The sequence below is a fragment of the Streptomyces sp. NBC_01446 genome (genome assembly GCF_026340095.1).
Taxonomy (GTDB): Bacteria; Actinomycetota; Actinomycetes; order Streptomycetales; family Streptomycetaceae; genus Streptomyces; species Streptomyces aureus.
Genome location: NZ_JAPEPO010000002.1, coordinates 566,949 through 624,619, shown reverse-complemented (window position 1 = coordinate 624,619; position 57,671 = coordinate 566,949). Strand labels below are relative to the sequence as shown.

Genomic DNA, 57,671 nt, shown 5'->3' with positions numbered 1-57,671 from the left:
GGACTCCCGGTCGGCACGCTCGCCCTCACCGGCCTCGCCTTCACCCTGGACGAAGCGGCCGCCGAGCTCTACGGCCCCATGGTGCGGGCCGCCGCGGGGGCCGTCTCGGCAGGCCTCGCCGCCCGAACCGGCACGCGGCTCGGCGTCGTCGCCAGCGGGGGAGAGGCCCGATGACGGCCGGGGCGCGCGGGCCGGTGCTGCCGACGGTCGGGGCCGATGCAGCCGCGGCGCGCCGCCGTCGCCTCGTCGAACAGGGCAGGGAGCGCGGCCAGTTCTCCGGAGCCGCCTGGTCCCTGGGGACCGCCGAAGGGCCCGACGACCGGGGATGGTCGGGCACCCGCGCGCTGGACGGCGCACTCCTGGACGGCACCGACCTGTGGGACCTCGCCTCCATGACCAAGCCTCTCGTGGGCCTCGTCGTCATGGCGCTCGTCGAACGCGGAATCCTCAGCCTCGACGACACTGTCGGCCACCACCTGGCCCGCTACCGGGACAGCCCGCACGCGCCGTTGACGGTCGCTCAGCTGCTGGCCCACACCTCCGGCCTGCCGGGCGGGGTCCCTCTGTACCGGGACCATCCCACGCGCGAGGCGCTCCTCGGCGCCCTCGGCACGCTGCCGCGAACCGCCGCGCCCGGCACCCGTGTCGAGTACTCCTCGCAGGGCTTCATGCTGCTCGGCCTGATCGCCGAACAGGCCACGGGTCACGGCCTGGACCGGCTGGTGAATGACTTCGTGTCCGCACCGCTCGGCCTCACCGACACCCGCTTCACGCCGGGCCCGAGCGATCGGTTCCGGGCGGTCGCCACGGAGGACTGCCCGTGGCGCGGACGGACCGTCGTCGGCGAGGTGCACGACGAGAACGCCGTGGTGCTCGGCGGCGTCGCCGGGCACGCCGGCATGTTCTCCACCCTCACCGACATGGAGCGGATCGCCCGCTCCCTGCTCGGCGACGGGCCCCGCCTGCTGGCACCGGACACCCTCATCGCGATGACCGCACCGCGCACCGACGGCCTGAACCTGCGCCGGACCCTCGCCTGGCAGGGCAAGGACCCGGTCGACTCCCCGGTCGGCACCGCATTCGGCCCGGCCTCCTACGGCCATACCGGATTCACCGGTACGAGCCTGTGGATCGACCCTGAAGCGGGCCGGTACGCCGTCCTTCTGACCAACCGTGTACACCCCACCCGAGAGGACCGCGGTTTCGCGGCACTGCGGCGAGCGTTCCACGAAATGGGCGGGTGAGGGCGCTCCCGGACTTGTACGGCACAGCCTCACGGGAGACCACCTCTAGGGCGCGTGACCTGGGCATGGTTCGCTGCTGAGGCCGCAGCGGACCCAGCCGTATGTGGTTTCAAGCGATACCGTATCGAATGAGCGGATGGTTGTAGTGTGGCCTTATGACTGCCGACGTTCCTGACCGCACTGCCGCCTCGCGCGCGACCGACCGCCCTGGGGACGAATCGCCTTTCGCGCTCGGCCTGCTGCTGCGCAGGGCGCACTGGCGGGCGGCAGCGGTGATGGGGGAGGCGCTTCAGCCGCTCGGCATCGAGTTGCGGCATTTCGCGGTGCTCATCGTGCTGGTCAACCAGGGGCCCACGGTGCAGCGGGACTTGGCGGAGGCGACGGGGTCGGACAAGGCGGGAATCATGCGGGTCGTGGACGATCTGGAGCGCAAGGGGCTGGCCGTCCGCAAGAGCGTTCCGGGGGACCGGCGGGTGCGGGCGGTGGAGATCACGCCTCAGGGGCTCGAACTTTTCGACGCGGTCCATGCGGCGGCGGAGCCGCTGGCCGAGCGGCTGGTCGCCGAACTGGGGCCCGGTGAGCCCGAGCGGATGGTGGATCTGCTGACCCGCTTCGTCTATCCCTCCACCGGCGAGGTGTGAGCGAGTCCGCACACCGGTTGCCTGCCGTACGAGGCCCTTCGGCGCATGCGGCCGTCGCGGCAAACCGGGCCTGAACGATGCGGCCGTCGCGGCAAACCGGCCGTGAACGATGCGGCCGTCACCGTCACGCGCCAGCCCTGGATGTCGGCCGGGGGCAGGGATCGGTTGCGGATGCGGACCGAGTTGCCTGCAGGGTTGGGGCGCCGCATGCCTGGCCGACTGCGTGTTCTTCACCTTCGCATGCGTCGCCGGTGTGCCGATGCGCGGCCCGCTTGACGGGCCGCACCCCCGCCACTCCCCGAGCTGGGCGACCCGCCCCAGGACGCCGAGCGCCAGTGGCCATCGTCGACGCGCCGAATGGCGCGGGCGGTGAGGGTGCCGTGTGGCGACCCTGGGTGAGGCGTCACACGGCGTCCAGGGTCCTGCGATTACGCGGCGAGGCGCTTAGCGAGTTCCTTGGCCTTGGTGGTCGCGTCCTCGAAGGCACGCTCGCGGGATGCCTGGTAAAGGGGGACCAGTTCCGACATGGCCGGATTGCGGGGGGCCATGGTGAGCTCCGGGACGATGAAGTCGAGGTCCAGTCCGAGCGTGCCCTTGAGGACGGCCTCCAGGTAGTTCTGCACGAACTCGAAGCCCTCGCGCGGGGTGCCCGGGGCGTAGGAGCCCCCGCGGCTTGCGACGACAACAACCGGGGTGCCCTGGGCCGATGGGGCCTCGCCCGCGGTGCGGCCCAGCAGAAGCACGCTGTCCAGCCATGCCTTCAGGGTCGACGGGATCGAGAAGTTGTACATGGGGGCGCCGATCAGAACCGTGTCCGCCTGCTCCAGCTCCTCGATGAGCTTCACGCGCGCGGCGAACGCGGCGGACTGCTCCGGGGTGCGCTCGGACGGAGCGGCGTATCCGGCGGACCAGGCGGCGGCGGTGATGTGCGGGACGGGGGCGGCGGCGAGGTCGCGGTAGACCACCGTGCCCTCCGGGTGCTGCTCCTCCCAGACCTTGCGGAAGGCGGCCGTGACCGACCGGGACGAGGACGCCTCGCCGGGGAACACGGACGAGTCGATGTGCAGCAGCGTGGCCATGGGTTCTCTCCAAAATTCTGTGCCCGAGACGGGATGTCGTGGGCTGGGAATTCGCGTGCTCAGCGATAGTCAAACACGAGATGGTATTGAGTGATACTATATCGACTGTAACGAAGTCCTACGCGTTGAGTAGATGAGGAGGTACGCACTCATGGACGTCTACGAGGCGGTCACGAGCCGACGCGCGGTGCGCGGATTCACCGACCGGCAGGTCCCGAGGGAGACGCTGGAGCGTGTCCTGTCCGCCGCGGCCTGGTCGCCGTCCGGATCGAACATCCAGCCGTGGCGCGCCTACGTTGTGACCGGCGGACCGCTGGCCGAGATCAAGAAGCGCGCCGGCGAGCGCCTAGCCGCGGGCGACCCATGGGACGAGCCGGAGTACGAGCAGTACCCGCCCACCCTGAAGGCCCCCTACTGCGAGCGCCGGTCCGCCTTCGGAGCGCAGCGCTACGGCGCACTCGGCATTGCGCGCGAGGACCTGGAGGCGCGCCAGCGGGCCGCCTCCGCGAACTGGGACTGCTTCGGCGCGCCCGCCGCCCTGTTCTGCTACATCGACCGCGGCATGGGCGCACCCCAGTGGGCCGACGTCGGCATGTATCTGCAGACCGTCATGCTGCTCCTGCGCGCCGAAGGCCTGCACAGCTGCCCGCAGATGGCGTGGGCGAAGTTCCACACGAGCGTCGCGGAGGTCCTGTCACCCCCAAGCGAGCTCATGCTCTTCTGCGGCATGTCGATCGGGTTCGAGGACGTCGCGGCCGATCACGCCCGTACGGGCCGGGCACCCCTCGACGAGACCCTCATGTTCGTCGACGGCTCCTGACGCCGCGCACCCTGAACCGGTGCGGCCCCTGCTCTCCGCCAGACCCAAATAGCTGTTCTTATGCCATATTGCGCATATATCTCCGACGAAAGGCATCTCATGAAGTTCGCAGTCATCGGCGGTACCGGACTGATCGGTTCGCAGGTCGTCAAGGACCTGAACGCCGCCGGGCACCAGGCAGTACCGCACTCGAAGTCCACCGGAGTCGACGTCATCACCGGCCAGGGACTGGACGAGGCGATGGCCGGCGCCGACGTCGCCATCAACCTCACGAACTCCCCGACCTTCGACGACGCCTCCCCGGCCTTCTTCCAGACCTCCATGGACAACCTTCTGGCGGCCGCCCAAAAGGGCGGAGTCGGCCACTTCGTCATCCTCTCGATCGTCGGCACCGACCAGGTCCCAGAGCTGGACTACTACCGGGCCAAGGCGCTCCAGGAACACATCGTCGCGAACGGACCGGTCCCCTTCTCGATCGTCCGCGCGACGCAGTTCATGGAGTTCATCGACGCCGTCATGTCCTGGACCGCCGACAGCGACACCGTCCGCCTGCCCGCCACGCCCATCCAGCCCATCGCCGCCAAGGACGTTGCCGGCGCGGTGGCGGAGGTCGCCGCGGGCGCCCCGCTGAACGGCATCCGCAACATCGGCGGCCCCGAGATCTTCACCCTGGACGAGCTGGGCCGGATCACCCTGGCCCACAAGGGCGACAACCGCACCGTCGTCACCGACCCCACCGCCGGAATGTTCGCCGCCGTCAAGGGCGACGTCCTCACCGACAAGGACGCACACCTCGCCCCCACCCGATACACCGACTGGCTCTCCTGACCCACTCGCGCCCTCCCACGCGCGGGCCGCGGAAGTACTGACGGCGCTGCGGCAGAAAACTGCCGCAAGCGGTGAACCTGCGCTGGACCAGTCACGTCACAGAGGCAGAACCTCCGTACGACCGGGAGGTCACATGCGCACCAAGGCATCGCGCTCCGTCGGGCTGCTTGCCGGGGCCGGTCTCTGCGTCGTCGGCCTGGTGGCGGGCTCCGGTTGCGGTAGCCAGAAGGCGGCCGTCAGTGACACAGATGTGCACGCGGACCGTGCCCGGCAGGTCGCCGAAGCGTGGGACGGCTCAACCGCAGCCGCCGCGTGGCGTGCTGGCTTCTACCCCACAGGGGAGAAAGTCCAGCCGCCGCGCGGCGGCCTGCACGATCCGGCTGACAGGCAGGCATACGAAGGCCAGAACATCGTTCTGCGAGGCAAGTTGCCCGAGACGGGCCCCAAGGACGGCGCGGTGACGTGGGCCAGGGGTGAGTCGCTCACCCGGCCTCTGATGGGGGCGCACGCGTCGTACAAGACCTTGGCCGGCACCCGCGTGGGCGGAAAACCGCACCTCACCGTGACCGGGGCGAAGCTGGGGGAGATGAGCGTGGCCACCAGCCGCGGACCGGCGACGGTCCCGGCCTGGCTCTTCACCCTGGACGGCTATGCCTCCCCGCTCAAGCGGGCCGCTGCCATCCCGTCGAAACTCCCGCGGCCGCCGATCGGGCCGGCCCGCGACATCCCCGGCTATCCGCTCGACCGGCTCGTCCGGATTGCCGCAGACGGGCGCTCGGTAACCGTCGTCGCCCTCCATGGTGCCTGCGACGACGGCGCGGTGGTGGACGTGCTGGAAACGACCCGCAGCGTCGTGCTGTCGGCCTCCGTCAAGGAAGCGAACGACGACGGCAATTGCACGAAGCAGGCCAAACTGCAGCAGGTGGCAGTTGAACTGGAACGGCCCCTGGGAGACCGGGTCCTGCTCGACGCGCACACCGGACAACCGGTTCCCTACAAGGGGCTTCGCGGGATCTCGCCGAGCGGCAATTGATCGGGTCTCTTGGGCGCAGGCTCCTTTCGTTTAGGGAGGGGTTAGCTCATTCTCGGGCCGGAGCTGCGAAGCGGTGGAGTTCGCTGCGTTGTCAGTGGCTCGCGTTAGCCTGATCACTTCAGTTGGAGGGGGGTGTTCTTGTGCTGACTGGTCGTAGGTACCGGCTTGAGGTGACGGCCGGTCAGGCTGCGGCGTGTGAGGAGTTCGCTGATATCTGCCGGTCGGTGTGGAACACCGGTCTGGAGCAGCGGCGGGCATACCGGCGCCGGGGCGCGTGGATGAACTACGTCCCGCAGGCCGGCGAGCTGGCCGACGCCAAGCGCGAGCACGGGTGGTTGAAGGCCGCGCCGTCGCACGTGTTGCAGCAGACCCTCCGGGACCTCGACAAGGCGTGCCGCGACCACGGCACATTCAAGGTGCGGTGGCGGTCCAAGGCCCGCTGGTCTCCCTCGTTCCGGTTCCCTGCCGGGAGTCTGATCACCGTGGAGCGCCTGGGCCGCAAGTGGGGTCGCGTGAAGCTCCCGAAACTGGGATGGGTCCGCTTCCGCTTCTCGCGCCCCCTGGGTGGGGAGATCCGCTCCGCGACGGTCAGCCGCAGGTCCGGGCACTGGTTTGTTTCCTTCCTCGTGGACGACCAGGCCGTCACTCCAAAGCGGCACGCCATGCCGGACACGTCGGTCGGGATCGACCGGGGGGTGAAGAGTGCCGCTGTCACCTCGGACGGCGACTTCCACGACTGGGTGTTCATCACGTCTGGCGAGACCACCCGGTACCGCAGGCTGCAACAGCGCCTGGCCCGGTCCAAGCGCGGCAGTGCCAACCGGGCCAAGGTGATCGCCGCTATGAACACGGTCATGGGCCGCGTGTCTGACCGGCGCGGAGACTTCTGCGCGCAGATGGCATCCCGGATCGTTGCGAAGAACGCTCTGGTCGTCCTCGAAGACCTCAGGATCCGGAACATGACCGCCTCCGCCTCCGGCACCCCCGCGGAACCCGGCCGCCAGGTCGCGCAGAAGCGGGGCCTGAACCGGGCGATCCTCGACAAGGGATGGCACCGTCTCGAACTCTCCCTCACCAGTGCGGCCCGGTACACGGGCACGATCGTGGTGAAGGTGAACCCCGCATACACGTCGCAGCGGTGTTCCGCCTGCGGCTTCATCGCCGGACACAACCGTGAGAGCCAAGCGGTGTTCCGGTGCAAAGCCCCAGGCTGCGGACACGCGGAGCATGCCGACGTCAACGCGGCGAAGAACATCCGACACGCGGGCGGACAGCCCGTGTCAGCCTGTGGAGACCTCGGCACCAGCCGGTCCGCGAAACAGGAACCCGTAAGCCGGGCGACCGGCCGAACCCCCTCATAGGGCAATCCCCGTCCCTCAGGGCGGGGAGGACGTCAATCTGCCGCTACATCGGTCTGAACCGGGCCGCCAAGGGTCATCGGGCAGCGACTCGGCGGGGACGGCCCCGCAGGCGCGTGACCACGCACCGGGCTCACTTTCGTCGGCTCAGTTGCCAACTGCCGTAGTTCTGCGGGGAGTTGGTGTCGATGGTGGAGGTGTCTTCGCTTCCGACGGTTCCGGTGTTGCAGAGGGCCGCCGGCGTTCTCCGGAACCGCGGTTCGTTCCTGGACCTTGCCCGCCACCCGTTCCCTATGCGATCTTAGTTCTATTCGATCTATGGAAACGTTTCCATGAGGAGGTGGGGCGGGTGGCCACGATCAAGGACGTCGCGGCGCGGGCCGGGGTCGCACTCGGTACCGCATCCCGGGTGCTCAGCGGCAGCAGCCAGACCTCTGCCGACTCCCGGTCCCGCGTGCTCGCGGCTGCGGCGGAGCTGGGATACATCGCCAACGGGCCCGCCCGGTCGCTGCGACGGGCCCGAACCGATGTGCTGGGGCTGCTTGTCTCGGACATCCGCAACCCGTTCTTCTCCGAACTGGCTCACGCCGCCGAGCAGGAGGCGCGCCGCCACGGGTACACCGTGCTGCTGGCCAACGCGAACGAGGATGCCGAGCAGGCTGACGCCTACCTTCGGACCTTCGCCGCTCAACGCATCGACGGCCTGCTGTTCTCGCCGCAGGGCACCGTCTCGCCGCAGGTCGCGGCCACGCTCGCGTCCGGACTCCCGCTCGTGTTCCTCAACCGTACGATCGAGGGCGTCGACGCTCCGCTCTATGGCACGGACAACGCTCAGGGCGTACAGCAGGTGCTCGCGTGGCTGCAGAGCCGGGGACACCGAGACGTCGCCTTCGTCGGCGGCCCGGACACCATTTCCACCGGTGCCGAGCGCCGAGCCGCCTATCTCACCGGGCGCCGGGCGCACGGCATCAGTACCGACGAGAGGCTGCTCGACGCCGGTGACTTCCTGGCCGGTGGTGCGTCCGAGGCCATGTGTCGCATCCTCGACCGGGGGGTCACGTTCACGGCCGTGTTCGGTGCAAACGGGCAGACGACCCTGGGCGCCGTGCGCGCGCTGCGTGAGCGGCTCGGCGCGGAGCAGGCGGCCCGCATCGAGGTCGTCTCCTTCGACGACCTCGACTGGTTCGAGTTCGCCTCGCCACCCATCAGCGCGGTTCGCAATGACGCCTCGTCGATCGGCCGGCTCGGTGTGCGCGGGCTCGTCGACCTCATCGGTGGCCGCGCGGCATCCGGGGAACGCATCCCCACCACCTTTGCCGACCGGTGCGTGCAGGACATCCGATGAGCGCTCGGATCTTCGTGCGCACGACCGTCACCGAAACCCACCAACTCCCTCATGGCGCAGCATGCGACCGACCCCACGGCCGCACGCTGCGCTCACTGCCGCTCCCGCACACGACCGAGCGCTGCACGTCCGTCCCTCACCGGCGGGGCCGACCGCATCGCGCCCTCATGAAAGGAACATCCGTTGAAGGTCGCCCTCGGCGCAGACCACGCCGGATATGCGCTCAAGGACTCCGTCCGCCAGGCCATTGAGGCTCTCGGACACGAAGTGACCGACTGCGGCACCCACACCACTGACCCAGTCGATTTCCCGGACATCACCCGCACGACCTGCGAGGTAGTCCTCTCCGGCTCCGCCGACCGGGCCGTGCTCGTATGCGGCACCGGCCAGGGCGCCGTCATGGCAGCCAACAAACTGCCCGGCATACGCTGCGGCCTCACCCATGAGCCGTACTCCGCCCACCAGGCCGTCGAACACGACGATGCCAACGCCATTGCCATGGGGGCCTGGCTGGTCCCGCACGCGCTTGTGCCCGACATCATCCGTGAGTTCCTCGGTGCGGTCTTCGACGACGAAGAAGAAACCCGCCGCCGGGTAGCCAAACTCAACGCGCTCGACGCTCTGACTCCGGCCAACTGACAAGCCACGCACACCCTGCAGCGGGTGAACTCCCTCTTCCGCTGACACCGCACGCCCTGCCCACGGACGACCTACGCCGGGCGCCTCCTCGGCATGCCCGAGAACACCCGGTCAATGGACCCGACCACCCCTCCGTGCGCCCCCTCCTGCTCCTCACTGCGTAGACGCCGGCAACGAACCGGTGACCTATCAAGGAGAACTGCCATGTCCACCAGCACCCAGCGAAGCGTGCTCGGCTCCAAGGACCGCTTCAAGACAGCAGTCGCCGCGGCCTTCGGCACCAGCGTCGAGAACTACGACTTCATCGCGTACGGCACTGCCTCCGCGCTCTACTTCGGAGCGGTCTTCTTCCCCGACAGCGACCGGTACGTCGGCACCCTGCTCTCCTTCGCCACCCTCGCAGTCGGCTTCGTCATGCGCCCGCTCGGAGGTGCTGTCGGTGGCTACTTCGCCGACAAGTACGGCCGCAAACCCGTGCTTGTCACGGCGATGAGCGTCATGGGCGCTGCCACCTTCCTCATCGGCGTGCTGCCGACCTACGGACAGGTCGGGGTGCTCGCACCGATCCTGCTCGTGGCCATCCGCATGATCCAGGGCCTCGCGTTCGGTGCCGAATGGGGTGGCGCGATCACCATGGCCTACGAGCATGCGCCATGGCACCGCCGCGGCATGTTCGCCGCGATCCCTCAGTCCGGCAACCCTCTCGGCATCGCCCTGGCCAGCGGCGTGTTCGCGTGGAGTGACACCCTGGGCGGCAGCTGGCAGTGGCGGACGCCCTTCCTGCTCAGCGCCGTCCTCGTGATCGTCGCGCTGATCGTGCGTTCCCGGCTCTCCGAATCACCTGAGTTCCAGGAGGTCCGGGCCAGCGGCAAGACGGAGAAGAATCCGCTCCTTGCGACTCTGGCCGGGGACTGGCCCGGCATCCTGCGCGTCATCGCCTTGCGCGTCGTCGAATCCTTCGCCTACTACTCCACCGCGACCTACCTGCTCAACTACATCACCGAACGCCACCCCGATCTCAGGTCCGTCGCCCTCGGCGCGATCACCGCCGCCAGCATCCTCGCCATAGCGGTCACCTTCCTCGCCGGCGCACTCACCGACCGCATCGGACGCCGCCCCATCTACGTAGCGGCCTGCACGGCGGCGATCCTCTTCGCCTTCCCGATGTACCTGCTCACCAACTCCGCCCAACCCGCCCTCGTGGTGACCGTATTCATCATCGGCATCGGCCTCATCCACGCGTCACTCACGGGAACCCAGGGCTCGCTGCTCACTGAGCAGTTCCGCACCGCGACCCGTACCTCGGGAGCCTCGCTCGGCTACCAAGTCGCCGCGGCCATCGGGGGTTTCGCGCCGCTGCTTGCCGCTGCGCTGGTGGGAGCGTTCGGCTGGCCGGGCGCCGCGCTGCTCTACCTCGCCGCGGCCTTGACCGGGCTCGTCGGCATCCTTGCGACCAAGGAGACCTGGGGCCGCGATGAGCGGGAGCGCGTGCTCCGTCTCGTCGCTGAGGAGAACCGAGTTCGGAGTGTGTCAGGGACGCCGGCGGGTGCCGTCCTGCCGTCGTCGTCCGAGTCTCGGTGAGCCCTGTTCTTCCAGCCATGTCAGAACGGCCTTGTTTAGCGGCGGGAAGCTCGGACAGTCGGAGTGGTGTCGCCGGACAGGACGCACGGTGCGGTCCGCACCGCCTGGACGAGAATGGCTGATGTACGGAGGCACCACCATGACCGAGAACATCTGGAGCTACCCGGCCGGCGCTGGTCACACCCAGAACGCCGATCTCACGGGCTACAAGGTCGAGGCCGCGGACGGCCACATCGGCAAGGTCGACAAGCACTCCAACGACGTCGGCTCGCAGTACATCGTGGTCGACACCGGTGTGTGGATCTTCGGCAAGGAGGTCCTGCTGCCGGCGGGCACCATCGCCGGCATCGACGCCGAGGCGAGGACGATCCAGGTCGCGCTGACCAAGGATCAGATCAAGAGTGCGCCGGAGTTCGACAAGGACAAGCACCTGGGCGACGCCGGCTATCACGAGCAGGTCGGCACGTATTACGACGCTCCGGGGACTCCGGGGACTCCGGGGGCTCCGGACGCTCCGGGCGCTGGGCCGACGCCCCCCGGTCGCCCCACGATCTGACCAGACCTCCGCAGAACGGGGGGACCGGGCCGCTACGTGCGGTCGGCCCCCTCGCCGTGCCCACGACAGCAGTGACGCGGACTCGCCAGAGCCGCAGCCCAGTTGGACGAGGACAACGAGGACCATGACGCGTATCGCAACGGTGGGGCTGCTGACGGCCTGCGCGCTCGGCAGTCTGCTGCTCACTCTCTCGGCATCTCAGTGGTGGTGGTTCGCTGCGGCCCCGCTCACGGCCGCGGCGCTGACCGGCGTCTACGACCTGGTCCAGCGCCGGCACGCTGTACTGCGGAACTACCCCGTGCTCGGCCACCTGCGCTTCCTCATGGAGAGGTTGCGCCCGGAGCTGCAGCAGTACTTCGTGGAGCGCAACTACGACGGCAGGCCCTACGACCGGGACACCCGCACCATCGTCTACGAGCGGGCCAAGGGCGTCGCCGCCGAGGAACCGTTCGGCAGCGAGCGTGACATGGACGATCGCGGTTACGAGTTCCTCGTGCCGTCCATGGCCCCGGTGGACGTGCCCGACACGCCGCCCCGTGTCCGGATCGGCGGCCCCGACTGCACCGAGCCGTACGACATGGCCCTTCTCAACGTCTCGGCGATGAGCTTCGGTTCGCTCTCGTCGAACGCCGTCGTGGCTCTGAACACCGGTGCGGCACGCGGCGGGTTCGCACACGACACCGGGGAGGGCGGCCTGTCGACGTACCATCTGCGCCCCGGCGGTGACCTCGTCTGGGAGATCGGCACGGGCTACTTCGGCTGCCGCACCCGTGAAGGGGATTTCGACGCGCGGCAGTTCGCCGAGAAGGCCGCTCATCCGTCCGTTCGGTGTGTGTCGCTCAAGCTGTCGCAGGGGGCCAAGCCCGGGATCGGAGGTGTCCTGCCGGGCAGCAAGGTGAACGCCGAGATCGCTTCGGTCCGAGGTGTTCCCGAAGGCGAGACCATAGTGTCGCCGCCGTACCACCGCGTCTTCTCCACCCCGCGCGAACTCGTCCGGTTCCTGGCCCGGATGCGGGAACTGGCCAACGGCAAACCGGTGGGCTTCAAGCTGTGCCCCGGATCCAGGACACAGTTCCTCGCCGTGTGCAAAGCCATGCGGGAGGAAGGGACCACTGCGGACTTCATCGTGGTGGACGGTGCGGAGGGCGGTACCGGCGCAGCGCCGCTGGAATTCGCCGACCACCTCGGCATGCCGCTCACCGACGGCTTGTTCACCGTGCACAGCGCCCTGACCGGCGCGGGGCTGAGGGAACGGATCCGGATCGGTGCGAGCGGCAAGGTGGCGACGGGTTCCGACATCGTCAAGCGCCTGGCCATGGGTGCCGACTACACCAACGCGGCCCGGGCGATGATGTTCGCTGTCGGGTGTATCCAGGCCCAGCGCTGTCACACCAACCATTGCCCGACCGGCGTGACCACCCAGGATCCGCGCCGGGCCCGCGCGCTCGACATCGTAGACAAGGCCGCGCGCGTCGCGCGCTACCAACAGGCCACCGTTGACAGTGCGTTGCAGATCATGGCGGCGATGGGCGTACGGGACGCCGCGGAACTGGGCCCTCGGCTGCTGCGGCGCCGCGAGGACCATGGGCGGTTCCGGTCCTACGCCGAACTGTACGAGTGGCTGTCCCCCGGTGAACTGCTCGCCGAACCGCCGGAGGGCTGGGCCGCCGACTGGCAGGCAGCGGATCCGGACAGCTTTGCCTCCTGACGGTCATACCTGACACCCATGCCTGACCCCCCATACCCGAGGGCTACGCCTGACGGGAGCTCGTACCGATCATTCGAGTCAGCCGAGCGTTCGAGTCGTTCGAGAGGAGACACACATGAGCCGAACCGTGGCCCGCGTCGTGATCGACGCCTTGGAGGAACTCGGAGTACGCCATGTCTTCGGCGTGGTGGGGGATGCTCTCAATCCCTTCACCGATGCCATCCGCGCGTCCGGGTCCGTCGAATGGGTCGGGTGCCGGCACGAGGAGGCCGCCGCGTTCGCCGCCGGGGCCCAGTCCCAGCTCGCCGACACCCTCGGGGTCTGCATGGGCACCGTGGGACCTGGCTCCGTGCACCTGCTGAACGGTCTGTACGACGCGGCGAAGAGTGGAACCCCGGTGCTTGCGGTCGCCGGGCAGGTGCCTCTCGCGGAGGTGGGCACGGACTACTTCCAGGAGGTCGACAACGACCTGCTCTTCCGCGATGTCGCCGTGTTCCGCGCCACCGTCACGTCTGCGGAGCAGATGCCCGGCCTGCTGGAGATCGCGGTGCGCACTGCGATCGGGCGGCGCGGTGTGGCCGTGCTGACCGTCCCCGGCGACATCGGCGACCAGGAACTGCCGGCGGACCGGCCGGCCCGCCTCTCCGTCGCCGGTTCGGCCAACCGGCCCGACGATCCGGTACTGGACGAGGCGGCCGACGCGCTCCGCGACGGCGGCAAGGTCACGATGCTCGTCGGCCGGGGAGCGCGCGGCGCCCGCGAGGACGTCCTCGCCCTCGCGGACCGACTGGCCTCGCCCATGGTGCTCACGCTCAAGGCCAAGGAAGGCTTCGAGGGCGACAACCCCTACCAGGTAGGCCAGACCGGGCTGATCGGCAACCCGGCCGCCGCGCACGCGATGGACGGAGCGGACACCCTGCTGCTGCTCGGCACCGACTTTCCGTACCGGGAGTGGTACCCGGAGGGCAAGAAGGTCGTCCAGGTCGATCGGGTCGCCGAGCACATCGGGCGACGTGTCCCGGTCGACGTGGCCCTCGCCGCCGACGTCGGTCCCACGGTGCGGGGCCTCCTGGAGCGGCTGGAGCGCCGCAAGGACCGCGAACACCTGGATGACGCGCGCGAGAAGTTCGGCACCTGGCAGCAGGGACAGCAGCGGCTGGCCGCGCCCGGCCACGACCGCGGGCTGATCGGCAAGGTGCGGTCCGCCTTCGACAACCGCGACCACCTGGTCCGCCCCGAGGCGCTGGCCGCCGCCGTGGACGTCCTGGCTGCCGACGACGCCGTCTTCACCTCGGACACGGGCATGGCCACCGTCTGGCTGTCACGCTTCGTCGAGATGCGCGGATCCCGTCGCCTGCTCGGCTCCTACAACCTCGGCTCGATGGCCAACGCCATGCCGCAGGCGATCGGCGCACAGCTCCTGGATCCCGACCGGCAGGTCGTCGCCTTCTGCGGCGACGGCGGACTCGGGATGCTCCTCGGCGATCTCATGACCGTCCGTAGCCAGCGACTGCCGGTGAAGCTCGTCGTCTTCGACAACCAGCGCCTCGGGATGGTGAAGCTGGAGCAGGAGCAGGCGGGCCTGCCGGAATTCGGCACGGAGCTCGACAACCCGGATTTCGCCGCGGTCGCCGAGGCACTCGGCATCACCGGCATCCGGGTGAGCCGGGCCGAGGACCTGGCCGAGGGCGTCAGCCGGGCCTTCGCCACGCCGGGACCGGTCCTCCTGGACGTCCTCACCAACCCGGAGGAGATCGCCGTGCCCGCCAAGCCGACCATCCAGCAGGGCTGGGGCTTCGCCATCGCCAAGATCCGCGAGAACCTCACGAGCCCCGGCGGACGCTGACCTCCGGCCCGGGAATCCGGGACCCGGCACGTATCGGCGGCGTGAACGCGGGCACGCGGACCCCGACCGACGAAAGATCACCCAGGAGGGGTGTGGCCGAGCTGGAAAAAAGGCCGAATGAGCGAAGAAGCCGCAGTCTGGATGTGGACCAGCATGCCCAGGTATCTGCCGATCAGCTGCGAAGCTTCCCGCCGTGACCCTCCGTAGCCGCGGGCCTGGCCTCGCGGCGCGACGAACACACCGATCGAAAGGCGCACGTAGCTCATGAACGACGTGACAGGCAAGGCGACCACCACGGATGCCGGCGTTCCGGTCGAGAGCGACGAACACTCGCTCACCGTCGGCGCCGGTGGCCCGATCCTCCTGCAGGACTCCTATCTGATCGAGCAGATGGCGCAGTTCAACCGGGAGCGCATTCCTGAGCGGCAGCCGCACGCCAAGGGAAGCGGCGCCTTCGGCCACTTCGAAGTCACCGGAGACGTCAGCGCCTACACGAAGGCCGCGGTCTTCCAGCCGGGCACGCGCACCGATCTGGTGATCCGGTTCTCGACCGTCGCCGGTGAGCGCGGGAGCCCGGACACCTGGCGTGACCCGCGCGGATTCGCGGTGAAGTTCTACACCACCGAGGGCAACTACGACATGGTGGGGAACAACACCCCGGTCTTCTTCGTGAAGGACCCGATGAAGTTCCAGCACTTCATCCGCTCCCAGAAACGCCGCGCGGACAACAACCTCCGTGACCACGACATGCAGTGGGACTTCTGGACCCTCTCGCCCGAGTCCGCGCACCAGGTCACGTGGCTGATGAGCGACCGGGGCATCCCGCGCTCCTGGCGCCACATGAACGGCTACACCTCGCACACGTACATGTGGATCAACGCGCAGGGCGAGCGGTTCTGGGTGAAGTACCACTTCAAGACCGACCAGGGCATCGAGTTCTTCACCCAGGACGAGGGTGACCAGATGTGTGCGGTCGACACCGACTATCACACCCGGGATCTCTTCGAGCACATCCGGGACGGCGAGTACCCGAGCTGGACGCTCAAGGTGCAGATCATGCCGTACGAGGAAGCGGCCACCTACCGCTTCAACCCGTTCGATCTGACCAAGGTGTGGCCGCACAGCGACTACCCGCTGATCGAGGTCGGCAGGATGACCCTCGACCGCAACCCCACGGACAATCACGCCGAGATCGAACAGGCCGCGTTCCAGCCCAACAACCTCGTCCCCGGCATCGGCCCCAGCCCCGACCGCATGCTGCTGGCGCGACTCTTCTCCTACGCCGACGCGCACCGTCACCGCATCGGCGGCAACTACCAGCAGCTGCCGGTCAACGCTCCCGTCGCGCCGCTGAACACGTACTCCAAAGACGGAGCCATGGCGTACCGCAAGACCGAGGACCCGGTTTACGCCCCCAACTCCAAGGGCGGCCCGGCAGCCGACTCGGGCCGCTACGCACCGCCCAGCTGGCACGCGGACGGCGACATCACGCGCGCCGCGTACGTCGACCATGCCGATGACGACGACTGGGGCCAGCCGGGAACGCTGGTGCGCGAGGTCCTTGACGACGCCGCGCGCGACCGGCTCGTGGACAACGTCGTCGGGCACCTGCTCAACGGGGTGAGTGAACCCGTCCTCGCCAGGGCCTTCGAGTACTGGTCCAACATCGACAAGGCCCTCGGCGAGCGCATCCAGCAGGGCGTGCGAGCCAAGGCTGACGAGAAGGACCCCAAGGCGGCGAAGCAGGCCAACCCTGCCCGGAGCAGCATGCAGGGCAAGGCCTGAGCGGGCTTCCGGCGATCCTGTGACTGGCTCGCCTGAGCTGGAGTGAGTGGTGGGTGCGCAATGGGTGAGTCGACATGGGCCGGGGACGCGGCGACCAGCGCCGCTCCCCGTCCCTGGCCGCGGGCGGTGCCGGGGATCAGGCCGACCCTTCACTCCAGGCGCTTCACGCGTCGGCTCCCGGTCGCAGGGCGTCGGAGATCGACTTGGCGCGCCCCCGTGGGCGGTGCAGCCGCCGTCCACGGGGATTTCGGCGCCGGTGACGAAGGAGGCTTCGTCGGACAGCAGGAAGGCGACGAGCGGAGTGATCTCGTCGACCGTGCCCGTGCGGCCGAGGGGTGTCTCGCGGAGGTTGCTCTCGCGGAAGGCGGGTGCCGCCGACGCGGTCATCTCCGTTCTGACGACCACGACCTTCCCGAAGAGCCTCTTGGCATGTTGTTCACGGCCGCTCCCGGGTACGTCGGCGCCCAGCCGGGAGCGGGACCGGGTCCGCGCCGAGGACGACGGTGTTGGATACGGAGCCGATGCCCTCGGCGGTCAGCGTGACCGTGTCGCCGGCCCTCAGCGGCGGCGAGGTGTGTTCGCCGCGTATTCCCCACAGTTCGGCGAGGCAGCCGCCGTTGCCGCAGGTGCCGGAGCCCAGGACGTCGCCGGGGACGACGCGCGTGCCGCGTGAGGCGTAGGCGACCATCTCCTCGAAGGTCCAGCTCATGTTGGACAGCAGGTCCTTGCCGACCACCTGCCCGTTGACATCGGCCGTGAGGGCCAGGCGCAGGAAGCCGTCACCGTCGCGGTACGGCTCCAGCTCGTCGGCGGTGACCAGACACGGGCCGAGCGTGGTGGCGGTGTCCTTGCCCTTGCAGGGGCCGAGGCCGACCTTCATCTCGGCGGACTGGAGGTCGCGGGCGGACCAGTCGTTGAAGACGGTGTAGCCGACGATGTGGTCACGGGCCTGCCCGGGGGTGAGATCGCGCCCCTCGCGACCGATGACGGCGGCCACTTCGAGTTCGTAGTCGAGGAGAGCGGATCCGGGTGGCATGGGGATGTCGTCGTGCGGGCCGAACACCGCGTGGGGGTTGGTGAAGTAGAAGGTGGGGGCCGCGTACCACTGCTCGGGCACGCCGCTGACGCCGTCGACGGAGCGGCGTACGCCCTCGACGTGCTCCTCGAAGGTGACGAAGTCCCGTATGGATGCGGGCTGGAGGGGCGGCAGCAGGCGGACCTGGGAGACATGCGGTCCGGGTGGCGCGCCGAGGGACGCGGCGCCCGTCTGCAGCAGGGCTGCCAACCCGTTGGCCGACTCGATCAGTTCGGTCAAGGAGCGCACACCCGGTACGGGGTACAGGGTGCCGTCCGCCTCGACGACGGCGGCGTGTGTCTGGTGCTGGTGTACGTAGGTGGCGAAGCGCATGAGGGATTCTCCTGGCACGCGGAATGCGGGCCGGGAGCGCGGAGCGTGGAGTCAGGGCATGACAGGGCCGCCGCGCCCCCGGAACTCGGGTGGGATCAGACCGGCGGGGCGACGAACACACCGCGGTCGACGTCGTTGAACGACTCCTTGGCGACGAGTTCGTTCATCGCGTTGGCCGTGCCCCACTGGTCGGTGACCTCGGGCTGCGAGAAGTCGTACACGTGCGGGTGCCAGGTGTCCTCGTCGAGGCTCTCCAACTCCGTCGTGTACTCGACGGTGTTGCCGTGCGGGTCGAGGAAATATGTGAACGTGTTGTCGCCCGCCATGTGCCGTCCCGGACCCCAGATCTTCCGGAAGCCGGCCCGCATCACCCGGCCGGAGCCGCGCATGTACTCGTCGAGGCCGCGCATCTCGAACGAGACGTGGTGCAGGGAGGTGTGCGGGCCCTGCGCGATCGCCATGGAGTGGTGCTGGTTGCTGATCCGCATGAAGTGCATGACCTCGCCCATGTGCGGCGAGGACAGCGTGTCGGACAGGGCGAAGCCGAGATGGCGCTCGTACCAGTCCCGCGTCCGGTTCAGGTCGGGGGAGTTGAGGACGACGTGGGAGAGCTTGACGGGGATGGCCTCCTTCTCCTCGATCTTGCGGTGCTGTCGTACTTCGACGTCGGCGGAGACCTCGATGGTGCGCCCGTCGACGTCGAAGAACCGGAAGCCGTAGCCGCCGCCCGGGGAGTCGACCTTGCCAGGACGCGTGATCAACTCCACTTTCCCCACAAGGAGTTGCTCGGCAAGCGTGTCCACATCCGCAGCCGAAGCCGCCCCGTACGACACCAGGTCGAGGCGCTTGTCGTCGGCCTTGCGCAGCCGGACGACGTACTGCTCGGGGGAGCCCTCGGCGGCGAGGAAGGAGATGCCGGAGCCTTCCTCGACCTTCGTCAGGCCCCAGACACCCGCGTAGAAGTCGAGCTGCTTGTCGTAGTCCGGCACGGCGAGGTCGACGTGCCGCAGGTGGGTGAGCAGGCGGTTACTCATGGTGGATCAGTCCTTCCGGAAGAGAGCGGCGGCGTTGCCGCCCCGTACGGCGTGGAAATCGGCGTCGGACAGGTGCGCGGCCCGCAGCGCGCCGACCGGGTCCTCGGTGCCCATGTCGAAGGGGAAGTCGGAGCCGAGCAGCACCCGGTCCGCGCCGGCCGCCCGCACCAACTCCCGCAACACGTAGGGGTCGTGGACCAGAGAGTCGAAGTACAGCCGTCCGAGGTAGCTGCTCGGCGGGTGCGCGCACCCGGCCCGCGCGTCCGAGCGGGCCGACCAGGCGTGGTCGGAGCGGCCGATGTGCGTGGGCAGATAGCCGCCGCCGTGCGCCACGACGATCTTCAGGCCGGGGTGGCGGTCGAGCACACCCGAGAAGATCAGGTGCGAGAGGGCGACGGCGTTCTCGGTGGGTTGCCCGACGGTGTTGGAGAGGTACCAGTGGTCGAGTCGCTCGTCGAGCGTGCAGCCGAACGGGTGCAGGAAGACGATCGCGCCCGTGTCCTCGGCGCGGGACCAGAAAGGCTCGTAGGCCGGATCGGACAGCTCCCGTCCCGGGGCGTGGCTGGAGATCTCCACGCCCAACATGCCCTGTTCCAGGGCATGTTGGAGTGCGCCAACGGCCTGTTCCGGGTGCTGCAGCGGTGCGAGCCCCAGGCCGCGCAGCCGGTCGGGGGCGAGTGAACAGTGCGCCGCTGTCGCCTCGTTGGCCAGCCGGTACACCTTCTCGGCCGTCTCCTCGTCAGCCCAGTAGTGGTAGTGCGAGGGGGACGGGCTCACCAGTTGGACGTCCACGCCCTGGGCATCCATCGCAGCGAGCCGTGCTGCCACGTCGGTCAAGCGGAGGAGCCGCTCGCTGATCATCGGGCCGTTGACGGCGAGGGCGGCGGGACCGTTGCGCCGGGCATCCAGGGCTCGCGCATCGACCAGCCCCGGCAGGCCCTCCACCAGAGCCTCTACCTCGTGCAGCAGGACGTGCGCGTGCACGTCGACGGTGGGCGGTGTCACGGCAGCTCCCTGATCATGGTCATCGTGCGGCCCATCAGGCCGGGGACGTCGGCGTCGCGCACGCCGTCGAGCTGCCACTGCCCGATCTGGACGGACGCCTCGACGACAGGACGCACGCGCTGGATCCGCCGCTCGTAGTACGCCTGGAACAGCGCGTCGTCCCAGACGTAGGCGGCGGTCAGCATCTGGGCGAGCACCCAGGCGTCCTCCAGGGACAGCGCGGCGCCCTGGGCGAGAGTGGGCGGGCAGCAGTGCGCGGCGTCGCCGACCAGGATGACCCGGCCGCGGTGCCAGGAGCCCTCGACCAACATCCGGTCGAACCAGGTGTAGTTGACCTTCGCCGGGTCCGATATATGCGCGGTGATCTCAGGCCAGAATCCGCCGTAGAGCTCGGCCAGGGAGCGCATCTCCTCGGCGTACGACTCAGGTGGGATCGTGGCGCGGTCGCGGTTGCCCTCGACGACGTACGCGTACAGGGTCGTGTCGCTGGTGGGGCAGTACCCGGCGATGTAGGCCGGGCCGCCGTAAGCGAGGTTCGTGCGGGTCACGCCGGCCGGACGCGGCGCGGCGATGCGCCAGATGGCCATGCCCGTGGGCTCGGGCCTGTCGGGGATGCCGATGGCCGCGCGGGTGGTGGAGCCCAGACCGTCGGCCGCGATCACCAGGTCGTAGCGGCCCTCGCTGCCGTCGCTGAAGCGCGCGGTGATGCTGTCGCCGTCCTGGTCCAGAGACGTGGCCCGGACACCCAGACGTATGGTGGCGCCGCTCGCGCGGACCGCGTCGATCAGGATGCGCTGCAACTGTGGGCGCTGCATGCCGACGGTGGCGGGCAGGTCGTCGCCGCCGGTGCGCAGGTCCTCGGCGACGTGCAGGACGGTGCCGTCGGGAGCCGTGATGCCGACCGCGCCGAAACCGAACCCGGACTTCTCCACCTGCTCCCACACGCCCAGTTCACGCAGCACACGCAGGGCATTGCCCTGGAGGGTGATGCCGGAGCCGGCCGTGGCGTTCCAGTCCTCCTTCGCCTCGATCAGATCGACGGCGATACCGGACCGGCGCAGCAGGATCGTGGCGGCGTTGCCGGCCGCGCCGCCGCCGACGACGAGGACCGTTCGGGGTGTGTTCATGGGGAACTCCCTTGTTCCACAAGGTGGCTGAGGTGGCTGAGGTGGTTGAGGGCTACTTGACGGCGATCGGGTTGATGGGTGAGCCGACGGCGCCCGTGATGGGCAGCGGGGCAGCGGTCAGCCAGAACTCGTACACGCCGTCGGCCGCGCAGTCGGCGGCCAGCGAGTCCAGGTCCCACATCTCGCCGATGAGCAGGCCCATGTTGGGGATGGCGACCTGATGCAGCGGCTGGAAGGCGCGGTCGAACTCGTTGGGCCGCACCTCGAAGCCCCAGGTGTCGGTGGCGATCGCGGCGATCTCGGTGCGGTGCAGCCAGCCGGCCGAGGTGAACGACATGCCGGGTGCCGGTCCGCCCGCGTATTCGCCCCAGCCGTCGCGCCGGGCCCGGGTGAGCTGTCCGGTACGCACGAGCACCATGTCGCCTCGACCGACCGTGACGCCGTGCGTTTGGGCGGTCCCTGTGAGGTGTTCCTCGGTGATGGCGAACGCGTCGGGGAGTTCACCGTCCTCACCCACGACACGGCCCACATCGAGCAGCACCCCGCGCCCGGCGACGTACGGCGCCATGTGCTCGATGCCCGTCACCAAATCCCCGTCGGAGGTGACAACGTGCTCGGCCGGGCGGCCGTTCCACGCCTTGCCGTGGTCGAAGATGTGGCCGAGGCCGTCCCACTGCGTGGAGCACTGCAACGGCATGGCGATCACGTCGTCGGCGCCGCCGAGACCGTGCGGGAAGCCCTGGCGGCCGAGAGCGGCATCGGTGCCGGTGTCCAGCATCGTGTGCACCGGATTGGTACGGCGCCGCCAGCCCCTCTGCGGCCCGTCCATGTCGAACCGCTGGGCGAGGGAGAAGCTGGCGCCCCGCCGTACCAGGGCGGCGCCTTCGCGGCGCTTGGTCTCGTCGAGGAAGTTCAGGGTGCCGAGTGCGTCGTCCTCGCCCCAACGGCCCCAGTTGGAATATTTCTTGGCGGCTGCGGTGATGGCCCCCTCCGGATCGGTCCGGTCCAGGCTCACGACGCGTCCTCCGCCACGCAGCGGGTGCGCTGCGTCCCGAGCCCCGTGATGGAGCCCTCCATGACGTCGCCGTCGCGCAACAGTCGTCCCCAGTGCAGGCCGTTGCCGGCCGGTGATCCGGTCAGGACCAAGTCACCGGGCAGGAGTTGAGCGGACTGCGAGGCGTACGACACCATCCGTGCCACGTCGAAGATCATGTCCTTGGTGGACTCGTCCTGCATCGTCTCCCCGTTCAGCTTCAGCAGCAGATGCAGGTCGTCGGGGTCGGCGATCGACTCGGCGGGCACGATCCACGGGCCGAGCGGCGTGAAACCGGGCGCGTTCTTGCTGCGCAGCCAGTCGGTGCCGATCTGCGGCATGTCCCGGCGGAAGACGGTGGCGCGGTCGGTGAGGTCATTGGCGATCGTGTACCCGGCGACGTACTCCAGAGCCTCCTCGACCGACACACCGTGCGCAGGCCGGCCGATGACGGCCGCCAACTCCAGTTCCCAGTCCGGCTGTTCGGCCCACGCGGGCAGTACCACGTCGTCGAACGCGCCCGTGATCGCGCTCGGCAGGCCGATGAACACGTACGGCAGGTCCTCGGCGGCCCGCCGGTCCATGATCTCCGCGGCCTCCGCCCGACGCTCCTCCTCCGGCTGCTCGTCGCCGGGTGCGCGATGGGCCACGTGCAGATCGATGACGTGCTGCCGGTAGTTGGCGCCGGACTGGAACACCTGCCGCGGCTCGACCGGCGCGTGCACCCGGAACTCCGCCAACGGCTCGCGCTCCACAGCGCCGCCACCGGCCAGGGACCGCAGACGGGGCTGGACCGTCGGCCAGTCATCCAGGATCCCGCGGACGGTCAACTGATCGTCGTCGAGGGCGATACGCAGGTCGACGACGAGCGCCTCGGAGGTGACGAGTGCGGGGAACACCGGGCCGTCCGGGGCCGAGAGGGTCGCGAGCGCGAAGGGGCCGGCGAAGAGCGCGGACGCGGGGGCAGGTTTCACGGACATGTCCTCCTGATGTGCGGTGGGACTAATCTGGACCCGCCACCGGTGATCAGGGAAATCGATTATGTGGATGATCGCCATCCATCGAGCAGATATTCCCTGGTCGGCGTCGAACAACAAGGGGAAGCGCGTGAATCTGGCCCGCCTGGACCTCAACCTCGTCGTCGCTCTGCGGGCCCTGCTCGAGGAGCGCAACGTCACGCGTGCCGGGCAGCGCGTCGGGCTGAGCCAGCCCGCGATGAGTGCCGCCCTGGCCCGCCTGCGCCGGCACTTCGAAGACGACCTGCTCTCCCGCGTCGGCGGTCACTACGAGCTGACCGCCCTCGGCCAGGTGCTGCTCGACCGCACCTCCACCGCGTACGACGTACTGGAGCGGCTCTTCGCCAGCCAGGCCGATTTCGACCCGACGACGGAGAACCGTGAGTTCAAGCTGGTGGCATCCGACTACGCCGTCTCCGTGTTCGGCGCCGAACTCGCCCGAGTCGTGCACGAGGAGGCGCCCGGCATCCGTCTGCGCTTCACCCAGACCCCGCCCACCGTCGTCGACGACACGGCCACCCTGCTCAGCAGGGTCGACGGGCTGCTCATGCCGCACGGCGTCATCAGCGACTTCCCCGCCACCGACCTCTACGACGACCGCTGGGTCTTCCTCGTCGCCCAGGATCACCCCAGCGTCGAGGAACGGCTCACCCGGCAGGACCTCGCGCGCCTGCCCTGGGTCACCTACCAGCGGACCTACGACGCCCCCGCCGTACGCCAGCTCGGCATGCTCGGCGTCGAGCCGCACGTGGAGGTGTCCGTCGACAACTTCCAGCTGCTGCCGCTGCTGGTGGCGGGCACCCGGCGGATCGCCCTGATCCAGGCCCGGCTCGCCCGCCTCCTCGCCCCGATCGCCGCCGTCCGTGTCGTCGATCCGCCCTACGAGGCGGTCCCCCTGCAGGAGGCGATGTGGTGGCACCCGGTGCACACACACGACGCGGCCCACATCTGGCTGCGGGAGACCGCCGCGCGGGTCGGCAGGCGCGTGGCCGAGGCGGAAGGCCGAGGTGCGTGAGGGCGAGGTCCCGTTCTGACGGAGCGCCGTGGGTAGATCAGAGCTTGCGCCAGCGGGCGCAGGCCCAGGAGAACACCCCGTAAGTCACGAGACCGACCGCGACGAACACCAGGAGCCAGGGACCGACAGGTGTATCCGCGAAAGAGCGCAGGGTGTCGTCCATGCCCTTGGCCTTGCCGGGCTTGTGCTGGACGGCCGCCGTGACGGCGAAGCCGCCCGCGGCAGCGAAGACGACGCCCCGAGCCGCCCCGCCGAACACCCCGAGCACAGTGACCATCTGACGGCTCTTCGGCGACATCCGGGACATCTTCAGGTGTTCTTGGAAGGTGCGCCGGAGGGCCCTCACCGCGATCCATACACCGGCCGCGGCCACCGCGGCGCCGGCGATGGCGACGATCCACTGGCCCCACGGCCAATCCAGGACCTTCGCCGTGACGTCGCGGGAGTTCTCGTCCGAGCTGCCGCTTCCGCTGCCCTTGTCGCCGGCGGCGTAGGACAACACGGAGTACGAGACGAATCCGTAGAAGACAGAACGGCCTGCGGCCATCGCCCTCTTGTTCGCCTTCTTGCCATCGGGCCCTGCCTGACCGAACGCCGCCCCGGACAGCCTCCACAGGGCCATACCCGCCAGGGCTGTGCCGAGCAGCCAGAGCAGAGCGGCACCGAAGGGCTTGCCCGCGATCTCGGCGATGGCTCCGCCCCGGTCCGCCTGCTTGCCGCCCCCGTCCGAGAAAGTGATCCGCAGTGAGAGAACGCCGATCAGGACGTAGATGATCCCGCGAGCGACAAAGCCTGCACGGGCTCCCGCCGCAACTGCCTTGCTGTGCGCGGCGCGTCGTGCCTGACCGCGTCCGCGTGCCGCTGCCGATCCAGTAGTCATATCCACCGCCTGCCCCCACCGGAGGAGTCGACCCCTGGCACATTGCCGAGTGTTGTCTTCCTCACTACGCCGGTCTTTGCCCCTGTCGCGGCGGCGGAAAGTCCTCGGTGAAGGCAAGGACGTGGACTGCCGACGCATGGGCCACCAAGAGGTGGGCACACGGAGCTAGCACGGCAGAGACCCAGCGGCCGCAAGATTCCGTGGTGGCAGGGTTCTGACCCGCTCCGGGCCATGCAGGCGGCGGGAAGCAGGTGCCGTCGGCCGGACAGAGGCCCGACGCATACAGACAAGACTTGATGAGAGGAACACCCATGATTGTCCTCGGAGCCATTCTGCTCGTGATCGGCCTGTTGGTCGGGATCTCCTTGCTGACGACGGTCGGCGGCATCCTCGTCGTCGTCGGTGCGGTCCTGTGGATCCTCGGCGCCAGCGGGCGCATGGTGGGGGGACGTAGGCACTACTTCTGACGGTGCGTGGACCGGTGTCCACATGTACGCCGACGGGATGCACCCTTAGGACAGGCCGGGGCCCTGCGGACCTTCGCGTTCCGCAGGGCCCCGGCCTGCGTTTCCCGTGTGTCCTGCCAGGAACCCGCTACCACCGATGATCACGACCGTCATGACGCGACAGCGTAGTTGAGGGGAAGCCCGCGTCCGACTGGCGCGGGGCAGGAGCAGGGTGCGTGCGTGCTGCGATCGAGGAGCCGCGCGTGCTTTGAGGGTTCTGGTTGGCCTGGGTGCGGGGCGAGGAGGGGCAGGTCCGTACGGCAGAATCCCACCATGACGTCCATGGGGGTCCTGACCGAGCTCGAAGCCGGCATGGCAGAGCTCTCCACGCCAATGCGGGTCTACGTGGCGGCCGGGCGCTTTGATGAGCCGGAACCTGACCTGCCGGAGCTGGCGGCCCGGATCTGTACGCTGCTGGCTGCGATCGCGGCGGACGAGGCCTGGCGGCGCTTCCTGCCGGGTTACGCCCCGCCGTCCGTCCCTGAGATCTGCGCCGCTCTGGAACCGGTCGAGACACACGAGGCCGCCTCGTTCCTGGCCCAGGTCGCGGCCGTCGACCTGGTCTGGCCGAGCCACCGGCACCTGCCCGTCGAGCCCGCCGAGCGCGCGGCGGCCCGGGTGGTGTCCCTGCTCGGAGCGGAGGCCAGCTGGTGGACCAACCACGACGTCGAATGCGGCGCAGTGAACGGGCTCACCCGACTGTTCGACAGCCTCCTGGCAGGGACTGACGGTGAGCACTTCGCGCTGGCCCTGCAGATCGCTGACGACTGAGCGCCCCGGCGCGAAGGCCGTGGGCGGCCGGTCCGGGGTGCGTGCGGGTGCCGGTGCCAGCCGGCATCCGCGGCGCGTGTGCCCGCGGATGCCGGAACGGCCCTGTACCTGGACGCTGTTGGCCGGAGGCGGGGGCCCGTGCCTGACGCCACTGGGCGGATTGCCGGGCGGTTCCAGTGCCGCATCGGCCATCGTTCGCCCTGTTGTGACGAGCTGGACAACTATCCCGAAGGGACTTGCGTTACCTGCCTTCTGGCGGCAGAGGCAGACGCCGCGAGATGATCAACCTATGGCGGATGTGATCTTCTTCGATCTGGACGGCACCCTGGTCGATCATCGAAGCGCGGTCTTGGAAACGATCGGCCAGATCGTTCAGGCCGCGCCGAACGCGGCGGCTCCACCGGAGGAGCTGGTGACGTTGTGGTGGACGCTGGAGGCGCGCCACATGCGGGAATACCTGGCCGGTCAGTGCTCCTTCACTGAGCACCACCGACGCAGGCTTCGTTCGTTCCTGCCGATGCTCGGCGAGTCGGTTCCTGAAAGTCCCGCCCTTCTGGATGCCTGGATCGCCGAGCGCTACCTCACCGTGTTCGAGGAGTCCTGGCGGTGCTATCCCGACGTCCGGCCATGCCTGGAGACCCTGAAACGTCTCCCCCGAGGACCGCGTCTGGCTGTTCTCACCAACGGGGACCCCGAGCAGCAGCGTGCCAAGCTCGCCCGCTTCGGCCTCCTCGAATACTTCGAAGCGGTTCTGACCCCGACCGAGCTCGGTGCGGCCAAGCCCGTCGCCTACGCCACCGCCTGCCGGTGGATGCGGACGGATCCCGCGCAGGCGGTCAACGTGGGCGACATGCTGGAAAGCGATGTGAACGCAGCCGCCCACGCCGGGCTCACCGGTATCTGGCTGGACCGCGGCATCGACTTCGTCACCGGTGGACCGTCGCCGACGGCAGACGAAACGGTGCTCCGCATCGAACGGCTCACCGACCTCCCCGACCACCTTTCACCCACGAACGCCTGACCGACTCGCCGGGCCGTCGCAAGTGAGCGACCCGGGTGGTCAACGTCTTCCCCGGGGGCACGCATCAGCTGGTTCCACATCTGACGGCGATGCTGTCGGTGCCGGCCCGCCGCGCTCCCCGGCTTCTGCGCGACGAATCCACGTCGTCGACGGCGAGCTTGCCCCCGCGGATCTTGTCGTCGCCGTGCACCGTGCCGCCTTCCGCCGCAGTTACTCCTGATTTCGGTCAACGCCGACGGGATGCCGGACTTCCCCGACGCCGGAGCGATGGGGACGGAGGCCAGGCGGGGGTCGGACGCAGGGCCTGGCGTGACCCGGCGTCCCTTGACACTTCGTCAGATTCGGCGCATCGTCCGCACCGCGCACGGCACCCAGGCAGGCCACCCGTCGGACGAGCCCCGCAATGGACCTCGATGTGCTGTACGAGATCGACGTACCGAAGCCCTGGCAGGGCTCCCATCCGCACGGTCAGCGCGCCGCCGAACAGCGGGCCTACCGGGCGAAGAGCGCCGCGAAGATGGAAGCCGCACAGCGGGCCCTGTCGAGGTTTCCGCGTGTGCGCCGTGACAAGCGGACAGCCAACCACCGGCGAGCGGTCGAGAAGGTCGCGAAGCTGCACCGCAAGGTGCGCCGCCAGCGCCTTGTAAACTGCTGGTCGCGCACACCGCACACGGCGGGCCTGCTGTACGAGATGACCCTGGCCTTCCTCGCCGCCGTCCGCACCAGCCATCCGCACACGCCGCTGCTCGTCGTCTCACCGGTCCGCCGCTCGGATGCCGAAGCGATCCCCAATGCGCTCGGCGCCACCCTCGCCGAGCTCCGCGACGCCGTCGAACGGGCCACACGCGACACCCTCCGCGGCGGCGACGACCGGCTCGCCCTGCTGCCCGGCGTCGGCCTGCTCACCCCGGCGCACCTGGTCGACGGCGTCCACCCGGGCGACGAGGGGCACGCGCTCCTCGCTCGCGCCGTGGCGGAAAGCCTCACAGGCAACGAGTTCCTCGACACCATATTTGGTAAGGCCCTTGACTAATCAGGGCCCGAAGCCGAAAGAATCAGTCCGCTCAAGTTGCTTTCTGGTGAGTAGTGTTGGCTTTGAGGGGACTCGTTCATGCATGTCACCCGTAGAACCGTGCTGGCCGCGAGCGCGGCCGGCTCCATGGCCGGGACGTTCGCCCTGCCCGCACCCGGCGCGGCCGCCGCCGACCGCACCGGACCGGTCGGCCGCCGCACCGTCGGCCTCGACGACGGCTGGCGGTTCGCGCTCGTCAGCCCTGACGGCATCGCCGATCCGACGGGAGCCTACGCCGACGCCGAGCAGCCCGGGTTCGACGACGCGCACTGGCGGATGGTCGCCGTTCCGCACGACTGGAGCATCGAGCAGACCCCCACGACGGAACACAACACGACCAGCGGCACGGGCTTCCTGCCTGGCGGACTCGGCTGGTACCGCAAGAAGTTCACCGTCCCCGCCGCCTATGCGGGCAAGCGGATCTCCGTCGAGTTCGACGGCGTCTACATGGACGCGAACGTCTACGTCAACGGCGATCTCGTCGGCAACCACCCCTACGGCTATACCGGGTTCGCCCACGACATCACCGACCTGCTGCACGCCGACGGCGCCACCAGCAACGTCCTCGCGGTCGAGGTCCGCAACCGGCTGCCCAGCAGCCGCTGGTACTCGGGCAGCGGCATCTACCGCCGCGCCCGCCTCGTGATCACCGAACCGGTGCACGTCCAGCGCTGGGGCACCTTCGTGACGACGCCCGACCTCGCCGCCACCCTCGACAAGGGATACGCGAAGGTCGACGTCCGCACGGCCGTCGTCAACGACTCCGGTGCGACCGCGTCGGCCGTGACCGTCGTCTCCACCCTCCGCGACGCCAAGGGCCGCCGCGTCGCCCGCACCGAATCCGTACTGAAGGACGTCGGCTCCGACCCGGCCACGGCGCACGGCCAAATGACCCTCCGTGAGCCGCAGTTGTGGTCCATCGACACCCCGGGCCACCGCTACACCCTCGTCACCGACCTGCGTGTGGACGGCCGCACCGTCGACACCTACCGCACAAGGTTCGGCGTGCGGCACGCGACCTTCGACCCGGACCACGGCTTCTCGCTCAACGGCACCCACGCCAAGCTCAAGGGCGTCGACCTCCACCACGACCTCGGCGCGCTCGGCGCGGCCGTCCAGCCCGACGCCGTGCGCCGCCAGCTGACGATCATGAAGTCCATGGGCGTGAACGCGCTGCGCACGTCCCACAACCCGCCCGCCCCCGAGGTGATCGAGGCCTGCGAGGACCTCGGCATCGTCATGCTCGTGGAGGCCTTCGACTGCTGGCGCACCGGAAAGAACCTCTACGACTACGGCCGGTTCTTCGACGCCCACAGTGACGCCGACATCGCCGAAATGGTGCGCGCCGCCCGCAACTCGCCCGCCGTTCTGATGTGGTCGATCGGCAACGAGATCCCCGACTCGACCCGCGCCGAAGGCGTGGAGATGGCGCGGCGGCTCGTCGCCGACATCAAGGCCATCGACACGACCCGGCCCGTCGTCATCGGCTCCGACAAGTACCGCTCGCTGCCCGCCGCCGGGTCGCCCGCGGACCTGATCCTGGCCGAGCTGGACGGCCTCGGCCTCAACTACAACACCGCCGCGTCCGTCGACGCGCTGCACGCCCGCTACCCGCACCTGTTCCTCTTCGAGTCCGAGTCGTCGTCGGAGACGTCCACCCGTGGCGCGTACCAGGAGTCCGAGCACCTCAACACCGGGGAGAACCACACCCCGGGCCGGCGCGCCACCTCGTCGTACGACAACAACCTCGCCTCCTGGACGATGAGCGGCGAGTACGGCCTGAAGAAGGACCGCGACCGGCGCTTCTTCGCGGGCGAGTTCCTGTGGTCCGGCATCGACTACATCGGCGAACCGACCCCGTACAACGTGTTCCCGGTGAAGGCGTCGTTCTTCGGTGCGGTCGACACGGCCGGGTTCCCCAAGGACATGTACCACCTCTTCCGCAGCCAGTGGACCGACGAGCCGATGGTGCACCTGCTGCCCATGGACTGGACGACGCACAAGCCCGGCCAGGAGGTGGAGGTATGGGCGTACGCGAACGTCGCCGAGGTCGAACTCCTCCTCAACGGCCGTTCCCTGGGCGTGCGTTCCTTCGACGCCAAGAAGACCGTCGACGGGCGCGCCTACCTGGAGACCACGGAAGCGACGCATGACGACAAGACGGTCACTTCCGGTCCCTACCCCGGCAGTTACACGTCGCCGAACGGCAGCGCAGGCAAGCTGCATCTGTCGTGGAAGGTTCCGTACGCGGCAGGCGAGTTGAAGGCCGTCGCCCGCGCGGGCGGGAAAGTCGTGGCCACGGATGTGCTGCGCACCGCAGGGACGCCGCACGGCGTGCGACTGACCGCCGACCGCGAGTCTGTCGCAGCCGACGGGCGTTCGCTGGTCTTCGTCACGGCCGAGGTCGTCGACACGCGCGGCGTGGTCGTCCCCGACGCCGAGCACCTCCTCGAATTCGCCGTGAAGGGCGGTGGGCTGGCCGGTCTGGACAACGGGAGGCAGGAGAGCGCCGAGCGGTACCAGGCCAGTACACGCACCGCCTTCCACGGCCTCGCGCTCGCCATGGTGCGGGCGGGAACCGCGCCGGGCGCGCTGACCGTCACGGCCACCGCCGACGGGCTGCGCGCCGGGAAGGTCTCCGTGCGGGTGGCGGGACCGGCGGGCGGGCCCGTCACGCCCGCCGAACCCTTCGCCCCCGACCCCGGTCCTGGAGCATCCAAGTACCCACTCGCCGACGCGAGTTACTCCGGCGCAACCGGCACTCTCCCCGCCGCGATCCTCGACGGGGACCCCGCGACCCAGTGGTCCAACTCCTTCCAGAAGGCGGCCACCGCCCTGCTGCCCGCCTTCGACGGCGCCCGGCCCACCGACTGGGTGTCCGTGGCATGGGCCCAGGAACGCGAGATCGGCCGGATCGAAGTCTCTTTCACGGTCGACGCGAAACACTCCCTGCCCGCCTCGGTCGACGTGTCGGTCTGGGACGGCAAGCGCTATGTCGCCGTGCGTGACGCCGACATCGACTGGGCGGCGGCGTCCGGTGAGCCGACCGTCATCACCTTCGACGCGGTGCACGGCAGCCGTCTCCGCCTGGACCTGACCAGCCGCAGGCCGGGCGAACCCGCCGGGGCGTGCGGGATCGTCGCGCTCGATGCGGCGGCCTCATGACCGGCCCGAGCGGGATCGACCACGCCTGGCTGCCCGACGAGGCGCTGCGTGGCATCGGATCACGGCGCGTCACGATCGAAGGCGACGGCCCGCTCGTCGACACACTGCGCGCCGAAGTCGCGTACGCCCAGGCCAACGTCGGCGCACTGCACGGTAACGGAGACGTCGTGTTCCGACTCGACGGCGATGCCGACACCGGCCCCGAGGGCTTCACTCTGACGAGGTCCCGCGGGCGCACCACCGTCACGGCCGCCGCTCCGGCCGGCCTCCTGTACGGCTTCTTCCATGTCGTGCGCCTCGGCGCCGCCGCGTTCACCGACGCCCCCGAGCAGACCCACCGCCCCGCCCTCTCCAGGCGCATGCTCAACCACTGGGACAACATCGACGTGCATCCCGTGATGGGCCAGGTCGAGCGCGGCTACGCGGGCGGCTCGCTGTTCTGGGAAGACGGACGGGCGCGCGCGGACCGCGACCGGGTCCGCGCGTACGCACGGCTCCTCGCGGCCTGCGGGATCAACGCCGTCTGCGTCAACAACGTCAACGTCCATGGGGGCGAGGCCCGGCTCCTCACCGACCGCATCGGTGAAGTGGCCGCCATCGCGGGAGAGTTGGGGGAGTACGGCATCCGCACCCACCTCTCCGTGAGCTTCGCCGCACCCGTCGTCCTGGGCGCGCTCGACACCGCCGACCCGCTCGACGACGGTGTACGGGACTGGTGGCGCACTGCCGCCGACCACGTGTACGCGCACATTCCTGACTTCGGCGGCTTCGTCGTCAAGGCCGACTCCGAAGGACAGCCGGGCCCCTTCGCCTACGGGCGCAGTCACGCCGACGGCGCGAACCTGATCGCCGACGCGCTCGCCCCGCACGGCGGCACCGTCCACTGGCGGGCCTTCGTCTACAACCACCTACAGGACTGGCGCGACCGGACCACGGACCGGGCGCGCGCCGCCTACGACCACTTCGCCGCACTCGACGGCCAGTTCAAGGACAACGCGGTGCTCCAGGTCAAGCACGGACCGATGGACTTCCAGGTCCGCGAACCCGTCTCGCCGGTCATCGGCGCCCTGCCCCGCACCCGGGTCGCGGTCGAGCTGCAGGCCACCCAGGAGTACACCGGGCAACAACGGCACGTGTGCGCGCTCGCCCCGATGTGGTCCGAAGTGCTCGGCTTCCGGCCCGAGGGCGAGGACGGCACCACCGTCGGCCAACTCGCGGACGGTGGCGGCCTGGTGGCCGTCTCGAACGCCGGAGCCGACCCCTACTGGACCGGGCACCCGCTCGCCCAGTTCAACCTGTACGCGTTCGGCCGCCTGGCATGGCAGCCGGACGCCGATCCGCAGCAACTCCTCGACGAGTGGACCGAGTTGACGTTCACCCCGGAGGAGACCGCCGACCCCGAGCGGCTGCGCTCCGGCCTCCGTGCGGTACTGCGCGGCTCCTGGGAAACGTACGAGAAGTACACGGCGCCGCTCGGCGTCGGCTTCATGGTGCAGCCCGGACACCACTACGGGCCCAGCGTCGACGGGTACGAGTACAGCCCCTGGGGCACCTACCACTTCGCCGACCGCGACGGCATCGGCGTCGACCGCAGCCGCGCCACCGGCACCGGGTACGCGGCCCAGTACGCCAAACCCTGGTCACAGACGTACGAGACACCCGAGAGCTGCCCCGACGAGCTGCTCCTGTTCTTCCACCACGTCCCGTACGGGCACGTCCTGCACAGCGGCAAGACCGTGATCCAGCACATCTACGACACCCACTTCGAAGGCGTCGAGGAGGCCCAGGCAGCACAGCGAGTGTGGGCGACGCTGGCCGATCTGGTGGCGCCCGCCCGGCACGCCCGGGTCGCCGAGCTGTACGACGAGCAGCTGCGCAGCGCCCGCGAGTGGCGCGACCACGTGAACAGCTACTTCCTGCGCAAGTCCGGAATCCCGGACGCGGGCGGGCGCCGAATCTACTGACGGCTCATGCGAGGCGCAGTACGCACACGCCCAGCGGGTCCAGCGCGAGGGGCTCGCCGGGCGCGTACCCCTTGCCCGTCAGGAGATCCGTCGCCGACTCGTGGACCGTCAACTCCACCTCCACAGAAGCGTGGTTGAGAAGGAACAACAAGCGTGTCCCGTCGGCAGTGACACGGGTCGCCGTCTCCACGCCGGCCACCTCGGCGTACGGACCGATGAGACCGTGCCGGGACAGCACCTGGCGCACCACCCGGTCCGTACCCGCGTCATCGAGCTGCGTCGCCACGTACCAGCCCTCGCCACCGCGCTCCCCGAAACAGTTTCGGGTGACGGCGGGCGTTCCGGCGTAGAAGTCGGTGGTGTAGGTGGCGACGGGCTCGGCGCCCTGAGGCACGACGAGCTCGAAGACCAGCCGGGCCAGTGAGCGCAGGCCGCCGAAGTCGACCGGGTTCGTCCACTCCGCAGCCCGGGAGTCCCACTCGTCGACCCGGACACCCATCAGCGGCCCGAGCGGGCCCGGCACATCCGTGAGGAAGGCGCGATCGTGCTCGTCGCCGCGCCCGGACAGGTAGGTCGTCACTACGGTGCCGCCTCGCTCCGCCACCGCCTCCAGACGTGCGGCCAGGTCTCCCTTCACCAGGTGCAGCAGGGGTGCGAGGACCACGTCGTACGCAGACAGGTCCGCTGTCACGGGGACGACGTCGACGTCCGCGCCCGCCGTGCGCGCGGCCCGGTAGTAGGAGTGCACGACATCCTGGTAGCGCACCAGCCGCGACGGGCCGTCCGACATCTCCAGCGCCCACCAGCTGTCCCAGTCGAAGAGCAGAGCGGTCCGGGCCGGCGTCCGGGCGCCCAGCGTCACCCCGCCCGCCCGGCCCAACTCCTGTCCCAGTTCCGCCACGTCCCGGAAGACGCGGGTGTCGTCGCGGCCCGCGTGGCCGATGACCGCCCCGTGGTACTTCTCGCACGCCCCGCGCGAGGCCCGCATCTGGAAGTACAGGACCGCGTCCGCGCCGTGCGCCACCGCCTGCCAGCTCGCGAGCCGCAACTCGCCGGGCCTGCGCAGCGGATTGACGTCGCGGCAGGCTGTGGTGGACGGCGTCTGCTCCATCAGCCAGAACGGGACGCCGCCCTTCAGGCCCCGCATCAGGTCGTGCGCGAGGGCCGGCCAGGTCGGCGGCGCGTCCAGCGGCGGATAGCTGTCCCACGACGCGAAGTCGAGATGCGGCGCCCAGCGGTGATAGTCCAACGGACGGTACATCCCCATGAAGTTGGTGGTCACCGGGGTGTGCGCACTGTGGGCGCGCACGGCCTCCTTCTCGGCGACGAAGCAGGCGAGCAGCGCGTCCGTGGTGAACCGGTGGTAGTCGAGCGTGATGCCCTGGAAAGCGGTGTGGTCCGGGCCGCGCCAGTGCTCGGTGAGCGCGCTGGGCGGCTCGATCTCGGACCAGTCCGTGTAGCGGTGCGACCAGAAGGTCGTCCACCACGCGTCGTTCAGGGCGTCCAGCGAGCCGTACTTCTCGCGCAGCCAGCCGCGGAACGACTCCGCGCACAGACCGCAGTAACAGGCACCGCCGTACTCGTTGTTGATGTGCCAGGCGAGCAGCGCCGGATGGTCCGCGTACCGCTCGGCGATCCGTCCCGCCAGCGTCGTGGACAGGCGGCGGTACACAGGTGAGCTCGGGCAGAAGTTGTGCCGCTGCCCGTAACCGTGCCGACGGCCCTCGAAGTCGGTTCGGTTCACCTCCGGGTGGGCCTTCGCGAGCCAGGGCGGCAGCGCGGCTGTGCCGGTGGCCAGGACGATGCGGCGCCCCGCGGCGGCCGCTCGGTCCACGATCCGGTCGAGGACCGTGAAATCGTAGATGTCCGGGGCGGGTTGGAGCAGCGACCATGCGAACACGCCCACCGTCAGCGTGTCGATCCCGGCTTTGCCGAACAGGCGGTGGTCGGCGTCCCAGACCTCCTCGGGCCACTGCTCGGGGTTGTAGTCACCGCCGTAGGGGATGCCGGTGGTGGCGGGCACGCCGTTCATGCGGTGTAGTCCTCCTGGGTCTCGGTGATGATCGGACGGCTGGTGTGCAGCAGCGACAGGAGCAGCACCGGAGCGAGCAGCAGAGGCAGCGCCTCGGTCCGCCACAAGGTGCCCGCGGTGGCGAGGACGAGCAGACTGGCCGCGCCGAGTGTCGCCCGGCCGTGCCGCAGCAGGAAGTAGCCGGCGAGTCGCGCCGTGTCGACGGTCCTGAACGTGAACAGGGACGTGAGCACCAGCGCGTGCGCGCCCCAGAGAAGCGCGCCCACGCAGATGACCCCGAGGAGCACGGCCCACCAGCCGGGGAGTCCGGTCGAGGCGAAGTGGGTGAGGCCGTACGCGATGACGGTCAGCCAGGCGAGCAGCGGAGCCCATATCCGCAACGCGGCGGCGGAGTTGAGGCGCAGCCCTCGCAGATAGGTGCGGGCCGGACGCAGTTCCGTCAGATCGTGGCTGCGGTGGTGCAAGGCGTACAGGGCGGCGGAGAGGGCCGGGCCGAGCGGCGTGAGGCACAACGCAGCCAGCGGCAGGTTCGCCGCGTCCGCACCCAGGAACAGGAGCCCGAGCAGGCTGGGTGCCAGCGTGAGCAGCAGCAGGCCCTCGACGGTCAGGAGCGTGTGGATGAGGGCGCAGGCCCGCGACAGCGGTCCGTCACCGAAGACGCGGGAGGCGCGCGGCAGGGCCGCCCCGGGCGAGCCGGCCTGTGCGGCGCTCATCCGGAACCCCCGCCCCCGAGAATCCGGCCCTCGTCCCACCAGGCGGGAGACTCCTCGATCACGGGGCTGAGCTCGACCAGCGTCACCTCGTGCCGCTCGAGTGTGAGGTCGACGTCCACCCTGAACTCCTCGATGGGCAACCGGAGATGGCTCCTGTCCGGTTCCGCAGCGTCGTGCAGCATGTCGAGCTGGTGCGGGCGTGGTGAGCGCGGGCTGCCCATCCGGCGCCACGCGGTGTACGCGTTGCCGCGCTCCTCGTCGACGCTGGAGCGACGCAGGAAGACCGCGCCGCGCTCGGTGTCGCCGACCGGGACGGACAGCCGCAGGGTGTGCAGGTCAGTGCCGGGCGGCGCCCACGCCAGCACCGTGACCCGCCCGTCGGGTTGCCGGGCGACGAGATGGTCGTCACCGCGGGCCAGCACATCACGGCCCATGCGGGCCATGAACGCGTACAGGTGGTACGTGGGCTTCTTGACCTGGCGGTGCGTCAGGAGCCCGAAACCGCCGTGGAACAACGCCGTCGGGACCCCCACCTCCTCGAACATGTCGCTGAACGTCCAGTACGAGAAGGAGTCCACCAGATCTCCGCCGGCCGCCAGGACCGGGGCCAGGTACGCGGCGTGAAAGGCCGTGTCGTGGACCGGGTTGTCCGGGCGGTAGGAGGAGTTGAACTCCGTGATGTGGACCGGAAGGTCTGCCAGCGATGTGCCCTTCAGCTCGCGCCGCGGAGCCCCGAACTGCTCCAGCAGGCGCTCGGCCGGGGCCAGCGCCTGGTACGTCCCGAAGGGCACCGGCTGCGCGGGCCCCGAGGTGTACGCGTGGCGTGACACGAAGTCGACCGGCAGATCCCGCCGCTCCACGAACTCTGCGAACCGCCCGAGCCAGCCCTCGTCCGCGCCGGGCGACACGGCGGGCCCGCCGACCTGGAGCGAGGCGTCGACGTCCTTCACCGCATGCGCCGTCACCTCGTAAAGACGGTGGTATGCCGCCTGGTCGGCGCCCTCCCAGAAGTCCGGCAGATCCGGCTCGTTCCACACCTCGACGGGCCAGTCGCGCACCTCCTCCAGGCCGTAACGGTCCACGAGGTGGGTCAGTGTCGCGCGCACCAGGTCCGCCCATTCCCGGTGCGAGGAGGGCGGTGTCACATTCCCCTGCCACCAGAAGACGGTCTGCCCGCCGGACGCCAACTCGCCCGGCATGAAACCGAGTTCGAGGAAGGGGCGGATGCCGAGTGCGAGACAGGCGTCGACGACCTGATCGACGTAGGTGAAGGAATGATGCACCTGTCGGGCGCCCTGCCACTCGTACGGCCGGTACACGCCCATCCCGTCACTGAACAGTCCGTGCCCGCGGATGTGCCGGAAGCCGATGTCCTTCTGGAGCAGCGTGAGGGAGTCCTGGTAGTCGCGGCGCAGGGCGAGTTCGAGGCGGCCCGTGCCGACGCACGCCCGCCACGCCTCGGAGAGGACGCCCTGCGACTCGGCCGGGACGCGGATCATCCGTTGTCCTTCTTGTACCGCTCGTAGGCCTTGTTGTGCAGATCCACGAGCTGCTGCATGTTCTTGGCCTTGAGCTCGGTGACGTAGTCGTCCCACTCGGACATCGGCCGCTTGCCGAGCGCGAACTTGAGGGTGTTCTGGTTCATGTGGTCCGTGAGCGGTGTCTCCCAGAGCGAGGCCTGCTCCTGCTCCGCGGACCGCAGCGGGTGGGCCGGGGCGATCGGCGTCTGCTTCCGCCTGGCCATCACGTCCTGGAACTTCTTCTCGTCCGGGCCGAAGGTGGAGGACACCAGCTGCCAGCTGCCGCCGTAGGTGAAGACGCCGTTGAAGAAGCCGTAGTCCTTCTGCAGATCCTTGGGGGCCTTGGGGTCGGAACCCATGAGGCTGATGCCGGGCTTGAGCTTGTACTGGCCGCCGGACTTCGTGTACGTGACGCCCTCGACGCCCCACTTGCAGAACGCCTGGCCCTCGTCCGAGTAGAAGAGCCAGTCCGTGAACTGCATCAGCGCGACGAAGTTGTCGCTCTTGAGCGCCTTGCTGGAGATCATGAGGCCGTTCTCCAGACGGATGCCGCCGAGCACGATCTCACCGGCCGGGCCGATCGGCACCGGAATCATCTCGATCTTCGCGCCCTTGACCTGCCGCTCCAGGTTGTAGCGGTACTTCTGCACCAGCTCCTGCGGGTTCGCGCTGATCGCGAAGGACTTCTCCGCCAGCAGCTTCTTCACCGCGTTGTCGTCGGTCTGGGTGAAGCTCTCGGGGTCCATCAGCTTCTCGGCGACCAGCTTGCGCAGATACTCGATGACCTGCCGGAACTCGTCCGTCGCCCCGGTGAAGACGAACTTCTGCGTCTTCGCGTCGAAGGTGATGTTCTCGTACGTCCAGCCGGCCCGGACGCCGTACGCCTGCCCGAGATAGCTGAGCAGGGCGGCCGCCGGGAAGACCGTGTTGGTGCTCCAGCGGTCGGAGAGCGGGTAGCTGTCGGGGTACTCCGCCTTGATCGCCTTGAGGACGTCGTACACCTCGTCCCACGTCGTCGGCAGGCTCACGCCGATCTTTTCGAGGATGTCGGTGCGGAAGGACAGCGAGTATCCGGACTTGGGCTTCTCGTGGAGCCCGGGCAGCAGGTAGTACTTGCCGTCGGACTGGCGGATGGAGTCCAGCTCGGGCTCCAGCTTCCACCGCTTCACCTTGTCCTGGAAGTTGGGCATGAGGTGCACGTACTCGCTCACCGGCAGGATCGCACCCGACGACACGAACGCGACCTCGGAGGGGTGGTACGTCTTGGGGATCAGGAAGGGGGCGTCACCCGAGCCGATCAGCAGGCTGCGCTTCTTCTCGTAGTCGCTCAGCGGGACGTCGACGGGCTGCAGCGTGATGCCGGTGCGCTTGGTGACTTCCTTCCAGAACAGCCAGCTCTGCTTCCTGGGGTACGTCGGGTTGTTGTTGTGCAGGACGGAGAAGGACAGCGCCTTGGTCGCCTTGAACTGCTCGCCGGCGTTGTACTTCTTCATGGCGCCGTTCCGCTTCTTCGACAGGTCCTTGCTGTCGCCGACGTCGTCACCGCTGCCGCAGCCGGTGAGTACGGCGAGTCCGGCGAACCCCGCCGCGGCGAGCAGCGACCTTCTCGACAGCTGGCCCGTGTTTGTCACGTGAACTCCCTTGTTCTACAAGTCTGTTGAGGCGTGATTGTGTTCGTGCGTGAAGTGGTTGCGCTCAGCCCTTGACCGCGCCGAGCATCACGCCCGAGACGAAGTACCGCTGCACGAACGGGTAGACGGCGAGGATCGGCAGCGCCGTGAGCACGATGGTCACCGACTGGATGTTCGCGGCGGCCTGGGTGAGCTGGTCGGCCGCGGCCCCCGCGTTGCCGCCCTCGGTGGCGCCCGCGATGAGGTTGCGCAGGTAGACGGTGACCGGCATCAGATCGGCTCTGTCCATGTACAGGAACGCCGAGAACCATGAGTTCCAGAACGACACCGAGTAGAAGAGCACCATGGTCGCGATGACGGCCTTCGACAACGGCAGCACGATCCGCAGCAACGTCCCGTACGTGCTCAGGCCGTCGATCTGCGCGGCTTCCTCGAGCTCCGCCGGCATGTTCTCGAAGAATGCCTTCATCACCAGGAGGTTGAAGACGCTGATGGCGTTCGGCAGGGCGATCGCCCAGATCGAGTTCTTCAGGCCGAGGCTGGTGATCAGCACGTAGTTGGGGATCAGACCACCGGAGAAGAACATCGTGAAGACGGCGATGCCGACGAGGAACGTACGCCCGCGCAGGTCCTTCTTCGACAGGACGTACGCGTAGATCGTGGTGAGGGCCATGGCGACAGCGGTGGAGAGCACCGTATAGAGGACGGTGTTCCCGTAGCTGCGCCAGAACGTCCCGTCCTGGAAGACGATCTTGTACGTGGTGAGGTTGAAGCCCTTGGGCCACAGCGTCACCTCGCCCGCCCTGATCTGGTGCTCCCCGCTGAGGGAGCGGGCGACGATGTTGATGATCGGGTAGAGCGTGACCACCACGACCAGCGTCAGGATCACGGCGTTGACGCCTTGGAAGACGCGGTAGCCGCGGGTCGGGCCGGTCACGGTCGTGGCGGCGCGGGTTGGGGTCTGGATGCTTACCACAGGCTCGTCCCCACGGTCTTGCGCGACAGCCGGTTCGCGGACGTGATCAGCAGGAGGCCGATGACCGCCTCGAACAGGCCGATGGCGGCGGCATAGCTGAAGGAGTTCGACTCGACACCGGTGCGGTACAGATAGGTGGAGATGACGTCGGCCGTCGGGTACGTCAGCGGGTTGTAGAGCAGCAGGATCTTCTCGAAGCCGACCACCATGAACGTGCCGATGTTGAGGATCAGCAGCGTGAACATGGTGGGGCGGATGCCGGGGAGCGTCACGTGCCAGGTCTGCTGCCAGCGGTTCGCGCCGTCGATCCGGGCCGCCTCGTACAGGTCCTCGTCGATCGTGCTCAACGCCGCGAGATAGAGGATCGTGCCCCAGCCGGCCGTCTGCCAGACCTCGGAACCGACGTAGATCGTCCGGAACCAGCCGGGCTCCTGGATGAACCGGACCGGATCGTGGCCGAACGCCGTGAGCATATGGTTGATCGGGCCGTCCGACGCCAGCATCTGCACCGTGATGCCCGCGACGATCACGATGGACAGGAAGTGCGGCAGGTACGAGATCGACTGCACGAACCGTTTCAGTGCGGTGCGCCGGACCTCGTTGAGCAGCAGGGCCAGCACGATCGGCACCGGGAAGCAGAACAGCAGCGTCAGCAGGCCCATCCAGAGCGTGTTCCGGAAGACCTGCCAGAACGACGGGTCGCTGAGGAACATCTGCACATAGCGCAGGCCCACCCACTCCTCGCCGAGGATCGAACCGCCCGGCTCGAAGCGGCGGAACGCAATCACGTTGCCGATCATCGGCAGATAGCGGAAGACCAGGAAGAACAGGATCGGCAGCACGGCAAGGGAGTACAGCTGCCAGTCGCGGCGCAGAGATCGGCGCCAGGAACGACGGCCGGACGGACGCTTCTTGTCGGGCGGCGGGTCGGGCGCGGCGCCGGTGCGGGGCTGGCTGCCCGTCATGGTGGAGGAGCTCATGCAGGGCCTTTCGTCACACGGGCAGACGGAAGTCATCACAAGGGCGGGGAAATTGGTACCGAGAACTTTCAGGAATCTTCCGGTAACGTCGCCGCAACCTAAAGCCGCTCCCGACCCCTGTCAATGGGTGCCGCGTCAAAGGGAGTTGGCTCCGTGACCGGCTGTGAGGTGCCTGTGCCCGCCTTCGACCTGCCCCTGGACGAACTCCAGCGCCACCGACCCGAGCCCGACGAACCCGCCGATTTCGATGCGTTCTGGCAGGCCACGCTGAAGTCCGCCACCCACCCCGAACCCCTGATCCGCGTCCGACCCGTCGACACCGGCCTGCGGCTCGTCGAGAGTTGGGACGTCACCTTCCGCGGCTTCGCCGGCGACCCCGTCCGCGCCTGGTACACCCGGCCCGCGGACGACGGCGAACTCATGCCCGCAGTCGTCGAGTTCGCGGGTTACGGCCGCGGCCGCGGCCTCCCGCACGAGCGCCTCACCTGGGCGAACGCCGGATATGCCCATCTGCTCATGGACAACCGTGGCCAGGGCGACCAGTACGGCAACGGCGGCGCGACCCCCGACCGGCACGCGGCCGCGCCCGGCGGCCCGGGACCTGCGGTGCGTGGGCTGCTCGACCCGCACGACTACCACTACCGCCGCCTGATCACCGACGCGGTGTGTGCCGTCGCCGCGCTGCGAGCCCTGCCCGGCGTCGACCGGGACCGGATCGCCGCGGTGGGCAACAGCCAGGGCGGGGGAGTAGCCCTCGCCGTCGCCGGACTCGTCCCCGATCTTGCCGCGGCCCTGGTCACGGCGCCGCTGCTGTGCGGCATCCGGCGCGGCCTCGACCTGACCGACGCGGGGCCCTACGGCGAGATCGCCGCCTACCTCGCCGTACACCGGGGCGCGGAGGACGCCGCGTACCGCACGCTCGGCTACGTCGAGGGCATCTCGTTCGCCCGCCGCGCCCAGGCCCCGGCCCACTTCGGAGTCGGCCTGCGCGACCAGGTCTGCCCGCCCAGCGGTGCGTACGCGGCGCACCACCGCTACGGCGAACTCACCGGCACGGACCCCGTCCGGGAGATCCACGCCTACCCGTTCAACGGCCACGAGCACGGCGACGCCGTGCACGTACGTCGCCAAATGACCTGGCTGCGCGAGGTGCTGGGAGCAGGGGGCGCGTAGATTCAGGGCCAGGCGTTCGGCGGGTCGGACAAAATCCCGGCTTGACCGGCGCACGGTCGACGGCATGTCCTACGGTTTCCGGAAGACATCCGGAGATCTTTCAGGATGCAGAGGTCGATGGAGGTGGGGAACGTGGCCCGGGTTGGCGGCAGAGGCAAGGCAGCCACGCAGAGCCCGGACGGGCCGGCCAAGGTGACGATCACCGAGATCGCGCGCGAGGCGGGGGTGTCGGTCCCGACCGTGTCGAGAGTCGTCAACGGGCGCTCCGACGTGTCGCCCGCCACCCGGGCGCGGGTCGAGGATCTGCTGCATCGGCATGGGTACCAGCGGCGCCCGCCTGCGCCCGGCGACCGGGCGGCCCTGCTCGACCTGGTCTTCAACGACCTGGACAGCCCTTGGGCGGTGGAGATCATCCGGGGCGTCGAGGAGGTCGCGCACGAAGCGGGGGTGGGCACGGTGGTCTCCGCGATTCACGACCGGGCGGGCGCGGCCCGGCAGTGGATGACGAATCTGCGGGCCCGCGCGTCGGACGGGGTGATCCTCGTGACCTCGGTTCTCGAACCGGGGCTGCACGACGAACTGCGGCGCCTGGGCGTGCCGTTGGTGGTCGTCGACCCGGCCGGTTCGCCGGCCACCGAGGCGCCGACCGTCGGTGCCACGAACTGGGCGGGCGGGATGGCTGCGACGGAGCACCTGCTGGGGCTCGGTCACCGCCGGATCGGGTTCATCGAGGGCCCGCCCCGGCTGCTGTGCTCGCGTGCCCGGCTCGACGGGTACCGGGCCGCGCTGGACGTGGCCGGTGTGCCGGTGGATGACGCGCTGATCGTGCCCGGCGACTTCTACCACGAGTCCGGATTCACCGGCTGCAACCAGCTGTTGGACCTGGCCGAGCCGCCCACCGCCATCTTCGCCTCCAGTGACCAGATGGCGCTCGGGGCGATCGAGGCGCTGCGCCGGCGCGGGCAGCGGGTGCCGGAGGACATGAGTGTCCTCGGCTTCGACGACCTCCCGGAGGTGCGCTGGTCGGCGCCGCCGCTCACGACGGTCCGTCAACCGTTGGCGGATATGGGCAAACTGGCGGCGCGCTTCGTCCTCGACCTGGCCCGGTCCGTCGCACCCGCCTCATCGCGGGTGGAGCTCGCGACGGAACTGGTGGTCAGGGCCAGTACGGGGGAGCCCCGACAGGTCTGACACGCTCTGCACCCATCGGGGGTGTCAATGGCTTTCTTTGTCAAGGCCGTTGACACCCCCGTCGTGTGTCCGTAACTTCCGAGGCCATCCACCGATAGTTTCGGATCCCTTCCGGAAGATGTGTCATGCCAGCCTCCGTATCCCTGTCCCGCCGCCGAGCCCGGGACGCCGTCAGAGTGGCCGGCCTCACCCTCACGTGGCCGGTGCGGGAGATTGGGCACGAGCGGCGGATGCGGTGCGAGCTGCGCGTGAAGTGACGCGCGCGCGGCGCCGCGCGAAGCAAGGTCAACCACTTACCCCCGCCCTTCAGCTGAGGAGCCGCCCCATGCGCTCACCCGCACGCCGTACCCGAGCCAGAGCCGCTGTTTTCGCCGCGTCCACGGCCCTGCTGCTCGGTCTCGCCGCGGTGCCGGCCGCCCACGCGGACGGCGCCCGGCACCGCGCCGCCACGCTCGACGACCTGGCCCAGCGGACCGGCCGCTACTTCGGCTCGGCCGTCGACAACCCGGAGCTCGACGACACCGCGTACGCCGATCTGCTCGGCAGCGAGTTCGGCGCCACCACCCCCGGCAACGGCATGAAGTGGTACGCCACCGAACCCCGGCGCGGCGTCTTCGACTTCACGGCCGGCGACGAGATCGTGGCGTACGCAAAGGCCCACCATCTGAAGGTGCGCGGCCACACCCTGCTGTGGCACAGCCAGCTGCCGAGCTGGCTGACGGACGGCACCTGGACCGCCGACGAGCTGCGCTCGATCCTCAAGAACCACATCACGACCGAGGTGAAGCACTACAAGGGCAAGGTCTTCTCCTGGGACGTCGCCAACGAGATCATGAACGAGGACGGCACGTACCGGGAGAACATCTTCTACAAGACGCTCGGCCCCGGCTACATCGCCGACGCCCTGCGCTGGGCGCACGCCGCCGACCCCAAGGTCAAGCTGTACCTCAACGACTACAACGTCGAGGGGATCGGGGCGAAGTCGGACGCCTACTACACGCTGATCAAGCAGCTCAAGGCGGACGGCGTACCGGTCGACGGCTTCGGCATGCAGGCGCACCTCGCGCTGCAGTACGGCTTCCCGTACCAGATGCAGCAGAACATCCAGCGCTTCGCCGACCTGGGCCTCGACGTCGCCCTCACCGAGCTCGACATCCGCATGATCCTCCCGGCGGACGACGCCAAGCTGGCCCAGCAGGCCGACTGGTACGGGCGGGCCACCAGCGCCTGCCTCGCCGTGCGGCGGTGCGTGGGCATCACCGTGTGGGGATACTCCGACCGGCACTCATGGATCCCGTCGGTCTTCCCGAGCGAGGGCGCCGCGCTGCCCTGGGACGAGAACCTGCAGCACAAGCCCGCGTACGACGCGATCGCCGGCGAGCTCGCGGCCGCCGCGAGCTCGGCGACCGGACACTGACCGCCGGGTGACGACCGGGACGCTTACCCCGAAGGCCCCATAGGCCCTCAGGGTAAGCGCGTTGGTCACCCGCGGTCGTGGCTCACGGGATACGAGTGGCCGACCGCGATCTCGTCGATCCTCAGCTGGTGGTAGAAGGGGACGACGGTCGCCGCCGACCAGGTGCTGTCCACCTCCAGCTTGATGTAGCGGGCCGTGGTGTCCAGGTCGACGTAGCGGGTGCTGCGGGCGCTCTCCATGACACCGGTCTTCACCGGATCGCCCCAGTGCTCGCCGTCGTCACTGACGAAGACCTTGTAGTCCTTGATCCGGGCCGAGTCCTCCTTCCTGCCGAAGGACTCACGGTTGTACGTGGGCGACCACTCGGTCTGGTTCACCGCCAGATACCGGGCCTTCTTCATGTCCCCGAGATCCAGCGTGACCGAGACGGGCACCTGCGCGTTCGAGTCCCAGTACCGGGTGAGGTCGCCGTCGGTGAGGTTGGCCGCCGGGTGGCCGTCCTTCGACGAGGTGGCGGTGGCCCGCACCGTGTTGGAGGGGTACAGGCCCTGGCGGTGTCGCTCCGTCTCCACCTTGAACACGGTGTCGTACGGGTCCCAGGTGGTGATGCCCTTGAGTGTGACGGTGCCGTCGTGCTGGTCGAAGGCGATCTTCCTGCCGGTACGCAGATCGCTGATCCGCTTCACCTTCGTGCCGTTGTCACGAATGCGGAGAGTGCCGGAGCCGGTTCCCGCCGGCCGCGTCGTGACATGGATGTACTGGCGCGTCGCGTCCTCCTTGCTCACCGTGGTGTAGCCGTAGGCCCCGTCGTTCCAGGCGCCCGGGCGCAGCCCGCCGTACAGATAGCCGCCGCCCTCCACACCGTGGAGCGACTCCCAGATCGGGTCGAGATACTTCGACAGGTAGTCGGTGAACGCCTGCTGTTGGGGCGGGAACGTCCCGTCCACCTGAGCCTGGAGGTCCATCAGTGACTTGTACGACGTGCCCGCGTTGGCCACGTAGCGGCGGATGTTGAGCGCCGTGTCCACCGGACGGTCCTGACCGTCGTACCACCAGGCGCCGCTCGAGGGCACCTTGTAACAGGACTCCGTCAGGCGCGGCATGGACGTCCAGTACGCCGCCGGCATGTCGTAGTCGGGCGTCATGCCGGTCTTCTGCTCGTTGCTGACGGTGTCCATGATCGGCGTGTCTTCGTTGTTGTTGCTCAGGAGCATGTCCGGGCGCTGCTCACGGATCTGTTCGTACAGGTGGTGCTGCTCCCAGTACTCGTTGTCGTTGTCGATCCAGAAGCCCTTCAGATCCGGGTAGTTGTGCATCACCTCGAAGAAGTTGTCGTAGCTGAACTCGCCGAAGCCGGGGCGGGTCGTCAGATCGACGTCCTTGCCCTTGTACGCGGAGTAGGCGGCGGAGTCGAAGGACTCAGGGCCCATGACGTCGTGCCACTGCGGATCGTCGGTCATGTAGAGGATGACCTTGATGCCCTTGGCCTTGGCCGCCTTGATGAGCTCCCCGAGGATGTCGCGCTTCGTCGAGCAACTGCCGGGGATCTTCGACGGCCAGGGGCGGGCGTAGCCCAGGCGGCTGTGAAAGGTGGCCAGGACGATGTACGAGCCGTGGATCTTCTGCGTCTCCTTGACCCAGTAGTCCGGGTTCCAGCCGCTGTCGTTCACGGCCTTCTGCCAGGAGTCGCAGTCGTAGTGCTCGGGCTGGGTGTACATGCCCCAGTGCAGGAACAGGCCCGCGGTGGAGTCGCGCAGCCAGGTCTGACGCGGGTTGAACATGCCCGGCACCGGCTCCGCCTGCACGGTGGCGGTCGTGTCGGTGGCCGTGGCCGCAGGGGCGGATGCGGGAGTGAGCAGGAGGGGGCTGAACAGGGCGAGCAGGGCCGCCCACAGGGCCCACAGGCGCCGTGGCCGGCGCGCTGGTTGGCTGGACATGAGGGGTTGTTCCTCCTTCGGGTGCAGCACCGTGACGTTGCCGGGACAGACAAGGAATGTGCTGTGCAGGCGAGTTGGTCGACCTCCTCTGGATCAGTAGGGTGGCCGGACGGTCAGCAGGCCGGAGGGCGGTATGTCGAGGCGGACCGCGCCGGGGCCGAGGGTGTGGGGGCCCGAGTGGGTGAGCCGGCCGCGTGCGTCGTACGTGGTGAGCGTGGCCCGCACGGGGCCGTGCGGAATGACGCAGACCAGGCCGTCCGCGGCGGTGGCGTTCACCAGATCGGCCCGGGGGTGGCGCATCAGGTCAAGGAGGACGGTGCGTTCTGCGTGCGCGACGACCACCTGGGCGTCACCGGCGTGGGCCCGAACGAGGGGGTACAGCTCGTCCGGGCGGCCCGGCTCCATCTCGCCGTCCAGCAGCACAGGGCGCAACCGCTGCCACTGGCGCAGCCAGAACGTCACGACCTCGCGGTGGTCCGGGCTCAACTCACCGAGAAAACATGACAGTTGTGGCACTGCGTGCAACACGGACTGGATCTGCCTGGCCGCCGCCTCGGCCACTGCATCCGGGTCCCACATCAGCATGTCCGAATGGACGGCGCCGCCAGTCGCGCAGAGCGCCGCGTCGATCGTGCGGATCCGGTTCGCGGTGGCGTCGGCCGGGCAGTCGGTGGCGCGCAGCAGATTCCCGTACGCGCTCATGCCGGGGCCGAGATAGGGCTGGCGCAGTTCGACCAGCGGGCCGCGCGGGCACAGCGCGTCGAGGGTGGCGCGAAGGTCCCCGAGCAGCAGGGCCATCGCGGGTCCGACGGGGCCACCGGCGTCGTCCGCGTACGCGGTGGCGTCGTCGAGGAAGTCCAGCTTCAGGCCGTCGAGCCCGTGGTCGGCGACGAGCCGGGTGCACACCTCCAGGACGTGCGCGCGCACCCGGGGTTCCCTGGGGTCGAGGACGTGTGCGCCCGGCGCGGTCGGGCTGGGGATGCGGGCGTACGGGGAGAGCCGCTGCCACTCGAGGGAGTCCGGCCCCAGGAGCAGCGGGGCGATCCACACCATGTACGCCAGGCCCAGGCCCTGCACGTGGCGCACATGACCGGCGAGATCGGGGAACTTGGCCGTGTCGACCTGCCAGTCGCCCGCCCAGGCGTAGCCGCGCTCCCGGCCGCCGCGCTGCCAGCCGTCGTCGAGGATCAGCAGTCCGCAGCCGAGTGCGGCGGCGCGCTCGGCCTCCTGTGCCACGCCGTCGGCCGTGACCTCCTGCCCGAAGGCGTACCAGGTGGAGTAGGCGGGGGCGCGGCCCGCCTCCGGCAGAGCCAGCGGCGGCAGCTTCGCGGTGCCGACGAGCCGCCGTCGCAGCAGGCGCAGCGCCGCCGCGGGGGAGGGGCTGCGGCCCGCCAAGAGGAGGGTGAACGGCCTCCGTCCGGCGGTGAGTTCAAGATGCACCGCGAACAGTTTGCGCTGCTCCGAGACGCCGAAGACCAGGTGCGTCTCGGCCGTCGCGTCCTGGGCGGCGAAGGCCAGCAGCGTCTGCCCCGACGTCTCGTACAGGCAGCCGATCGCGCTGCCGTGCACCAAGCCGGCGTTCAGTCGCCCGGCCCAGTCCGGCGGCAGGGACCGCTGCCAGCCGGCGTCCGGGTGCCAGTAGCCGACGGCGTCCTGCAGGGGCGTCGCCAGACGGATCTCCACGGCGGCGCCCTCGCGGGCTGACACATCCAATGCCCTTACTCCGTCGGGAAGTTCACGCACTACGGGCTCTATGGGGGCTCCGTCGATGAGCACAGCGACGCCGACCCGGTCGATGAGCGCGGTGGTGGGCGTGGGCGGGCGTTCTGCCGTGGTGACCGCGATGGACGTCACGTATGTCCTCCGGGAGGGCGACTGCAGAGACGGGTGGCCGATTCGTGAGCGTTCCCGTGAGCGTTCACGGAGTACCTTGAAGCCGCGGCATGTCCCCGTCAAGACCGTTGCGAGGGGTTCCTGAATTCAGCCTTGATCACCTCAACTGCCCTGTGACAGCCAGTCGTTGACAGCAGGCAACGAGCTGCTCATCATGTCCGTGAGCGCTCACGTGATCCGTCCGGCAGCGACGACGGACGACACTTGGGCAGGCAGAGAGAGGAATCTTCCCCGAGATGCCCACCCCCCGCACGTCCCGGCGCGGGCGTCACGGCGTCACCATCGACGACGTGGCCCGCTCCGCGGGTGTCTCCCGGCAGACCGTCTCCCGCGCCATCAACGACAAGCCGGAGATCGACCCGGACACCCGGGCACGGATCCTGGAGGTGGCCCACACGCTCGGCTACCGGCCCAACCGGCATGCGCGCGGCATGGCAGGCTCCGCGACGACCACGCTCGGCCTGGTCGTCGCCGATGTGCTCAACCCGTTCTTTCCCGAAGTCGCCGCCGGGGTGATGGAGGCGGCAGACGAGCGCGGCTGGCAGGTCGCCGTGTACAGCACCGGGTCGGCCCTCGAACGCGAGCAGAGGGTGGCGGCCACAGTCGCGGACCATGTCGACGCGTGCGTCGGCTACTTCTTCGCCGAGAGCGCCATCGAACGGGTGCGAGGCACCGGTATCCCGCTGGTGCTCCTGGACCACGACACCCGGCCGCCTGCCGCCGGCGGCGTCCGTATCGACTTCGAGTCCGGGATGCGGCAGGCCCTCGGGCACCTCATGGCGGCCGGACACCGGCGCGTGGTGATGCTCGATGACAGGGCACGCGGAGACCGGGCGGACCCGCACTCCCGGCGCGCCCTGTTCCTCGCCCTGGCCGCCGAGCACGGCCTCGACTCCGGCGGGGCTCCGGTCGTGCCCGTGGCCAACTCCGTGCAGGGCGGCGCCGACGGGATGGACCGCGTGCTCGCCGAACACCCCGGCACCACCGCGGTCCTCGGCTACAACGACCTGATCGCGGTCGGCGCCATGCGCCGCGCGCTGCGCCGGGGCCTGGACGTCCCGGGCGACTGTGCCTTCGTCGGGTGCGACGGCCTGATGCTCGGCGAGCTGATGGACCCGCCCCTCACCACGCTGCACGTCGACAAGCGCCAGGTGGGCCGGGCCGCCGTCGAGCAGGTCGCGGCGCTCGTACAGGGCCGCGACCCGCTCGCCGAGCGGGTGATCTTGCCCCGCCTGGTGGTACGCGAGTCGGCCTGAGCGGAGGGCGCCTACTGGCCAAACGTAGACGCAGCAAGCGGCACACACCCGCGCGCCGCCGGCCGCGGATCCGGTACCGGCGTGCGCGCGCGGTTTTCGGTGGGGAGTCCGTGACTTCATGTTTCGCTGTGCTTGCCACGACCGGCAACGTGATCGGCCCGGAAAGAGCAGCTACCGGGAGACCTTCTTCCGAGGAGCAAAGCTCATTGCTCATGGATCGTTTTCGCGTCGGCGCGTGGGGGCGTAGCGTTCCGAGTGATCGCTCGACCGGTATGAGTAGGCCGACGTCGCAACGTCGGTCGGGAGGGGCACGCCCATGCCCGGCGAAGTCAACGCAGACGGCCAAGGGGCGGGCCTGGATCATCGACGGACACGACTTCCTGGGGGCACTGGCTTGACGACCCCGGCGCGCGACAGATGGCGACACGGACGATCTGTACAAAGAACGAGACTCCCGCTCAGACCGCAGCGCGGCTGATCGGATACGCCTGAGCGAACCACACTCAACAGATCCGCCATCTTGTGCTCGACCTACCCGCCCGGATTGGCGGCCCGCCGCATCATGGGCGGCGGGGACTTCGGCACGTCGTGGAGGGAGCCGGTCCGGCCTCCGGACAGGACTTGGCATGACCGACGCGACAAAAGCACTCCTCGATGGCGGCCACGAGGTCCCAGGCGCTCTCTTCCCCGGGCCCTCGCTCCGCCTCGCGAGCCTGCCCGACGCCCGGATCAGGGCAGCGTCGTCGGCAGGCATCCGCGCGGGACGAAGTACCAGCTCTGCAGACCTACGCCGTCGGTGCTGCCGCCGCGCGGATCGCGCACCATCACGTAGCGGCCGTCGCGGCTGACGTAGCGCCACAGCACCGTCTGGCCGATGGCGACCTGGGTGTTCAGCGGGGCACTGGGGGTGGTGGGTACAGCCCAGGGGCGCACGTTTCCGTAGCCCGTGATGTGGCTGCCGTCGTACGTGGCGCAGCCGGATCCGGCGACTGTGGCCACGGTGGCACCGTCCGACGTTCCGCCTCCGATCTGGCCGTTGGTGAACTCCGACGTCGGCATGGTCACCGGGTCGCCGCACTCGTCGGCGTGCGCCTCGTCGCCGGAGGCCGCGCCGTCGTAGATCCACAGACATGAGTTGAGGTCGCCGTAGATGTGGCCCCAGCGATAGCCGCCCTGCGGGTCACCCTGGATGTCGACGGTCCAGCCGCGGTAGGCGGTGCCGACGACGTACGAGGCGGGGGAGCGGCGCAACAGTGTGTAGTCGCTGTCGACGTGCTTGCGGACGGCGGCCTGGGCCGCGGGGACGCCGCCGGTGTACGGCAGGGCGAGGCCGACGGCGGCGGCCGCCGCGGCGAGCGCCGCGGTCAGGGCCGCGCGGCGGGGTGAGCGGGGGGCGCTCCTGTTTCTCATGGCTTCTCCTGCCGTGAGGTGACCACGATGATGGCCTTGCCGGCCGCCCGGCCGCCCGGCCGCCCGGGCGAGCGTGGTGCGGCCGAACGGGGGTGGACGGCAGCCGGGCGGAACCCATTCCAGGCGAGCCGAGTGCCATCAACTGGTCTCCGTCAATGGGGACTTGGGTGCTTCGAGTGAAGGGTGGGGGGATCCCAGGACCATGGCACCCCCCAAATCCCGGAAGACGCAAGGGTTTCGCCGAGATCTTCGTCCGCCTCAGCGGGCACGGGTGCGGACTTCCCCTTACCGGCTGACTACGGTTTGGCGGAACTGGCGGAATACAATCACCGCTGCCTTGATCATTTTGAAGTGGAAAGCGACCCGAGGCCCCACCGCTCTCTCGAATGATCTGCAAGAAGCGCCCTGGTTGTTGCGGGGCATGACGTTGGTGACACAGGCCGATGCCGGTGAAACCCGGGTGCTTCGACGGGCATCGGTCGGGTAGCGTGCGAGCCATGTCGAGTCCTGAGTCAGACAAGGTGGGGGCTTTCGGTCACGCCGTCAGCCCCCTGAAGCCCTGAACTCGTAGCCCTGTCGTTGCGCCGCGTTCTGCGGTGGGACGAGTGTGCCCGTGGGGCTGGCCGCGGTGACGAGATGACCTTCTCGTGCTTCTCCTCACCTCGGAGCCTTCGATGCCTTTCCCGTTGTACCTGCTTGCCATGGCGGTCTTTGCCATGGGCACCTCGGAGTTCATGCTCGCCGGGCTGTTGCCGGGCATCGCCTCGGATCTCGACGTCACAGTCGGGACAGCAAGCGTGCTCACCTCAGCTTTCGCGATCGGCATGATGGCCGGCGCCCCTCTTGTGGCCGCGCTTGCGCGCAACTGGCCCAGGCGGTTCAGCCTTCTCGGATTCGTCCTTGCTTTCGCGGCAACTCACGCTGTGGGCGCCATCACCACCAGCTTTCCGGTCCTGGTCGCTACCCGGGTCGTTGCCGCGCTCACGAACGCAGGGTTCATTGCCGTCGCTCTGACGGCTGCCGCCACGCTGGTCCCGGCCGACAAGAAGGGACGTGCGCTGGCCGTCCTGCTGTCGGGCACGACGGTGGCGACTGTCGCCGGTGTCCCTGGCGGGTCGGTACTCGGCACGGCGCTCGACTGGCGGGCCACATTCTGGGCTGTCGCCGCTCTCTGCCTGCCTGCAGCCCTCGGCATTCTGAAGGGAATCCCAGCGGGGCGGGGGGAGGACGAGGCGAATGGCGGGCCGGCCTTGCGAGCGGAACTCGCCCCGCTCGCAAGGCCGCGGTTGATCGTGGTGATGCTGCTCGGCGCGCTGGTGAACGCGGCAACATTCGGAAGCTTCACCTTCCTCGCCCCCGTCGTGACCGACACCGCCGGGCTGAGCGAACTGTGGATCTCTGTCGTTCTGGTGCTCTTCGGTGCCGGTTCCTTCGTCGGCGTCACCGTCGCGGGCCGGCTGTCCGACCGGCGTCCAGGTCTGGTCATCGCAGTCGGTGGTCCGCTGTTGCTCGTCGGCTGGCCGGCCCTGGCGCTACTGGCCGACACGCCGGTCGCCCTGTGCACCCTCGTGTTCGTACAAGGCGCGCTGTCGTTCGCGCTGGGCAGCACGCTGATCACGCGGGTCCTCTACGAGGCAGCGGATGCCCCCACCATGGCCGGCTCGTATGCGACCGCAGCACTCAACTTCGGTGCCGCCGCCGGCCCCCTCGTCGCCGCGACCACCCTCGGTACCGAGGTCGGGGATCTCGGACCGCTGTGGGCGAGCGGGCTCATGGTCGCTGTCGCGCTGCTCATCGCGTTCCCTCTCCGCACTGTGGTCACGGCCGGCCGAAGCGCCCAGGTGCTCCAGTGACACATGCGAACGCTCCCTTGAGTATCGAGGGCCTCCCCTGAGTGTCGAGGGCCTCCCCGCGGAGCTGCGCCCGGAGCCATCCCGCGCCTCGGTTCCGGCGGAAGATGCGCGCGTCGGTCTCGAAGCCGTACGGCAAGTTCTCCGCCATCACTGGGCGCGGCCCCGGCCTGGCCATGTGTCAATGCGGCCGCTCCGCGCCCGCATTGACCGAGCGCTCCACGCTCGATCAAGTACATCTGGGCGGTAGGCAAACCCCGACAAGCTCCGCCGTCGGACCACGGGATTCAGCCCGCCGTACCAGCCATCGGAAGACCTACCGCCTCCAGATAAGGGGTGCTGCCCGGTTCAAGGCAGCCCGGCCCAGGCCCGCCGCACCTGGGCCGGGCTGCCGGTGAGTCATCGCTGCTGCTGGTTGCCTGGTTGCTGGTGGTGTGCCAGGGCCAGGTGGCGAGAGTGGTGTGCATCAGCCCGGCCGCGGCCGAGAGTCGGCCGCCGGCGGCCTCGCTGGCGACTCCGCGGACGAACCATGGGGTGTTGTCCAACCGCACCCTCTCATCGCCGAGGTCCACCGCCCATAGACTCTCTACGCTCGCCGGCGGCCAGCCGTCCTCGTCGATTTCCATTCGGAAGTGGACCTTCACGTGGTCGTCGCTGATGCTCGTCACCGAACCCTCATCCACACCGCGCAAGCCGGGCCCCTATTGCCCGTTGCTCAGGTGCTCGCCGTTACCCCCGTCGAAGTTTCGCCAGGGGATGCCCAGTCGGCCGAGAGGACGCAGTGTGCTGCGGCGTTGGGCGCCGATCCAGACGTCGTCTCTGCCTTCGTCCCAGCTGGCGCAGGACGCCCCAGCTGCCCCAGCTGCCCCAGCCGGCGTCGGCCTCGGCGGCCCGCCACATGCGTATCGGCATCGGCGATTCGGCCACACCGAGCCGGCCGTCCAGCCGTACCTGCCATGGGGACCCGGCTGCCGACCCCGTCCTGCCACGGAACTCTCTCCGTCCTAAACACGCGTGTTCGATACGGGTGCCTCTGTCGTTGACCCGGACATCGTGAAGCCGTCCGTCAACAACCGTGTCAAGGAGTGCAGTTGCCCACAGACAGCAGGCCCGTCCGCCTCGTCACACCTCCACCACCGCCGCCCGCGGAGATCAGCTACAGCGGTGAATACTCCGTCAACCCGCTCGGCGATGTCTCGTTCACGCGCATGTGCGCCCGCTTGCCGTCCGTCCTGCGCCGCATCGCCCGCATGGCCTGGCAGCTCGACCGCGTGGCCGTGCTCCTCCTGATCGCCTGCCAGCTCGTCACCGGCGTCGCCGCCGCGGTGGGCCTGGCCGCGATCGCCCACGCGATGCAGTCGATCCTCGGAACCGGAACCGTCGACGACCGCCTCCACGAGGCACTGCCCGCACTTCTCGTCGTGACCGTCACGACCGCACTCGGTCGCCTGTCCAGCTCGCTCGCCTCGTACGCGGACCGGCGCCTGACGCCCTTGCTGACGACGTACGCCGACACCGCGCTGGTCGAGGCCGTGTGCCGGGTCGAGTCCGCGGCCAACGCCAAGGACGGGTTCGCAGACCGTCAGGAGGCCGCAGGGATGGGCGTGCTCCGCACCCACGTCATGGTGAACGACGCACAACGGTTCATGGCCGCTCTGATCAGGATGATCGCAGCGAGCGGCGTGCTGTCGGCCCTGCACTGGGCGATGCTTCCGCTGCTCATCCTTGCGGTCCTGCCGGCCGGAATCGGCGCGCTCCTCTCCGCCCGGGTCGACTACGAGATGCACTACGCGAACGTCTGCGACCGCAACGTGCGCCACATGATGCGCTGGTGGGCCACCACGCCCAAGCACGGTGACGAGGTACGCGCCAACGGCATGACGGGCTACCTGCTGTTCTGGTACAGGTCTCTGTCCGAACGCATCGACCGCCGCCTGCTGGCCGTCGCGCCCCGCACGCTGCGCATCACCCTGCTGTCCGCCACGACCGGCGGCTTCTTCCTGCTCCTGACCTGGGCGGCCCTCGCCTGGCTGGCGGTCACCGGCCGCATCGAGCTGGCCATCGCAGCGACCGCGGTCGTCGCCGTGCAGACCACCCTGGGCGCACTGTCCCAGGTGGTCATCAACGGGGCCGCCCTGTTCCACACCAGCCTCTACCTCACCGACATGCAGGCGTTCCTCGACGATGCCGCTCAACGAGCCCCGCAGCGCGGCGTGTTGCCCGCGCCGGCCAAGGTGGAGGAGATCCGGTTCGACAACGTCGTCTACCAGTACCCCGGGAAAGACCTGCCGGCCGTCGACGGGGTGTCCCTGACCCTGCGCCGGGGCGAGATCCTCGCCATCGTCGGCGAGAACGGCAGCGGCAAATCCACCCTCCTGCGCCTGATCACCGGCATCTACCTGGCCGACAAGGGACGCATCCTGTGGAACGGCAGGGACCTGGCCACCGTTGACCAGGACACCGTCTGGGCGCGCACCGGCCTGGTGCCGCAGCTCTTCGCCCAATGGCCTCTGTGTGTCCGCGAGAACGTCACCCTCGGCCAGCCCCGCACCCACGACGACGCTCCCGTCTGGGACGCGATCGACGCAGTCGGTATGCGCGAGGCAGTCGACGACCTGCCCCACGGCCTCGAGACCCTGCTCGCCAGGGAGGTCTTCGGCGGCGCCGAGCTCTCCGGTGGGCAGTGGCAGCGCCTGGCCTGCTCCCGCGCGATCTACCGGCGCCCTGAACTGCTCATTCTCGACGAACCGACGTCACAGATGGACGCCCGTGGCGAACACCAGATCTTCGAGAAGATCAAGGGCGGCGCCTGTGACCGCATCACGGTCGTGGTCACGCACCAACTCGAGAACACCAAGGTCGCCGACCGCATCGCGGTCATGGAGCACGGTCGGATCATCGAAGTGGGCCGCTACGACGACCTGGCAGACGCCGGAGGGCTTTTCGCGGATCTCCTGGCCCTGGCCAAGGATCGCTGAGCTCTGCCCAACGGTCGCTGACTCTGAAGACAGCGGCGGCGTGAAGGGAGGGTCCCACGTCGCCGCTTCCACAACGTGAACTGCACAAGGGATGGTGGCGACGTGAACCAGAGCGGAGCCGTTGAGCTCGCTCTGACTGAGAGGAGGGCGGCTCCTTCTCTGTTGGCTGCTGGTCAGCCATCGGGTGTCAGTGCTGCCGCATAGCATCCCCATCATGCGTGAGTTCTTCGTGGTCGGCGGACGGAAACTGTCGTATCTGGACTTCGGAGGTCCGGGTACTCCGCTTCTGGCCCTGCATGGGCACTACAACGAGGCGTCGGCGTTCGCGCCTCTGGCTCAGGCGTTGGCGCCGCGCTGGAGGGTGATCGCGCTCGATCAACGCGGGCACGGTGAGTCCGATCGTGCTCAGCGTTACGAGCGAGACGATTACGTCGCTGATGTGGCTGCCTTCCATCGGCACCTGGGCATCGGCCCGGTGGCGGTGCTGGGCCACTCGCTGGGCGGAGTGAACGCATACCAGTACGCTGCCCGGCAGCCGGATCGGGTCTGTGCGCTGATCGTTGAGGACATCGGCGCGGTGGTGGACAGTGACTGGTCATTCACCTTGCGCCTGCCCCGCGATGCGCCTTCGCGCCAGGATCTGGTGGCCGCACTGGGCTCGGCGGCTGCCTATCTGAAGTGTTCCTTCCGTCGGGCGGAGGGCGGCTGGGGATTCTCGTTCGACATCGAGCACACGGTGGCGTCGCAGATGGCACTCAATGGTGACCACTGGCAGGACTGGACAGCGGTTGCCTGCCCCACTCTGCTGATCCGTGGAACACGGAGCGATGAGCTGGCGGCCGCCCATGCCGGGGAAATGATCACCCGTCGTGCCGGCAAGGCCTGCCTCGCCGAGCTGCCTGCCGGTCATGTCGTGCATCACGATGCTCCGGCCCAGTTCGCCGCCGCTGTCGAGGACTTTCTGTCCGCTCAGGGCTGAACCGAGGAAGAGCTAACCCATGTCCGTTTCCCGGCGACGATGGGGCAGGAATGCTGGCCCCATGGCGGCGGTGGCCGGCGGCAGTGCGGGAACCGTGAGGTGCTTCCGGTGATCAGCCTGACCCTCCCTCGCGGACCGCAGCCGGCGAGCAAATACAGTGCGCGCGGAAGCGCGGACTATGACTTTCGCTGCGCGAGCCATGGGGTCAGCAGTCGGCCTCGGGAGAGTGGAGGCGGACAGCAGTGTTCGGCCAGG

The 57,671-nt window shown here is 69.2% G+C and carries 45 protein-coding genes and 2 pseudogenes (1 of these 47 only partly in view); 28 read left to right on the top strand and 19 right to left on the bottom strand.

Translation table 11 applies throughout. The features are described 5' to 3' along the window. The 3 genes from OG456_RS40430 to OG456_RS40420 form a co-directional block, all read left to right on the top strand. Positions 1–174, top strand: partial view of an IclR family transcriptional regulator gene (locus OG456_RS40430; RefSeq protein WP_266570061.1) — the final stretch only. 681 nt of this gene lie to the left of the window's left edge; 174 of the gene's 855 nt are visible here — the last part of the coding sequence; the start codon falls outside the window, past its left edge; its stop codon occupies positions 172–174. Further along, positions 171–1,244: a serine hydrolase gene (locus OG456_RS40425; RefSeq protein WP_266570060.1), complete on the top strand. Its 1,074-nt coding sequence runs from the start codon at positions 171–173 to the stop codon at positions 1,242–1,244. Before OG456_RS40430 ends, OG456_RS40425 begins: the two co-directional genes overlap by 4 nt. Positions 1,245–1,399: 155 nt before the next feature. Beyond that, positions 1,400–1,885 carry a MarR family winged helix-turn-helix transcriptional regulator gene (locus OG456_RS40420; protein ID WP_266570059.1) on the top strand — a complete coding sequence of 162 codons (486 nt, stop codon included), beginning with the start codon at positions 1,400–1,402 and terminating at the stop codon, positions 1,883–1,885. Between the two features lie 428 nt (positions 1,886–2,313). On the opposite strand, the gene OG456_RS40415 is transcribed toward OG456_RS40420, so the two are convergent. Beyond that, complete coding sequence (locus OG456_RS40415; RefSeq protein ID WP_266570058.1) at positions 2,314–2,964, bottom strand: FMN-dependent NADH-azoreductase; 651 nt, start codon at positions 2,962–2,964, stop codon at positions 2,314–2,316. 151 nt (positions 2,965–3,115) lie between these two features. Between OG456_RS40415 and OG456_RS40410 the strand changes: the two genes are divergently transcribed. From OG456_RS40410 to OG456_RS40360, 11 genes and pseudogenes are all read left to right on the top strand, one after another. Next, positions 3,116–3,784 (top strand): nitroreductase, encoded by a 669-nt coding sequence (locus OG456_RS40410; RefSeq protein ID WP_266570057.1) that lies wholly within the window; start codon positions 3,116–3,118, stop codon positions 3,782–3,784. A 99-nt stretch (positions 3,785–3,883) separates the two neighbouring features. Then, on the top strand, positions 3,884–4,612 hold the full coding sequence (locus OG456_RS40405) for an SDR family oxidoreductase (protein WP_266570056.1): 729 nt from the start codon (positions 3,884–3,886) through the stop codon (positions 4,610–4,612). 133 nt (positions 4,613–4,745) lie between these two features. Further along, positions 4,746–5,645 carry a hypothetical protein gene (locus OG456_RS40400; protein WP_266570055.1) on the top strand — a complete coding sequence of 300 codons (900 nt, stop codon included), beginning with the start codon at positions 4,746–4,748 and terminating at the stop codon, positions 5,643–5,645. 140 nt (positions 5,646–5,785) lie between these two features. Beyond that, a complete protein-coding gene (locus OG456_RS40395) occupies positions 5,786–7,006 on the top strand; it encodes a transposase (RefSeq protein ID WP_266570054.1) in 1,221 nt (406 codons plus the stop codon). Between the two features lie 346 nt (positions 7,007–7,352). Beyond that, the gene (locus OG456_RS40390) at positions 7,353–8,348 is read left to right on the top strand and encodes a LacI family DNA-binding transcriptional regulator (protein ID WP_266570053.1); all 996 of its coding nucleotides are present in this window, start codon (positions 7,353–7,355) and stop codon (positions 8,346–8,348) included. A 183-nt stretch (positions 8,349–8,531) separates the two neighbouring features. Further along, complete coding sequence (locus tag OG456_RS40385; protein WP_266570052.1) at positions 8,532–8,987, top strand: RpiB/LacA/LacB family sugar-phosphate isomerase; 456 nt, start codon at positions 8,532–8,534, stop codon at positions 8,985–8,987. Between the two features lie 204 nt (positions 8,988–9,191). Continuing rightward, positions 9,192–10,568, top strand: coding sequence for an MFS transporter (locus OG456_RS40380; RefSeq protein ID WP_266570051.1), 1,377 nt, complete (start codon positions 9,192–9,194; stop codon positions 10,566–10,568). A gap of 139 nt (positions 10,569–10,707) precedes the next feature. Next, positions 10,708–11,046, top strand: a pseudogene (locus tag OG456_RS40375) (PRC-barrel domain-containing protein); the annotation flags it as partial. A 202-nt stretch (positions 11,047–11,248) separates the two neighbouring features. Further along, positions 11,249–12,832 (top strand): FMN-binding glutamate synthase family protein, encoded by a 1,584-nt coding sequence (locus OG456_RS40370; RefSeq protein ID WP_266570050.1) that lies wholly within the window; start codon positions 11,249–11,251, stop codon positions 12,830–12,832. Positions 12,833–12,947: 115 nt separating this feature from the next. Continuing rightward, positions 12,948–14,678: a thiamine pyrophosphate-dependent enzyme gene (locus tag OG456_RS40365; protein WP_266570049.1), complete on the top strand. Its 1,731-nt coding sequence runs from the start codon at positions 12,948–12,950 to the stop codon at positions 14,676–14,678. Between the two features lie 264 nt (positions 14,679–14,942). Continuing rightward, the gene (locus OG456_RS40360) at positions 14,943–16,463 is read left to right on the top strand and encodes a catalase (RefSeq protein WP_266570048.1); all 1,521 of its coding nucleotides are present in this window, start codon (positions 14,943–14,945) and stop codon (positions 16,461–16,463) included. 163 nt (positions 16,464–16,626) lie between these two features. Here OG456_RS40360 and OG456_RS40355 read toward each other — a convergent pair. The 7 genes and pseudogenes from OG456_RS40355 to OG456_RS40325 form a co-directional block, all read right to left on the bottom strand. After that, a pseudogene (locus OG456_RS40355) lies at positions 16,627–16,856 on the bottom strand (SDR family oxidoreductase); the annotation flags it as partial. Between the two features lie 43 nt (positions 16,857–16,899). Beyond that, positions 16,900–17,871 (bottom strand): fumarylacetoacetate hydrolase family protein, encoded by a 972-nt coding sequence (locus OG456_RS40350; RefSeq protein ID WP_266570047.1) that lies wholly within the window; start codon positions 17,869–17,871, stop codon positions 16,900–16,902. 95 nt (positions 17,872–17,966) lie between these two features. Then, positions 17,967–18,905, bottom strand: coding sequence for a VOC family protein (locus OG456_RS40345; RefSeq protein ID WP_266570046.1), 939 nt, complete (start codon positions 18,903–18,905; stop codon positions 17,967–17,969). Between the two features lie 6 nt (positions 18,906–18,911). Beyond that, a complete protein-coding gene (locus OG456_RS40340) occupies positions 18,912–19,910 on the bottom strand; it encodes an amidohydrolase family protein (protein WP_266570045.1) in 999 nt (332 codons plus the stop codon). Then, entirely contained in the window at positions 19,907–21,037 is a 1,131-nt protein-coding gene (locus OG456_RS40335; protein ID WP_266570044.1) for an FAD-dependent oxidoreductase, read from the bottom strand. Before OG456_RS40335 ends, OG456_RS40340 begins: the two co-directional genes overlap by 4 nt. Before the next feature lie 52 nt (positions 21,038–21,089). Then, on the bottom strand, positions 21,090–22,052 hold the full coding sequence (locus OG456_RS40330) for a cyclase family protein (protein ID WP_266570043.1): 963 nt from the start codon (positions 22,050–22,052) through the stop codon (positions 21,090–21,092). Then, positions 22,049–23,050: a fumarylacetoacetate hydrolase family protein gene (locus OG456_RS40325; RefSeq protein ID WP_266570042.1), complete on the bottom strand. Its 1,002-nt coding sequence runs from the start codon at positions 23,048–23,050 to the stop codon at positions 22,049–22,051. The genes OG456_RS40330 and OG456_RS40325 overlap by 4 nt, the downstream gene beginning before the upstream one ends. A gap of 127 nt (positions 23,051–23,177) precedes the next feature. Here OG456_RS40325 and OG456_RS40320 point away from each other — a divergent pair, with 127 nt between their 5' ends. Beyond that, complete coding sequence (locus tag OG456_RS40320; protein WP_266570750.1) at positions 23,178–24,101, top strand: LysR family transcriptional regulator; 924 nt, start codon at positions 23,178–23,180, stop codon at positions 24,099–24,101. A 37-nt stretch (positions 24,102–24,138) separates the two neighbouring features. On the opposite strand, the gene OG456_RS40315 is transcribed toward OG456_RS40320, so the two are convergent. Beyond that, entirely contained in the window at positions 24,139–24,981 is an 843-nt protein-coding gene (locus tag OG456_RS40315; protein ID WP_266570041.1) for a DUF1206 domain-containing protein, read from the bottom strand. Positions 24,982–25,292: 311 nt separating this feature from the next. Between OG456_RS40315 and OG456_RS40310 the strand changes: the two genes are divergently transcribed. The 6 genes from OG456_RS40310 (at position 25,293) to OG456_RS40285 (ending at position 33,480) form a co-directional block, all read left to right on the top strand. Further along, positions 25,293–25,448: a DUF6131 family protein gene (locus tag OG456_RS40310; protein WP_266570040.1), complete on the top strand. Its 156-nt coding sequence runs from the start codon at positions 25,293–25,295 to the stop codon at positions 25,446–25,448. Between the two features lie 312 nt (positions 25,449–25,760). Next, positions 25,761–26,258, top strand: a complete 498-nt coding sequence (locus OG456_RS40305; RefSeq protein ID WP_266570039.1) for a hypothetical protein — start codon at positions 25,761–25,763, stop codon at positions 26,256–26,258. A gap of 205 nt (positions 26,259–26,463) precedes the next feature. Further along, positions 26,464–27,279: an HAD family hydrolase gene (locus tag OG456_RS40300; RefSeq protein ID WP_266570038.1), complete on the top strand. Its 816-nt coding sequence runs from the start codon at positions 26,464–26,466 to the stop codon at positions 27,277–27,279. Positions 27,280–27,682: 403 nt separating this feature from the next. Next, positions 27,683–28,312 carry an SGNH/GDSL hydrolase family protein gene (locus OG456_RS40295; protein WP_266570037.1) on the top strand — a complete coding sequence of 210 codons (630 nt, stop codon included), beginning with the start codon at positions 27,683–27,685 and terminating at the stop codon, positions 28,310–28,312. 78 nt (positions 28,313–28,390) lie between these two features. Further along, entirely contained in the window at positions 28,391–31,516 is a 3,126-nt protein-coding gene (locus tag OG456_RS40290) for a glycoside hydrolase family 2 TIM barrel-domain containing protein (protein WP_266570036.1), read from the top strand. Beyond that, a complete protein-coding gene (locus tag OG456_RS40285) occupies positions 31,513–33,480 on the top strand; it encodes an alpha-glucuronidase (protein ID WP_266570035.1) in 1,968 nt (655 codons plus the stop codon). Before OG456_RS40290 ends, OG456_RS40285 begins: the two co-directional genes overlap by 4 nt. A 4-nt stretch (positions 33,481–33,484) precedes the next feature. Here the strand turns inward: OG456_RS40285 and OG456_RS40280 are convergent, their stop codons facing one another. The 6 genes from OG456_RS40280 to OG456_RS40255 form a co-directional block, all read right to left on the bottom strand. Continuing rightward, on the bottom strand, positions 33,485–35,512 hold the full coding sequence (locus OG456_RS40280; protein WP_266570034.1) for a beta-galactosidase: 2,028 nt from the start codon (positions 35,510–35,512) through the stop codon (positions 33,485–33,487). Next, complete coding sequence (locus OG456_RS40275; RefSeq protein WP_266570033.1) at positions 35,509–36,225, bottom strand: hypothetical protein; 717 nt, start codon at positions 36,223–36,225, stop codon at positions 35,509–35,511. The genes OG456_RS40280 and OG456_RS40275 overlap by 4 nt, the downstream gene beginning before the upstream one ends. After that, on the bottom strand, positions 36,222–37,724 hold the full coding sequence (locus tag OG456_RS40270; protein ID WP_266570032.1) for a xylan 1,4-beta-xylosidase: 1,503 nt from the start codon (positions 37,722–37,724) through the stop codon (positions 36,222–36,224). The genes OG456_RS40275 and OG456_RS40270 overlap by 4 nt, the downstream gene beginning before the upstream one ends. Beyond that, a complete protein-coding gene (locus OG456_RS40265) occupies positions 37,721–39,376 on the bottom strand; it encodes an extracellular solute-binding protein (protein WP_266570031.1) in 1,656 nt (551 codons plus the stop codon). The genes OG456_RS40270 and OG456_RS40265 overlap by 4 nt, the downstream gene beginning before the upstream one ends. A 64-nt stretch (positions 39,377–39,440) precedes the next feature. Beyond that, a complete protein-coding gene (locus tag OG456_RS40260) occupies positions 39,441–40,313 on the bottom strand; it encodes a carbohydrate ABC transporter permease (protein WP_266570749.1) in 873 nt (290 codons plus the stop codon). Between the two features lie 32 nt (positions 40,314–40,345). Further along, on the bottom strand, positions 40,346–41,332 hold the full coding sequence (locus OG456_RS40255) for a sugar ABC transporter permease (protein ID WP_266570030.1): 987 nt from the start codon (positions 41,330–41,332) through the stop codon (positions 40,346–40,348). Positions 41,333–41,506: 174 nt separating this feature from the next. On the opposite strand from OG456_RS40255, the gene OG456_RS40250 reads away from it, so the two are divergent. From OG456_RS40250 to OG456_RS40240, 3 genes are all read left to right on the top strand, one after another. Continuing rightward, complete coding sequence (locus OG456_RS40250; protein ID WP_266570748.1) at positions 41,507–42,505, top strand: acetylxylan esterase; 999 nt, start codon at positions 41,507–41,509, stop codon at positions 42,503–42,505. 132 nt (positions 42,506–42,637) lie between these two features. Next, entirely contained in the window at positions 42,638–43,696 is a 1,059-nt protein-coding gene (locus OG456_RS40245) for a LacI family DNA-binding transcriptional regulator (RefSeq protein ID WP_266570029.1), read from the top strand. A gap of 325 nt (positions 43,697–44,021) precedes the next feature. Then, positions 44,022–45,113 carry an endo-1,4-beta-xylanase gene (locus OG456_RS40240; protein WP_266570028.1) on the top strand — a complete coding sequence of 364 codons (1,092 nt, stop codon included), beginning with the start codon at positions 44,022–44,024 and terminating at the stop codon, positions 45,111–45,113. A gap of 65 nt (positions 45,114–45,178) precedes the next feature. Here OG456_RS40240 and OG456_RS40235 read toward each other — a convergent pair whose 3' ends face one another. Beyond that, positions 45,179–47,050 carry an alpha-L-fucosidase gene (locus OG456_RS40235; RefSeq protein WP_266570027.1) on the bottom strand — a complete coding sequence of 624 codons (1,872 nt, stop codon included), beginning with the start codon at positions 47,048–47,050 and terminating at the stop codon, positions 45,179–45,181. Between the two features lie 93 nt (positions 47,051–47,143). Then, on the bottom strand, positions 47,144–48,904 hold the full coding sequence (locus tag OG456_RS40230; protein WP_266570026.1) for a glycoside hydrolase family 36 protein: 1,761 nt from the start codon (positions 48,902–48,904) through the stop codon (positions 47,144–47,146). Between the two features lie 275 nt (positions 48,905–49,179). Here OG456_RS40230 and OG456_RS40225 point away from each other — a divergent pair, with 275 nt between their 5' ends. Further along, complete coding sequence (locus OG456_RS40225) at positions 49,180–50,199, top strand: LacI family DNA-binding transcriptional regulator (RefSeq protein WP_266570025.1); 1,020 nt, start codon at positions 49,180–49,182, stop codon at positions 50,197–50,199. Between the two features lie 729 nt (positions 50,200–50,928). On the opposite strand, the gene OG456_RS40220 is transcribed toward OG456_RS40225, so the two are convergent. Beyond that, positions 50,929–51,609: a hypothetical protein gene (locus OG456_RS40220; protein ID WP_266570023.1), complete on the bottom strand. Its 681-nt coding sequence runs from the start codon at positions 51,607–51,609 to the stop codon at positions 50,929–50,931. A 674-nt stretch (positions 51,610–52,283) separates the two neighbouring features. Between OG456_RS40220 and OG456_RS40215 the strand changes: the two genes are divergently transcribed. Next, entirely contained in the window at positions 52,284–53,462 is a 1,179-nt protein-coding gene (locus OG456_RS40215) for a Cmx/CmrA family chloramphenicol efflux MFS transporter (RefSeq protein WP_266570747.1), read from the top strand. 284 nt (positions 53,463–53,746) lie between these two features. On the opposite strand, the gene OG456_RS40210 is transcribed toward OG456_RS40215, so the two are convergent. Next, positions 53,747–54,085, bottom strand: a complete 339-nt coding sequence (locus OG456_RS40210; RefSeq protein ID WP_323136453.1) for a hypothetical protein — start codon at positions 54,083–54,085, stop codon at positions 53,747–53,749. Between the two features lie 582 nt (positions 54,086–54,667). Here OG456_RS40210 and OG456_RS40205 point away from each other — a divergent pair. Then, entirely contained in the window at positions 54,668–56,437 is a 1,770-nt protein-coding gene (locus tag OG456_RS40205; protein WP_266570746.1) for an ABC transporter ATP-binding protein, read from the top strand. 214 nt (positions 56,438–56,651) lie between these two features. Beyond that, the gene (locus OG456_RS40200) at positions 56,652–57,416 is read left to right on the top strand and encodes an alpha/beta fold hydrolase (protein ID WP_266570021.1); all 765 of its coding nucleotides are present in this window, start codon (positions 56,652–56,654) and stop codon (positions 57,414–57,416) included. Positions 57,417–57,671: the final 255 nt, after the last annotated feature.

Bases quoted from the DNA above. Each gene is read 5' to 3' on its own strand.
- OG456_RS40240 (WP_266570028.1), top strand. From the start codon at position 44,022: ATGCGCTCACCCGCACGCCGTACCCGAGCCAGAGCCGCTGTTTTCGCC.
- OG456_RS40275 (WP_266570033.1), bottom strand. From the start codon at position 36,225: ATGAGCGCCGCACAGGCCGGCTCGCCCGGGGCGGCCCTGCCGCGCGCC.
- OG456_RS40290 (WP_266570036.1), top strand. From the start codon at position 28,391: ATGCATGTCACCCGTAGAACCGTGCTGGCCGCGAGCGCGGCCGGCTCC.
- OG456_RS40205 (WP_266570746.1), top strand. From the start codon at position 54,668: ATGTGCGCCCGCTTGCCGTCCGTCCTGCGCCGCATCGCCCGCATGGCC.
- OG456_RS40410 (WP_266570057.1), top strand. From the start codon at position 3,116: ATGGACGTCTACGAGGCGGTCACGAGCCGACGCGCGGTGCGCGGATTC.
- OG456_RS40305 (WP_266570039.1), top strand. From the start codon at position 25,761: ATGACGTCCATGGGGGTCCTGACCGAGCTCGAAGCCGGCATGGCAGAG.
- OG456_RS40420 (WP_266570059.1), top strand. From the start codon at position 1,400: ATGACTGCCGACGTTCCTGACCGCACTGCCGCCTCGCGCGCGACCGAC.
- OG456_RS40365 (WP_266570049.1), top strand. From the start codon at position 12,948: ATGAGCCGAACCGTGGCCCGCGTCGTGATCGACGCCTTGGAGGAACTC.
- OG456_RS40235 (WP_266570027.1), bottom strand. From the start codon at position 47,050: ATGTCCAGCCAACCAGCGCGCCGGCCACGGCGCCTGTGGGCCCTGTGG.
- OG456_RS40280 (WP_266570034.1), bottom strand. From the start codon at position 35,512: ATGAACGGCGTGCCCGCCACCACCGGCATCCCCTACGGCGGTGACTAC.
- OG456_RS40215 (WP_266570747.1), top strand. From the start codon at position 52,284: ATGCCTTTCCCGTTGTACCTGCTTGCCATGGCGGTCTTTGCCATGGGC.
- OG456_RS40220 (WP_266570023.1), bottom strand. From the start codon at position 51,609: ATGAGAAACAGGAGCGCCCCCCGCTCACCCCGCCGCGCGGCCCTGACC.
- OG456_RS40325 (WP_266570042.1), bottom strand. From the start codon at position 23,050: ATGTCCGTGAAACCTGCCCCCGCGTCCGCGCTCTTCGCCGGCCCCTTC.
- OG456_RS40350 (WP_266570047.1), bottom strand. From the start codon at position 17,871: ATGCGCTTCGCCACCTACGTACACCAGCACCAGACACACGCCGCCGTC.
- OG456_RS40400 (WP_266570055.1), top strand. From the start codon at position 4,746: ATGCGCACCAAGGCATCGCGCTCCGTCGGGCTGCTTGCCGGGGCCGGT.
- OG456_RS40345 (WP_266570046.1), bottom strand. From the start codon at position 18,905: ATGAGTAACCGCCTGCTCACCCACCTGCGGCACGTCGACCTCGCCGTG.
- OG456_RS40415 (WP_266570058.1), bottom strand. From the start codon at position 2,964: ATGGCCACGCTGCTGCACATCGACTCGTCCGTGTTCCCCGGCGAGGCG.
- OG456_RS40315 (WP_266570041.1), bottom strand. From the start codon at position 24,981: ATGACTACTGGATCGGCAGCGGCACGCGGACGCGGTCAGGCACGACGC.
- OG456_RS40225 (WP_266570025.1), top strand. From the start codon at position 49,180: ATGCCCACCCCCCGCACGTCCCGGCGCGGGCGTCACGGCGTCACCATC.
- OG456_RS40405 (WP_266570056.1), top strand. From the start codon at position 3,884: ATGAAGTTCGCAGTCATCGGCGGTACCGGACTGATCGGTTCGCAGGTC.
- OG456_RS40200 (WP_266570021.1), top strand. From the start codon at position 56,652: ATGCGTGAGTTCTTCGTGGTCGGCGGACGGAAACTGTCGTATCTGGAC.
- OG456_RS40380 (WP_266570051.1), top strand. From the start codon at position 9,192: ATGTCCACCAGCACCCAGCGAAGCGTGCTCGGCTCCAAGGACCGCTTC.
- OG456_RS40255 (WP_266570030.1), bottom strand. From the start codon at position 41,332: ATGAGCTCCTCCACCATGACGGGCAGCCAGCCCCGCACCGGCGCCGCG.
- OG456_RS40210 (WP_323136453.1), bottom strand. From the start codon at position 54,085: ATGGAAATCGACGAGGACGGCTGGCCGCCGGCGAGCGTAGAGAGTCTA.
- OG456_RS40335 (WP_266570044.1), bottom strand. From the start codon at position 21,037: ATGAACACACCCCGAACGGTCCTCGTCGTCGGCGGCGGCGCGGCCGGC.
- OG456_RS40285 (WP_266570035.1), top strand. From the start codon at position 31,513: ATGACCGGCCCGAGCGGGATCGACCACGCCTGGCTGCCCGACGAGGCG.
- OG456_RS40295 (WP_266570037.1), top strand. From the start codon at position 27,683: ATGGACCTCGATGTGCTGTACGAGATCGACGTACCGAAGCCCTGGCAG.
- OG456_RS40310 (WP_266570040.1), top strand. From the start codon at position 25,293: ATGATTGTCCTCGGAGCCATTCTGCTCGTGATCGGCCTGTTGGTCGGG.
- OG456_RS40360 (WP_266570048.1), top strand. From the start codon at position 14,943: ATGAACGACGTGACAGGCAAGGCGACCACCACGGATGCCGGCGTTCCG.
- OG456_RS40270 (WP_266570032.1), bottom strand. From the start codon at position 37,724: ATGATCCGCGTCCCGGCCGAGTCGCAGGGCGTCCTCTCCGAGGCGTGG.
- OG456_RS40425 (WP_266570060.1), top strand. From the start codon at position 171: ATGACGGCCGGGGCGCGCGGGCCGGTGCTGCCGACGGTCGGGGCCGAT.
- OG456_RS40370 (WP_266570050.1), top strand. From the start codon at position 11,249: ATGACGCGTATCGCAACGGTGGGGCTGCTGACGGCCTGCGCGCTCGGC.